Genomic DNA, 56174 nt, shown 5'->3' on the forward strand with positions numbered 1-56174 from the left:
GAGACTATGACTGTGCCGGGCTTTGCCCGAAATGCGGGTTTTTCGCTAAAGCGCGGTGAAATTCTCGGCTTTGCCGGGCTCGTCGGGGCGGGGCGGACGGAGCTGCTGGAGGGTATTCTCGGGCTTCGGCCCGCGCATGGCACGGTTCGCCTGAAGGGCAAGCCGGTCAGCTTTCATCATGTGAAGCAGAGCATGGATGCGGGGATCGTCTATCTCTCCGAGGATCGCAAGGGCAAGGGGCTGCTGCTCGGGCAAAACCTCAAGGTCAACCTGACGCTTGCCGGGCTCGACCGCTTCGTGCGCGGTGTTCTGATCGACGGCAAACGCGAGGATGAGGCGCTCGACAAGGCGGTGCGCGATTTCGACATCCGCACGCGCAACCGCGACCTTCTTGCCGGGCAGCTCTCAGGCGGCAACCAGCAGAAGCTGCTCCTCGCCAAGATGATGCTGCTGGACCCTGAAATCGTCATCATCGACGAGCCTACGCGCGGCATCGATATCGGCACCAAGGAACAGATCTATAAATTCATCCACGCTCTTGCGGCGGAGGGAAAGGCGGTTATCGTAATCTCGTCGGAAATGCCCGAACTGATCGGCATTTGTGACCGTATCATCGTCATGCGCAATGGGGAGATCGCCGGGGAGGTTTCAGGCGAGCACATGACGGAAGCCGAGATCGTGGTGCTTGCCACCGGCGCAAATATGGGGGAGGCCGCTTTGATAGCGGAAACTGCATGAACAATATGACGGCGGCGCAAACCGCGAAACGGTCTTGGGGGGATATCGATCTCAGGGCCGTCGCGCCTTTCGTGGCGCTGGCGGCGCTGTTCGTCTTCGGCGCGCTGGTCAATCCGAATTTCCTGTCGCTCGACAATCTGATGAATGTCGCCACCCGCAGCGCCTTCATCGCCATCATCGCCGTCGGCGCGACCTTCGTCATCTCGGCGGGCGGGCTCGACCTTTCCGTGGGCTCGATGGCGGCCTTCGTTGCCGGGACGATGATCCTGTTTCTCAATACCGGCACCGTTTCCGGCGATACAGGCATGATCGCGGCGGCGATGCTGATGGCGCTCGCGACCGGGGCGTTGTGCGGCCTCACCAACGGGCTGATTACGACATTGGGCCGGATAGAGCCTTTCATCGTCACGCTCGGAACAATGGGCATCTTCCGCGCGCTGACGATCTATCTGGCGGAAGGCGGCTCCATCGCCATCAAATCGCAGGAACTGCGCGCCGCCTACCGGCCCGTCTATTTCGGCGATGTTTTGGGCGTGCCGATCCCGATCATCGTCATCCTGCTGGTCGGGGCGGTCGGTGCCTTCCTCCTCTACCGTACCCGCTTCGGCCGCCATGTCACGGCGGTGGGGTCGAATGAGGATGTGGCGCGCTATTCGGGCATTTCGGTCAACCGGGTGCGGACGCTCACTTATGTCATTCAGGGGCTGTGCGTCGCCATCGCCGTGCTGGTCTATGTGCCGCGGCTTGGCGCTGCGACGCCGACGACGGGGCTGCTGTGGGAGTTGCAGGCGATCACAGCCGTCGTCATCGGCGGCACCGCCTTGCGCGGCGGCGTCGGGCGCATCTGGGGCACGATCTGCGGCGCGCTGATTCTGGAAGTCGTCGGCAACATCATGGTGCTGTCCGACCTCGTCAGCGAATATCTCATCGGCGCGGTTCAGGGCGCGATCATCATCATCGCCATGCTGATCCAGCGCTCGCTGGGACGGCGTTAGACGTGTGAATTGCGGCTGCCAGTTCGGGTGGCCGTTCATGGAGAGGGCGGCGCAGGGGCCAGCCGCCACCACTCAGGAGGGGCCCTCTAATATCGCATGGTTTCGCCGGTCCACGGTTCGGCGGCCATGTTCCAGGGAGAGAGACAATGAAAACCATATTTGCAGGTTTGGCTGCCTTGGCGCTCGCCTCGGTGGCGACAGTGGCGGGGGCGCAGGACAAACAGGTCCATATCGCCGTTTCCATTCCCGCCGCCGATCATGGCTGGACGGGCGGCGTCGTCTATCACGCGGAACGCGCCAAGAAGACGCTGGAAGCCCGCTATCCGGGCCTGAAGATCACGGTGAAGACTTCGCCGGACGGCGCTTCGCAGGCCAATGCGCTGGAAGACCTGACCGCGCAGGGCATCGACGCGCTGGTGACGCTGCCCCATAATTCCGACGAGCTGACCGACCCGATCCGGCAGGTGAAGGAAAAAGGCACCTTCGTCACGGTCGTCGACCGGGCCTTGTCCGACCATTCGATCCAGGACCTCTATGTCGCCGGCAACAATCCGGAGCTGGGCCGTGTCGCGGGCGAGTACATCAAGAAGGAGCTCGGCGGCAAGGGCGACGTCGTCGTCATCCGCGGTCTGCCCATCGTCATCGATGAGGAGCGCCAGAAAGGCTTCGACGAAGGCATCAAGGGCAGCGAGATCAAGGTGCTGGACCGCCAGTTCGGCAACTGGTCTCGCGACGACGCCTTCAAGGTGATGCAGGACTATCTCGCCAAATATCCGAAGATCGATGCCGTCTGGTGCCAGGACGACGACATGGCCGTGGGCGTGCTCGAGGCCATCCAGCAGGCCGACCGCAAGGATATCAAATTCGTCGTCGGCGGCGCCGGCATGAAGGAGATGATCAAGCGCGTCGCCGATGGCGACAAGATGATCCCGGTCGATGTGCTCTACCCGCCGGCAATGATCGCCACCGCGATGGAGCTGACGGCAGGCCAGTTCTACGACCATGTACCGGTGCGCGGCAGCTACATTCTCGACGCCACGCTGATCACCAAGGACAATGCCCAGGAATTCTATTTCCCGGATTCGCCGTTCTGATCGTTGCGTAAAGCGCCGCGCGTCCGCCTGACACCGTGGACGCGCGGCTTTTTATCCTTACGGCCTCACCAGAAAGGTGACGTGATCCTTCGCCAGCGAAACGGGCAGATCGGCAATCAGCATTGCGTTGATGTTCCAGGTGCCGTTCTCGACAATCGCCCCCGATGCATCCCAGGATCCATCATTGCCGATGGTGATATCCCAAAAGCCGGAAGGCCATTCGAACTCCCGAAGCGAGATACGGATTTTTCGTCCCGCGGGGCCGATGCCCCGGATCGACAGGCCGCCCGGGTGAATAATCTGGTTTTCCACGGGATATGTAATCTTGACCAGTGCAGACACGTACGCTCCTCCGATTCAATCGATCAAATAAAGGCGCTCTTTAGGCGTGGTGTCGCCAAAGCCTGACGCTTTGTGCGCGATCTTCGCTCTAAATACGGTTTGGGGGGGTCCAAGTGATTTCACTTGGCTGCAGCATGCTCTTATCAATCAGGCCAAGCGTGCGCGCCTAGCCGCCAATGCATTAAACTAGCGCACGCCCTTCCCGCGTGCGGGCTGTTCCCTCCTGGCGTTTCTTGGTCTTGTTCGTGGATGGGTTTACCTTAGGGCAGCATCCCTTAACGCCTTCTTCAAGAATTCGTTAAAATTTTCGATTTCTATCATGAGGCGCTGCGATGTTTTATATTCATATATTACTATGTATGAAATTATTATGATTTTCAGATAGTTATGCAGATAAAATGGCGATGAGTATTATGTGGGTAAGTAGACATCGCGAGTTAAGCTCGTATTGCCCTTCCCTCTTTCTCTCAGCGTCGTGTTAACGCCTTCAGTCGAAAGCAACGACCGAAGAATCAACGAATGAAGAAGCGGCTGACCCGCTTGCAGCCGCTCCCCAGCGCCTCCTTTTAATTTTTCGGTTTTCCGGGAATACCTGTCGACACCACCGATACAGGGTCGCTGCCCGGAAAGGTTTCTCTCAAACCTTCCTGTAATTGTTCCTCCAGCTCCACAGGATCGCCCGTACGCTCGTCAGTGCGGGCGTCGCCTGCGCCGCTTTTCTTGTCGAGGCCGCCGACCATATCGGCGTTCGCCAATTCCGAGAGGATAAAGGTTGCTTCCGAGATAAGGACGCTGCGGTCCAAATCCGCCATTTCCTCGTCCTTGGCAAACCGGACCGTCACGTGCTCGCCCTTCTCGCCGACGAATTCAACCGAGGGCGCCTCGCCAGGCGTGGAAGCTGGAATGATACGTGTCTCGCGCAATTGCATCGGCTTTCTCCAAACCATCGGGTTCGTTTCTGATTTGTCCCCCGGCTCCAATTGCTTCCAAAAGCAGTCGATTCCGGTCCTACGAAACAACAGACGGAAAGAGCTTTTGTTCCTTTTCCGGCTCGCCTGCGAGCGACTTTTGTCCGTTTCGCCGGGGTTGCACGGGGAACGTTTATGCAGCCTCGTCGTTAGGATTGTATCTGGAACGAAGGCTTCGCGCTGTCAGGCGGAGCCCGGATAAAAGGAGAGTCACAATGCTTACACGACTTTTGGGAACAACAGCCGCAGTCGCCATGCTGTCGACCGCAGCCTTCGCCCAAACCACCGGGCAGGCTCCTCAGCTGCAGGACTCCGCGCCCGCCCAGACCAGCGACGTCTTCACCTATCCGCCGGAAGTGGCCCCCAAGGTTACGCCCGACAATAATAACGTAAACGCAGCCACCGGCAAGGTCCTGGCTTCGGGCGTTATCGGGCAGGCTGTTTATGACGGCCCGGGCAGCGACGCCAACCGAATCGGCGACATCAGCGACATCGTCATCGGCGAAAATGGCGTGGCACAGGCGGCGGTGATCGGCGTCGGCGGCTTCCTCGGCGTCGGACAGAAGGATGTGGCCGTCAGCTTCGACCATCTCGACCTCGCGACCCAGTCCAATGGTGACCGCTGGTTCGTAACCGACCTCTCGAAGGACGATCTCAACAAGGCGCCGGCCTTTGAGCGGTCCGAGCTCTATACGGGCGGCATCGTGAAGGACAACAAGGCCAGGGATGCTGCGAACGGCACCACGGGCGGTCCATCCTCCACCGGCCCGGTGGCCCAGTGAACTCCTCCAACAGGCCCGCTCCATAGCGGGCCTGTTGCCGTGGCGTGCTGAATTTCGCCTGTTCCCTCCAAGCGTTTGTGGCGGTATGATGGCATGTCGGCTTTCGAGCCGATGCCGGGAGGAACCGGCGAATAATTTATGGATAGGAACAACGGGAGATACTTACATGGAAACTGCTGGTGTCGGCTGGATCGCAGCAATCATTATCGGCGGCGTGGCAGGCTGGCTGGCCGAAATGTTCATGAAGAGCAATATGGGCATCATCGCCAATATTCTCTTGGGCATCGTCGGCGCAATCATCGCCAATGCGATCCTGGGACTCTTCGGTGTCGCGCTTACCGGCTGGATTGGCTATCTGGTCGCGGGCTTCATCGGCGCGTGCATCCTGATCGCCCTCGGGCGCGCCATCAGGCGATAGGAGCCTGTTCGATTTTTGCAGCCGGGACGTCCCCGGCTGCAAGTCTGCAAATATTCGGAATCGTGCTTTAAAAGATTTTCTGGCCGAAGAGGCTGCTTACCAATTCAACGAGCAGATAGGCGGTCTTGCCGCGGTCGTCGAGGAACGGGTTTAGCTCGACAATATCAAGCGAACTGACGAGCCCGCTATCATGGAGCATTTCCATGACAAGATGAGCCTCGCGATAGGTGCCACCGCCGCGCACCGTCGTTCCCGTGCCCGGCGCGATCTCGGGATCGAGAAAATCCGTATCGAAGCTCACATGCAACAAGCCGCCCGCCTGGCTGACCGTTTCGGTGACGCGCTTTATCGCGGGGACAATGCCATTCTCATCGATAAAGCGCATGTCAAAGACGTTGACCCCGGCCCTCGCCAGTTCGGCGCGCTCGGCCGGATCAATCGACCGGATGCCGCACAGGAAAACATGGTTCGGCGCGACAACCGGCCTGTCGTCGGGCAATATGCCGGAAAAACCCTCCGCCCCGCAAAAGAACGCCACCGGCATGCCGTGCATATTACCGGAGAGCGACGTGGCGGGCGTGTTGAAATCGGCATGTGCGTCGAGCCAAAGGACGAAGAGCTTTTTGCCCTGTTCGGCGGCGTGGCGCGCAGCGCCTGCCACCGTGCCCATTGAAAGGCTATGATCCCCGCCGAGAAATACCGGCACGCCGCCCTCTTTCCGCGCATCATAGGCAGCGCGCTCGAGGGTGCGGGTCCAGCCGGCGATGACAGGCGCGTTTTTGACGGCTCCCGGCAAGGCGAAATCCGGAAGCTCTTCGGGCGCGAGATTGCCCCGGTCTTCCACCTCATGGCCGAGCCGCTCCAATGCCGGCCCGATGCCGGCGAGACGCAGCGCCGCCGGGCCCATGGAACAGCCGAGACACTCCGCCCCTTCCTCGACGGGCGCGCCCAGGAGAATGATTTTCTTGTGACCGGTCATGGTTGCCTTTCATGCTTTCAGCGGCTTCCGCCATCGATCAATCGCCGAAACCGGATTATTTCGTAGAATGAATAAGATTCTGTGGCGGTTCAGAGAGCCAGTGCGGCGGAGCGCGCCGCAGCGTCTTTAGAAAGGAGGCCGAAGAGATCGCGCGGATCGGACGGCTCGGCGATGAGGTCGATATCAGCGTAGAAAGCCGTCCCCTGCACCATGTCCCGCAGAAAGCGGAGCACGGAGAAGTCCTCCACCGCGAAGCCGACGGAATCGAAGAGCGTGATCTGCCGGTCCGACACCCGCCCCGGCTTCTCCTGCGCAATGACCTGCCAGATTTCCGTCACGGGATGATCGGCATCGAGTTGCTGAATTTCCCCTTCGATCCGGGTTTGGGGCGGAAACTCGACGAAAATGTCGGACCGCAGCAGGATATCGCGGTGCAATTCCGTCTTGCCGGGGCAATCGCCACCGACCGCGTTGATATGCACACCCGCGCCCACCATGTTGTCGGTCAGCACGGTGGCGCGCCGCTTGTCCGCTGTAACCGTTGTTATGATGTCCGCGCCTATGATCGCCTCCTCGGCGCTCGCAGCCCTGACGATGTGAATGCCCGACGTCTCCATGTTGCGCTGGAACTTACGATAGGCCGCGGGGTCGACATCGAAGACGCGCAGATCGTGGATGCCCAGAATAGACTTGAAGGCGAGCGCCTGGAATTCGGCCTGCGCGCCGAGCCCGATCAGTGCCATGGTTCGCGCGTCCTTGCGGGCAAGATATTTTGCCGCCATGGCTGACGTCGCGGCTGTGCGCAGCGCCGTCGCGATGGTCATTTCCGAAATGAACTGCGGGTAACCGGTCGCTACATCGGCCAGCACGCCGAACGCCGTCACTGTCTGCAGTCCCTGGGGCGGGTTTTGCGGATGACCATTGACATATTTGAAGCCGTAAAGCTCGCGGTCGCTCGTAGGCATCAGTTCGATGACGCCATCATGGGAATGCGAAGCGATGCGCGGCGTTTTCTCGAACTCAACCCAGCGGGCGAAGTCGTGCTCGAGATAGGTGACCAGCTGGCGGAAAAGCGTATCAATGCCGATGGCCCGCACGAGCTCGACCATATGTCGCGTACCAACGAACTGAACCATCCGGCGCTCTCCTTGAACCCTGCCAAAGGATAGGCGGGATGCCGGTTTAAAAGAAATGGCAAAATCTTTTAAATTTCGGCATTGTTTTGCTAATATTGTATAGCTAGATTGCGCAATTTTAATAGAGAGACGTGATGGACGATCTCGATGCCCGACTTATAGCCGCGCTTCGGCAGGACGGGCGAGCCCCTCTTTCGAAGCTCGCCGACATCCTGTCGGTTTCACGTGGAACGGTGCAGAACCGGCTGGACCGGCTGATCGCCAACGGCGTGATCCTAGGCTTTACCGTACGGGTCAAGGACATCGCCGGAACGGAGCGTATCCGGGCCGTCATGATGATCGAGGTGGTTGGCCGTAACACGCGCCGCGTTGTGCAATCGCTGCAAAAAATTCCGGAAATCCTCTCGCTCCATACGACCAACGGTGCATGGGACCTCGTTGCGGAAATCGAAGTGGCGAGCCTTGTCGATTTCGACCGGGTTCTCAATTCCGTGCGGCTTATCGAAGGCATCGCCCGCTCGGAGACGAGCCTGCTGCTCGCGCCGGCGTAGGGGCGAGACGTTTCACGTCTCAGGCTTCTGTTTTGCAAATCATTCCTAGTTGCAAATTTATGCGAATGATGTAGCTTCGCAATTAGGAATGGATCGCAATTGCAGAACTGGAGGAAATCACGATATGTTCGACCGCACCAGACGACACATCCTTGCCGCCATTGCGGGCGCTGCAGTCTTTGGTCTCATGCCCGGAGTTTCGCAGGCGGCAGACAAGTTCAAGGTGGTGACCACCTTCACCGTTATCGCCGACATGGCGAAGAATGTCGCCGGCGATGCGGCAATCGTGGAGTCGATCACCAAGCCCGGCGCGGAGATCCACGATTATCAGCCGACACCGCGCGACATTATCAAGGCGCAGAGTGCGCAACTCATCTTGTGGAACGGACTTAATCTAGAGCGCTGGTATGAGAAATTCTTCCAGCGGCTTCATGACGTGCCGAGTGCCGTGGTGACCGAGGGCATTGCGCCGATAAGCATCGCGGAAGGCCCCTATGCGGGCAAGCCCAACCCTCATGCCTGGATGTCGCCACAGAACGCGCTGATCTATGTCGACAATATCCGCGACGCTCTCGCCAAGCACGACCCGGCGAATGCCGCGACCTATAAGGCTAATGCCGAAGCCTATAAGCAGAAGATCAGGGACACCATCGCGCCGATCGAGGCGAAGCTTGCGACTATTCCGCAGGACGAGCGCTGGCTGGTGACGAGCGAGGGCGCGTTTAGCTATCTCGCCCGGGACTTCGGTTTGAAGGAGCTTTATCTCTGGCCGATCAATGCCGACCAGCAGGGCACGCCACAGCAGGTGCGCAAGGTGATCGACGTGGTGATGGCCAACCAGATTCCCGTCATCTTCAGCGAAAGCACCGTTTCGGCCAAGCCCGCCCAGCAGGTGGCAAGGGAAACGGGCGCAAAATATGGCGGGGTGCTCTATGTCGATTCGCTGAGCAAGCCTGACGGCCCTGTCCCCACCTATATCGATCTCCTCCGCGTGACCTCCGACACCATCGCCAAAGGGTTCGCTTCATGAATGCTCCCGTCAAGGCTATATCCCCGCGCCAGTCTATCGACACCGGTGCGGGGCTTTCCGTTGAGGACTTAACGGTCACCTACCGTAACGGCCACACCGCGCTTCATGATGCTGGTTTCGACATACCCACGGGCACGATCACCGGGCTCGTCGGGGTCAATGGCAGCGGAAAATCGACGCTGTTCAAGGCGATCATGGGCTTCGTGCGCCCGGCGAAGGGGACGATCTCCATTCTCGGGCAGCCGGCGGCCAAAGCGCTGAAGAAAAATATCGTCGCCTATGTGCCGCAGAACGAGGATGTGGACTGGAGCTTCCCGGTTCTGGTCGAGGATGTCGTGATGATGGGCCGCTATGGCCACATGAACATGATGCGCATTCCGAAAGCCGCCGACCGCGAGGCCGTGGCCTCGGCACTGGAGCGCGTCGGCATGAGCGATTTTCGCAAGCGGCAGATCGGCGAACTCTCGGGCGGGCAGAAGAAGCGCGTCTTCCTCGCCCGCGCGCTGGCGCAGGACGGGCGTGTCATCCTGCTCGATGAGCCGTTCACCGGGGTCGATGTCAAGACGGAGGATGCGATCATCGGGCTGTTGCGGACATTGCGCGACGAAGGCCGCGTGATGCTGGTTTCCACGCATGATCTGGGGAGCGTGCCGGAATTCTGCGAGCGGACAATCCTCATCAACCGCACCGTTCTCGCCTGCGGGCCCACCGCGCAAGTGTTCACGCAGACGAATCTCGAAAAGACCTTTGGCGGTGCGCTGCGCCACTTCGTCATGAATGACGCACCAAGGCGCTTCGAAACAGCGGAGGGGGATGGACCGGAATGACGGCACTGCTCGAACCCTTCACCTATGGCTACATGGTCAACGCCATGTGGGTCAGCGCGCTCGTCGGGGCGGTCTGCGCCTTCCTCTCGGCCTATCTGATGCTCAAGGGCTGGTCGCTTATCGGCGACGCGCTTTCTCATTCCATTGTGCCGGGCGTGGCGGGGGCCTATATGCTGGGCCTCCCCTTTTCTATCGGCGCCTTCTTCTCCGGCGCGCTTGCCGCTGGGGCGATGCTGTTCCTCAACGAGCGCACGCGGCTGAAAGAGGATGCGGTCATCGGGCTGATCTTCACTTCCTTCTTCGGGCTTGGGCTCTTCATGGTGTCGCTCTCGCCCGCATCGGTGAACATACAGACCATTATTCTCGGCAATATCCTCGCCATCACGCCCGAGGATACGCTGCAACTCGCCATTATCGGCTTTGTCTCCCTCGCAGTGCTGCTGGTTAAATGGAAGGATCTGATGGTAACCTTCTTCGATGAAAGCCATGCCCGCTCCATCGGCCTCAACCCGTCGCTGCTGAAAGCCGTGTTCTTTACGCTGCTTTCCGCCTCTACGGTGGCAGCGATGCAGACGGTGGGCGCATTTCTCGTCATCGCCATGGTTGTGACTCCAGGCGCAACCGCCTATCTCCTGACCGACCGCTTCCCCAGGCTCATCCTTATCAGCGTCGCCATCGGCGCGATAACGAGCTTCACCGGGGCCTATATCAGCTATTTCCTCGATGGCGCGACCGGCGGGGTCATCGTTGTCCTGCAGACGCTGATCTTCCTCGCCGCCTTCTTTCTTGCGCCCAAGCATGGCATGCTCGCCGCCCGCCGGCGCACGGCGCAGGCATTGGAGGCGAGCCGATGAGTCTCATCGATATGCTCACCCTGCCCTTCCAGTTCGAGTTCATGCGCTTTGGGCTTGCCATCGCGGTGCTTGTCGCCATTCCGACGGCGCTGCTCTCCTGCTTCCTTGTGCTCAAGGGGTGGTCGCTGATGGGCGACGCGATCTCGCATGCGGTCCTTCCGGGGGTGGTGATCTCCTATATCATCGGTATACCTTATGCGATCGGCGCCTTCGCGGCGGGCATGCTCTGCGCGCTCGGCACCGGCTTTCTCAAGGAAAACAGCCGCGTCAAGCAGGATACGGTGATGGGTGTGGTCTTCTCCGGCATGTTCGGCCTGGGGATCGTGCTCTACACAAAGATCCGGCCGGATGTGCATCTCGACCATATCCTCTTCGGCGACATGCTGGGCGTCGGTCCCCGGGACATCCCCGAAACAGGCGTCATCGCGGCGTTCGCCACCGGAATCATCGCGCTTAAATGGCGCGATCTACTGCTCCACGCTTTCGATCCGGTGCAGGCGAAGGTGATCGGCCTGCCGGTCCGCCTCCTGCATTATGGCCTGCTCGTGGTGCTGTCGCTCACCATCGTCGGCGCGCTCAAAGCGGTAGGCATCATCCTTGCCATCGCCATGCTGATCGCGCCGGGGGCCATTGCCTTTCTCCTGACGCGCGCCTTCGGCCCGATGCTGGTGCTTTCGGTGGTCATCGCCGTGCTCGCGTCCTTCTTCGGTGTGTATTTGAGCTTCTTCCTCGACAGCGCGCCTGCGCCAACAATCGTGCTGTTGATGATGATGGCCTTCATCGCCGCATTCTTCTTTTCATCCCGGAAAGCGGCGCGGCGGGAGCGGCAAGATTTGAAAGCAAGGCCCGGAGTGCGGTAGTCTGGCGAGAGAGGTAGAAAGGCGGCAAGCTGAAATGAAGGATCACACCATGAACCTTGCCACCATCAACACTACGCCTGCCGAACGCGACCCGCGCTGGAAGGCGCTCGTCAACCGCGATCCGGCCTTCGACGGCAAATTCGTCTATTCCGTAAAGACAACCGGCGTCTATTGCCGCCCGACCTGCCCGTCGCGACTCGCCAAGCCCGAAAATATCGCATTCCATGCGGATTGCGCGGAGGCCGAGCGGGCGGGCTTCCGCCCCTGCCTGCGCTGCCGGCCCAACGAAGCATCGCTTGCCGAACGGCATGCGGCGATTATCGCAGAAGCGTGCCGCCGGATCGAGGCCGCCGAAGAACTGCCAGTGCTGGACGCACTGGCGGACGCTGCAGGCATGAGCCCGTTCCATTTTCACCGCCTGTTCAAGTCTATCACAGGCCTGACGCCCAAAGCCTATGGTGCGGCCCACCGGGCTCGCCGCGTTCGTGACGAGCTCACGGCAAGCAAGGGCAGCGTTACCCAGGCGATCTATGATGCCGGGTTCAATTCCTCGAGCCGCTTCTATGAGGCATCGAACAAGATGCTTGGTATGGCGCCCAGCATCTTTCGCGCGGGCGGCGCGGAGATGAACATCAAATTCGCCGTCGGGCAGTGCTCGCTCGGAGCGATTCTGGTGGCGGCGACGGAAAAAGGCGTCTGCGCCATTTCGCTTGGCGATGACCCGGATGCGCTGGTGCGCGAGCTTCAGGACCGCTTCCCCAAGGCCGAACTCATCGGCGGCGATGCCGAATTCGAGAAGACCATGGCGAAAGTGGTGGGCTTTGTCGAGGCGCCCGATATCGGCCTCGACTTACCGCTCGACGTGCGCGGCACGGCGTTTCAGGAGCGCGTCTGGCAGGCGCTCCGCAATATTCCGGTGGGCAGCACGACCAGCTACACCGAGATCGCAGAACGCATCGGCGCGCCGAAGGCTGTGCGCGCCGTCGCCGGGGCCTGCGCCGCCAACAAGATCGCCGTGGCCATCCCCTGCCACCGCGTCGTGCGGCAGGACGGCGACCTCTCGGGCTATCGCTGGGGCGTCGAGCGGAAGAGAGCGCTGCTGCAGCGGGAGCGGGGGTAGATCACCGCCGCAGCACCGCACCCGTCTGCTTGCTCACGCTTTCCACCACCCGCTTGGCGAGGCCTTCGAGATCCTCATCCGTCAGCGTGCGCTCCTGCGGCTGGATCGCGACTTCGATGGCGATGGATTTCTTGTCCTCGCCCAAAGCCGGGCCTTCGAAAATATCGAAGACCTGAATGCCTGATATGAGCTTCCTGTCGGCGGCGCCCACAGCGCGGATTACGGCGGCGGCCTCGACGGATTTGTCCACCACGAAAGCGAAATCGCGGCGCACAGTCTGGAAGTTTGACAGAGCAAGCGGCGGCTTGGTGCGCGTCGCCTTTTGTTTCGGCTCCGGAATGACATCAACGAACACTTCAAAGCCGCAGAGCGCGCCGCTGACATCGAGCGTTTCCAGCGTCTTCGGATGAAATTCGCCGAAATGGCCGAGAACGACCTTCGGCCCGAGCTTGATCGTGCCGGAACGGCCGGGATGATACCAGGACGGCCCTCCCGCCTCGATTTGCAGCTTATCGACGGGCGCACCGCAGGCTTCCAGAACCGCCAGCGCATCGGCCTTGGCATCGAATACGCCGACGCTCGCCGCATTGCCGGCCCAATGGCGGCCCGAACCATCGAGCTTCGCGGTGCCGCGGCGGATGCCGCCGGCGACGCGGCGCTGCCTGTCAGGCGTGTCGCCTTCATAGGTGCCGGAGACTTCGAACAGCGCCAGATCCTGCACGCCGCGGTCGGCATTCCGCTGCGCCGCCGCCAGCAGGCCCGGCAACAGCGAGGGCCGCATGTCGGACATATCTGCGGCGATGGGGTTGGCGAGCTTGAGCGCGGCACCGCTGTTATCGCCGCTGCCGAAGGCCTCCGCATGGGCGGCGGGGATGAAGGAATAGGTGACAGCCTCCATCATGCCCCGCGCTGCCAGCGCGCGCCGGGCGGCGCGGCTGCGGATCTGCAGCGTGGTCAGGATCTTGCCGTTGACCGCCGCATGATCTGGTAAAGGCTGGGGCGCGATGCGGTCGACGCCGTGAATGCGCATCACTTCTTCGACCAGATCGGCCTTGCCGTCGATATCCGGCCGCCAGGACGGCACGCGGACATTCACCACATCGCCCTCGCCTTGCGGCTCGAAGCCGAGGCGCGAGAGGATGGCGAGGCTTTCCTCCTTCGCCACCTCGATGCCGGTCAGGCGCTTTACCTCCGAAACGGGAAAGGCGACCACCTTCGGCTCGTAGCCCTCGTAGCCCACCACTTCGGTCTCCATCGGAGTGCCGCCGCAGAGGTCAAGCACCATGCGGGTTGCAAGCTCCAACCCCGGCACCATGAATTCCGGATCGGCGCCGCGCTCGAAGCGGTAGCGCGCATCGGTGATAATGCCCAGCTCGCGGCCCGTGCGGGCGATGTTATAGGCATTCCAAAGGGCAGATTCGATCAGCACATCGGTGGTATTCTCGTCGCAGCCCGAATGCTCACCGCCCATGATTCCGGCAATCGATTCGACGCCGTTATCATCGGAGATGACGCAGACCTGCTCGTTGAGCCTGTATTCCCGCCCGTCGAGCGCCAGCACCGTCTCTCCGGACTTGGCGCGGCGTACCGTCAGGTCGCCCTTCACCTTGGCGGCGTCGAAGACATGTAAAGGACGGCCCCGGTCGAAGGTGATGTAATTGGTGATATCGACCAGCGCGTTGATGGGACGCAGCCCGATGGCTTTCAGCCGCTGCTGCAGCCATTTGGGGCTCGGGCCGTTCTTGACGCCTTTAACCAGACGCAGCGCGAAGCCGGGGCAGAGGTCCGGCGCATCGATCATCACCTTGACCGGCGTTTCGCCTTCGCCCTTGACCGAGGCAACCGCGCCATCCTTCAGCCTGCCCAGCCCCGCCGCAGCGAGATCACGGGCGATGCCATAGATGCCCGTGGCGTCCGGGCGGTTCGGCGTCAGGTTGATCTCAATGACAGGATCGTTCAGCCCGGCATAGGCGGCAAAGCTCTCCCCAACCGGCGTATCGGCGGGCAGGTCGATGATGCCGTTATGCTCGTCCGACAATTCCAGCTCGCGCTCGGAGCACATCATGCCATGGCTTTCGACGCCCCTGATCTTGCCGACCGAAAGCGTCACATCGATGCCCGGTACATAGGTTCCCGGCGGCGCAAAAACGCCGATCAGACCCGAGCGGGCATTGGGCGCGCCGCAGACGACCTGAATCGGCTTGCCATCGCCCAGATCGACCGAGAGCACCTGAAGCTTGTCCGCATCGGGATGGCGCTCCGCTGTTAGAACCCGGGCGATCCTGAACGGCTCCAGCGCCGCCTTGTCATCGACGGATTCGACCTCGAGACCGATCATGGTGAGAGTTTCGACGATCTCATCGAGCGAGGCTTCGGTGTCGAGATGATCCTTGAGCCAGGAGAGTGTGAATTTCATGTTACCTTGATCTCCTTGTCACGCGCTCAAACCGCCGAACAGTGTCGGCATGTCCAGCGGGCGGAAGCCATAGTGCTGGAGCCAGCGGACGTCGGCGTCGAAGAAAGCGCGCAGGTCCGGCATGCCGTATTTCAGCATGGCGATGCGGTCGATGCCCATGCCCCAAGCGAAGCCCTGATATTCATCCGGATCGAGGCCGCAATTTCTGAGCACATTGGGATGCACCATGCCGCAGCCCAGAATCTCCATCCAATCATTACCCTCGCCGAACTTCACTTCGGTGCCGGAGCGGTCGCACTGGATATCGACTTCCATCGACGGTTCGGTGAAGGGGAAGAAGGAGGGGCGGAAGCGCATCTTCAAGGAGGGAACCTCGAAGAAGGCCTTGCAGAACTCCTCCAGCACCCATTTCATATTGGCGACATTGGCGGTCTTGTCGATCACCAGCCCCTCGACCTGATGGAACATCGGCGAATGGGTGGCGTCGGAATCCATGCGATAGGTCTTGCCGGGGATGACGATGCGGATCGGCGGGCTTGTGGTCTCCATGGTGCGGATCTGCACGGGAGAGGTGTGGGTGCGCAGCAGCTTGCGCTCGCCCTTCTCATCGGGATTGAAGAAGAAGGTGTCGTGCATTTCGCGCGCGGGGTGCCCTTCCGGGAAGTTCAGCGCGGTGAAATTATAATAATCCGTCTCGATATCCGGCCCTTCGGCGATGGCGAAGCCCATATCGGCGAAGATGGCGGTGATCTCATCAATGACCTGGCTGATCGGGTGGATGCGTCCGCGTTCCGCCGGGGAAGTGCGGACTGGAAGCGTGACGTCCACCTTTTCCTTTTCCAGGCGGGCGGCGATGGCGGCGTCCCGCAATTCGGTCTTGCGCGTGGCCAGGGCCTCGGTCACACGGTTCTTCAGCCCGTTGATGGCCGGGCCTTGCGTCTGCCGCTCTTCCGGCGACATCGCGCCCAGCGATTTCAGTTTCTCCGAAATCGAGCCCTTCTTGCCGAGGGCGGCGACGCGGATGGCTTCCACAGCCTCAACATCGGTGGCGGCGGCAATCTCGGCCAGAAGGTTTTGTTCCAATTCAGCGATATCGGACATGGGAGTGAGGTTCCGTGGATTTTGACGGGTATTAAAGAGAAACCCGCGCCAGCTTCTCGCCAGCGCGGGTTTCCCAAACAATATGAATTCGAAGCTTTGGGAGCGCGTCTGGCTTAACGGACAGCGCCTTCAAAAGCGTTCGGGGTGGTCTCTTTCAGATATTCCAGCGCCTTCTTGGCCGAAGCGACCAGTGCGCCGAACGCCTCCGGCTCATGGATGGCGAGATCGGAAAGAACCTTGCGGTCGACCTCAATGCCGGCCTTGGAGAGACCGTCGATGAAGCGGCCATAGGTCAGGCCCTGCTCGCGGACAGCCGCATTGATGCGCTGAATCCACAGGGCGCGGAAGGAGCGCTTGCGGTTCTTACGGTCACGATAGGCATATTGCTTGGAACGATCGACAGCAGCCTTGGCGGCGCGGATCGTATTCTTGCGGCGGCCGTAGAAGCCCTCGGCCTGCTTCAGGACCTTCTTGTGCTTGGCATGGGCGGTAACGCCCCGTTTTACGCGTGCCATGGTATGATCTCCTTAAAAATCAGGGCTTCGGCTCAGAGGCCGTTCGGCAGGAACTTCTTCACGATCTTGGCATCCGGCTCGGCGAGAACCATGGTGCCGCGGGCATCGCGAATGAACTTGTTCGTGCGCTTGATCATGCCATGACGCTTGCCGGCGGCCTGCGCCTTGACCTTGCCGGAGGCGGTGATCTTGAACCGCTTCTTGGCAGCGGATTTGGTCTTCATCTTGGGCATTTTGCTACTCCTTTTGGACATTCCCCGTCGTTCCTTCGGAACTCCACGCCTCTTGGTTATTGGGCGCTTCCTACCGTACCGACGACGCTTGATGCCTATTGTTTGATACTTCCAGGCCGACCAAAGCCCGAAAAGCATGAAAAACCGCCACGGCATGCCCTGCCGGGCGGTTCGAACGCGGCCTTATAGACATGAATCCCGGCAAAACGCAAGGGAGGAATCGCGCGGATTAGTAAAGCCTGAAGAGCACGGGCAAAGCGTGGATGCCCTGCAGGTATTCAACGAATTCGAACACCGGATAGGCGACGAAGAAGACGAGCCCGTCCGTCAGCGTGCGGTAGACACGGTCGGGCCGCACCACAAGCTCGCCCTTGTCGCGGAAGAGCGATAGGCGCGGGAGGAAACGCGGGACTTCCCGCATATAGGCCCGGTATGGCTCGCCGAAGGTCTTTTCGAGGAATTTTTCTTCCGCGCGGATGACGATCTGAAAGGCGACATAGCAAAGCACAGCGAAGCCGAATGCTATGGTAAGGCTGCCCGTCTGTGCGCCGATGCCCGCCGCGCCCAGCGTGCTGAAGACGTAAAGCGGGTTGCGGGTGACGGAATATGGCCCGTCGCGGACGATTTCCGCGCTCTTCTTGCCGCCGATATAAAGCGTGCACCACATGCGGCCGATAATGGCGAGCACGATGAAGCCAAGCCCGACCGCCTCGATATATTCATGAACCTGATTATCGCCCCAGGCGGAGCGCACGAACAGAAGCGTCAGAAAAAGCAGGCCGATCACCAGCGCAATGATAATGCGCCTCTTGCGTTGAAACCGGCCCATATCGCTTATGGTTTGCATTGAAATACTCCCGCCACCCAATTGAGGCGCGCCGGTGTCGGGATATTTCGTGGATTATTTGTGGCGGGAAACGGCCAATTGTCCCTCGCAAAGAAAAAGCCGCGCAAGGCGGCTTTTTCGAATAGTAGAGTGGCGGTCCAAATTAACGCGGCGCAAGCACCATCATCATCTGGCGGCCTTCGAGGCGCGGCTCGGCTTCGACCTTGGCGATCTCAGCCGTATCTTCCTTGACGCGCTCGAGAAGCTTCATGCCCAGTTCCTGGTGGGCCATCTCACGGCCACGGAAGCGCAGGGTGATCTTGACCTTGTCGCCCTCTTCGAAGAAGCGGCTGACTGCCTTCATCTTCACCTCATAGTCATGGGTGTCGATGTTCGGCCGCATCTTGATTTCCTTGATCTCGACCGTCTTCTGCTTCTTGCGGGCTTCGGCAGCCTTTTTCTGGTTCTGGTATTTCAGCTTGCCGAGATCGACAATCTTGCATACGGGCGGCTCGGCGTTCGGCACGATCTCCACGAGATCGAGCCCTGCCTCCTCGGCAAGCGCCAATGCTTCCTGAATGGACACGTTGCCGTGGTTCTGGCCTTCGGCATCGATGAGCTGGACCCGGGGAACCCGGATATCTCGGTTGGAGCGCGGTCCGTCTTTCTGGACCGGCGACGCTCTGAACGGTCGGCGAATGATCGTTATCTCCTAGTTATATCCTTTTGAGGCAATTCAAGCCTCTCGAATTGGTTGCCGGCGCCATTGGTTCCACGCACAACAAAACTCTTGGCGGCAATGTCGCCAAGCGCGCGCGGATGTCAATAGCATCTTTGCAGCAAGAAATCACTCCTGCCAAGCATTTGCCGGCAATCGATGAATATTGGCCACATTTGGTCGTTTTTCAATGCGGATTCCGAGCGTTTCCATTAAATGGCAGAGATGCGAAGCAATAAGCGGGCGCGACAGGGACGTGGGAAGGGAGACGGGCAATGGAGGAAGCGACACCCCATTTCATCGACGTGCAGGGTGCTGAGATCGCCGTTCTGCATCGCAAAGGACCGAAGGCGCCCGGCCTCGTCTGGCTCGGCGGCTACCGCTCCGACATGCTGGGCGGCAAGGCGGTGCATCTGGATGGATGGGCGGCGGAAACGGGGCATTCCTGCCTGCGCCATGATTATTCCGGCCATGGCCAGTCCGGCGGCGATTTCAACGAAGGCACCATCTCGCGCTGGCTCGAGGAAAGCCTCGCCGTCTACCGCCGTTTCGCGGACGGTCCGCAGATCCTTATCGGCTCATCCATGGGCGCGTGGATCGCGCTGCGCATGGCGCAGGAGCTTGGGCGGTCGGGCAATGGGCCTGAAGCCATCGTGCTCATCGCGCCCGCGCCCGATTTCACCGCCCTGCTGGTCGAACCGCAGATGACGGAAGGGCAGAAACGCGCGCTTCTCGAGAAGGGCTATTTCGAAAAACCGTCCGATTACTCGCCCAATCCGTATATTTACACGCGCAAACTCATCGAGGACGGGCGCAAGAATCTGGTGCTCAAGGGGATAATAGAGACGGGCTGCCCGGTTCATATCCTGCAAGGCATGGAAGATGCTGACGTGCCCTATACCCATGCCCTCACCCTCACCGAGCACCTGCCTGTCGATGATGTGACGCTGACGCTGGTGCGCGACGGCGATCATCGGCTGTCGCGACCGCAGGACCTGGAGCTTCTGACGCGCACCGTCGCGGCGCTTGCCGAGCGCGTGGCTGCAAAAGGGTAACCACTATGCGTCTTTCCGTCATCGCTTCCGCAAGCGTCGCGGCCTTTGTCGGCTTCGGCGGCACATTGGCACTCATCATTGCCGCCGCCCAGGCGCTGGGGGCGACGCAGGTTCAAACCGCGAGCTGGGTCACGGCGATCTGTCTCGCGATGGCGGTCTCTTCCGGCTGGTTGAGCTGGCGCTACAAGATGCCTGTTATCACCGCCTGGTCGACGCCGGGGCTGGCGCTGATCGGCGCAAGCGCGGGCTTTACCATGGAGGAAGCCGTGGGCGCCTTCATTGTCACCGCGCTCGCCATCATCGCCACCGGGCTTATCAAGCCAATCTCGACGCTGGTTTCGCGCATTCCCGCCCCCATCGCCTCCGGCATGCTGGCAGGGGTGTTGATGAGCTTCGTCACCGGCGCTGCGAAGACATTGGCGATCGACCCCATGCTGGTGCTGCCGCTGGTGGCGCTGTTCTTCGTCATCCGCCTTTTCAACCCCGCATTCGCCGTGCTTGCCGTGCTTTTCGCAGGCATCATCCTGGCATTCGCCCTTTCACGGGTGCCGGCACTGCCCGCGCCGGAACTCTCGACGCTCACCTGGATCAGCCCGGTCTTCCATGCTAATGCCATGATCGGGCTGGCGCTGCCGCTCTATCTGGTCACCATGGCCTCGCAGAACCTGCCCGGCTTCGCGGTCCTGCGGGCCGCGGGCTATGAGCCGCCGACCGGCCCCTGCCTGCAGGTAACGGGCCTCGTCTCGCTGCTGACGGCCCCCTTCGGCGCGCATACCAGCAATATGGCGGCGATCTCGGCGGCGCTCTGCACCGGGCCGGACGCGCATCCAGACCCGGCGAAGCGCTGGCTCACCGGCCCTGTCTACGCGCTCTGCTATCTGATCTTCGCCATATTCGGCGCTTCGCTAGTGGCGCTTTTTGCGGTGCTGCCGGCGGCGCTGATCGTGCTCATCGCCGGGCTGGCGCTGATCGCGCCCTTCATCAATGCTCTCGTGCTGGCGCTGAAATCGGAAACGGAGCGGCTTCCGGCCATCGTCACCTTCGCGGTCACCGCCTCGGGCATTGCCATTGGCGGCATCGGCTCGGCCTTCTGGGCGCTGGTGGCGGGCCTCGCCGTGGCTGGGCTCGATCACGCAAAATCGCTCAAATCGGCCTAAAACCCGCAAGGAATCGCGCAATTGCGCCTTGAAAAGTCATAATTCATTCACCACGTCGCGAATCGTAGCCACCAATAGGGGCTGGCTCATTTTTGATCGCATGAACCTTATCCGGGAAGTCTGCAACTTTTCGAGGTCATGCTTGAACGGAGTTGACATGAACAGTTCCGCATTGATCCGCCCGGCCTGGACGCCGGCTACCATCGCCCTCATGATCATCGGGTTTGTCGTCTGGTGGCCTCTCGGCCTCACCATGCTCGTCTACATCCTCTGGGGTGACCGCCTGGAAGGCTTCAAAAGCGACGTGAACAACGCCACCGACGGTCTTTTCAAGAATTTCCACAATGCCTGCCCGCGCGGCGGAGCGTTCTCCTCGTCCGGCAATGCCGCTTTTGACGATTGGCGTCAGAAGGAGCTCGACCGCCTTGCCGAGGAGCGCCGCAAGCTCGACGAGGCCCGCGCCGAGTTCGAGGCCTATGCGCGCGAAGTGCGCCGCGCCAAGGACAAGGAGGAGTTCGACCGCTTCATGACCGAACGCCGCAATGCCGGAAAAAAGACACCCGCCACGACATCGGGTTCTGACATCACCGATATCTGATCCGGCTTTAACATGCTCTTAACCAAGAAACGGCGCGGAAAATCCGCGCCGTCTCTGTTTGAGAAGGTTTTCACATAAATTTTCCTCGAATCGTCTATGGTTGCAGTCCATGGTTCAGTCTCGCGTCACACCGGATAAGCGTTCCGATGCCGAAAATGGCCGCGCCTACGAAGTCGCCGGGCGGACCTTGCCGCTGCGCGTGGTGGAAAATCCGCGCGCGACAAGGCTGACGTTGCGTATCGAGGCCGGCGGCAAGGGTTTGCGCGTCACCATTCCGCCGGGCCTTCCGGCGCGCGAGGTGGACCGCTTCCTCTCCCGCCACGAGGGCTGGATCGAGACCCGCATCGCCAGGCTGCCCGACCGGGCGGCGGTGCGCCCCGGCATCAAGATACCCATTCGCGGCCTTCCGCATCTGATCGTGCATGAGCCGGGACGCGGCACGGTGGAAACCGCCATCGGCGAGGATGGCGAGCGGATGCTGATCGTCCATGGCGACAGGCTGCACCTGCCGCGCCGCATCGCCGATTATCTGAAGCGCGAGGCCCAGCGCGAGATGGAGACGCTGGTCGCCCGCCATACGGCGAGCGTGGGCCGCCGCGCCAAGGCGATCCGCTATAAGGACACCAAGAGCCGCTGGGGCTCCTGCACCTCTGATGGCGTTCTCTCCTTTTCCTGGCGCATCGCGATGGCCCCTCCCCCGGTCATCAACTATCTGGTGGCGCATGAGGTGGCGCATCTCATCGAAATGAACCATGGGCCGAAATTCTGGAAGCTGTGCCTCGAGCTTTGCCCCGATACGGAGCGCTGCAAGGCGTGGCTGAAGCGCAATGGCACCTTGCTGCAAGCCATCGAATTCTCATGAATAAGGGCGTCTACGAAGCGGCGCTCACGCTCTGGAACTATCACCTCGTCTATGACGAATTAAAGCCTGCCGATGCGATCATCGGTCTTGGCAGTTATGATCTGCGCGTGGCGAAACATTGCGCGGCGCTGTTTCAGGCCGGTCTCGCTCCCCGGCTCGTCTTTACCGGCAAGTCCGGCAACTGGACCGAAGGGCTCTATGCGAAGAGCGAGGCGGAGACGTTTGCCGATGTCGCGATGGCCGAAGGCGTGCCGGAAAAGGCTATTCTGATCGAACCCAAAGCCACCAATATCGGCGAAAACATCCGTTATTCACACGAGCTATTGGGCGATGCTGTCAAGCGCGTCATCATTGTGACGAAACCGCAGACGCAACGACGCGCGCTCGCGACCATCGGCAAGCAATGGCCTGGGGTGGAGGCGCTGGTCACCGCGCCGTCCACGCCTTTCGAGCATCAACCCACGGATTCCTATCCGTTTGAAAAGCTTGTTCACGAGATGGTTGGGGATTTGAAACGCATTCTGGATTATCCCTCCAAGGGATTTCAAATTCCGCAGGATGTGTCGCCTCATGTCATGGAGGCGTATGAATTCCTGCTCAGCCATGGATTTGACGCACACTTAAGCTGATCTGCCAGCGTAAATACTCGACTCGCCCGCTAATTTATGCGACGTGGGCAGACCATGGCTCTCGATATCAAAATATGCGGTTTGAAGACATCGGAGGCGGTTGATGCCGCGCTCCATAACGGCGCGTCGCATATCGGCTTCATCTTCTTTCCCAAAAGCCCGCGCAATGTTTCGCCTGAGCTGGCGGGCCGGCTGCGCCCGGCGGCTGAAGGCCGGGCGAAGGCTGTTGCCGTCACGGTCGACGCCGACGATGCCTTGCTGGATGAAATCATCGGCGCGATGCGCCCCGACATGCTGCAACTCCATGGACGCGAGACGCCGGAGCGGGTGGCGGATGTCCGGGCGCGGTACGGTCTGCCCGTCATGAAGGCTTTATCCATCCGCGATGCGACCGACCTTGCCGCGATCAAGCCTTACCTCGGGATTGCCGATCGTCTACTCTTCGACGCGAAGCCGCCTAGGGGTTCGGACCTTCCCGGCGGCAATGGCATTTCCTTCGACTGGAGCCTCCTTGCGGCGCTTGACGGCGATGTGGATTACATGCTTTCGGGTGGGCTGAACGCGGGCAATATCGCCGAGGCGCTTGCCAGGACGAATGCGCCGGGCGTCGATGTCTCGTCGGGCCTGGAGCGCGCGCCGGGCGAAAAGGATATGCGCCTGATCGAGGAATTCTTCCGGGCCATTCGCGCGGCGGCAAATGAGCGCCCAAGCGTTTTACCCGAACATGATGGAGCGAAGCGTTGAACAAGCCGGCTGAACCCAACTCATTCAAGACAGGCCCCGACGAAGAGGGCATGTTCGGCATTTTCGGCGGACGTTTCGTGGCCGAAACATTGATGCCACTGATCCTCGATTTGCAGGATGCCTACCAGGCAGCCAAGGACGATCCGGAATTCAGGGCCGAGCTTCAGGCGCTTTCGACCCATTATGCGGGCAGGCCCTCCAAGCTCTATTATGCCGAAGGGCTGACCCGCCATCTGGGCGGCGCGAAGATCTACTTCAAGCGCGAAGATCTGAACCATACCGGCAGCCACAAGATCAACAATTGCTTAGGACAAATCCTGCTGGCGAAGCGCATGGGCAAGACGCGCATCATCGCCGAGACCGGCGCTGGGCAGCATGGTGTGGCCTCTGCCACCGTTGCCGCGCGCTTCGGCCTGCCATGCGTCGTCTATATGGGGGCGACGGATGTGGAGCGGCAGAAGCCCAACGTCTTTCGGATGAAGCTGCTCGGCGCGGAGGTGAAGCCCGTCACCGCCGGTAACGGTACGCTCAAGGATGCGATGAACGAGGCGCTGCGCGACTGGGTGACCAATGTCGAAAACACCTATTACCTGATCGGCACGGCGGCAGGTCCGCATCCCTATCCGGAACTCGTCCGTGATTTCCAGTCGGTGATCGGCACGGAAGCCCGCGAGCAGATCCTCGAACGGGAAGGCCGCCTGCCCGACGCCATCGTTGCGGCGGTCGGCGGCGGCTCCAACGCCATCGGCCTGTTCCATGCCTTTCTCGACGATCCGGATGTGGCGATTTACGGCGTCGAAGCGGGCGGACGCGGGCTTGACGGCAACGAGCATTGCGCCTCGATGAATGCCGGCAGCCCCGGCGTGCTCCATGGCAACCGCACCTATCTGTTGCAGGATGCCGACGGCCAGATTCTCGAAGGGCATTCGGTTTCCGCCGGGCTCGATTATCCCGGCGTCGGCCCGGAACATTCCTGGCTCCGCGATACGGGCCGGGTTTCCTATGTGCCGATCCTGGATGACGAAGCGCTCGAAGCCTTCCAGCTCTGCACCCGCGTCGAAGGCATCATCCCGGCGCTCGAATCCGCCCACGCTATCGCCCAAGCCATCAAGCTCGCGCCCACCATGGGCAAGGACCAAGTGATGATCGTCAACCTCTCCGGCCGCGGCGACAAGGATGTGCATACGGTCGGCAAGCTGATGGGCATGGAAATCTGAGGCGCTCATTGAACATGCACATTGCCGCAACCGGAACGTCCACCTATTTCCCGCGCGCCGCCAGGTTCGCGGAGGTGGTGTCGTGCGGCCCGGCGGTGATCAAGCTGTCAATCATCGAGGCCGACGCAACCAGCCCGCTGCCGGATGCTGCAATCGACGCGGCCAAGGAGACGATTGCCGGAACCGCCGAAAAGCTCACGGCAACGCGCCATCTCGATGCCGGTTTCGCTATTGTCCATCAGGGAGAAGAAGGACTCTGGCTTCTTCTGCACTGGTGGCTTGAGGGCGGCATCGCAACGCATATGCTCTGGCGATCCAATCTTGACGGAGAGCCTGCATTCGTTCCAGCGGAGCCCTTACTGATGGCGTGCGTCTGGGAACTCGGAATTATCGATTTTGAACGGCGCGCATGGATGGAAACGGTGATGTCCGGAAAACCCGTCGCCGACTATCTGACGCGCACCATGCCACGGGGCACAGTATGACCACACGCATCGACAAAAAATTCGCCGCGCTGAAAGCGGAAGGGCGTCCGGCGCTCGTCACCTATTTCATGGGCGGCGATCCGGATTATGAGACCTCGCTCAGGATCATGAAGGCGCTGCCCGAGGCGGGTGCTGACATCATCGAGCTTGGCGTGCCCTTCTCCGATCCTATGGCCGACGGCCCGGCGATCCAGGCGGCGGGATTGCGCGCGCTGAAAAGCGGGCAGACCTTGGTGAAGACGCTTGCTATGGCGGCGGAGTTCCGCAAGGGCGATGATACGACCCCAATCGTGCTGATGGGCTATTACAATCCGATCTACATCCATGGCGTCGAGCGCTTTCTGAAAGAGGCGAAGGAATCGGGCGTGGATGGGTTGATCATCGTCGATCTGCCGCCGGAGATGGATGAGGAGCTGTGCATCCCGGCGCTGAAGGCCGGGATCAACTTCATCCGTCTGGCGACGCCGACCACTGATGACAAGCGCCTGCCCAAGGTGCTCGAAAACACCTCGGGCTTCGTCTATTACGTCTCGATGACCGGCATTACCGGCTCGGCACTGCCTGATACTTCGAAAGTGGCGCAGGCGGTCAGCCGGATCAAAGGGCATACGGCGCTGCCGGTCTGCGTCGGCTTCGGGGTGAAAACGGCGGAGCAGGCGAAGGTGATCGGCGCTTCTGCCGATGGCGTCGTCGTCGGTACGGCCATCGTCAATGCGGTGGCAAATACCATCCGGCCGGATGGCTCGCTCGTCGCCGATCCGGCGGATGCGGTCGCCACCATGGTGCGCGGCCTTTCCACGGGAATCCGCGCCGCCCGCCTTGCCGCCGCCGAATAAGCGCTTAGATTACTAAAGAAAAATGGAACCAAGATCATGAACTGGATCACCAATTACGTCCGGCCCAAGATCAATTCGATGCTGGGCCGCCGCGAAGTGCCGGAAAACCTCTGGGTCAAGGATCCAGAGACCGGCGAAATGGTGTTTCACAAGGATCTGGAAAGCAATCAGTGGGTCATCCCCGCTTCCGGCCATCATATGCGCATTCCGGTAAAGGATCGGCTGCGCTTCTTCTTCGACGACGGCAAATATGAGACGCTGGAAAGCGTGAAGGTCCCGGTCGACCCCTTAAAATTCCGCGACGAGAAGCGCTATATCGACCGTCTCAAGGACTATCGCGCGCGCACGGGCCTCGAAGACACCATCGTCAACGCGCTCGGCACCATCGAGGGCCTGCCGATTTCAGTTATCATCCACGAGTTCGGCTTCATGGGCGGCTCGCTCGGCATGGCGGCGGGCGAGGCGATCGTCAAGGGCTTCGAGACGGCCGTCGCGCAGAAGCGGCCGGTGGTACTGTTCGCTGCGTCCGGCGGCGCCCGCATGCAAGAAGGCATCATGTCGCTGATGCAGCTGCCGCGCACGACTGTCGCGGTGGAGATGCTGAAAGAGGCCGGGCTTCCCTATATCGTGGTGCTCACCAACCCCACGACGGGGGGCGTTTCGGCCTCCTACGCCATGCTGGGCGATGTGCATATAGCCGAGCCGGGCGCGATGATCGGCTTTGCCGGCGCGCGGGTGATCGAGCAGACGATCCGCGAGAAGCTGCCGGAGCGCTTCCAGACCGCCGAATATCTCATGGAGCACGGCATGGTGGATATGGTCGTCTCGCGGCTTGAGATGAAGGCGACCATCGCGCGGCTGCTGCGGCTGATGATGAAAAAGCCGGCGGCCAGCACAGCGACGAGCGCGCCCGCCGGTATTGCCGCCTGACGATCATGGCCCTCAAAACCGCCGAGCAGGAAATCGAGCGGCTTCTAAGCCTGCATCCCAAAGGCTTTGACCTGTCGCTCGACCGCACCACGCGGCTGCTTGGCGCGCTCGGCAATCCGCATCTGAAACTGCCGCCGGTCATTCATATCGCCGGAACCAATGGCAAGGGCTCGGCAAGCGCTTTCTCGCGAGCGCTGCTCGAGGCTGCGGGCTTGACGGTGCATGTCCATACCTCGCCGCATCTCGTCAGCTGGCACGAGCGCTATCGCCTTGGCGCGCCGGGCGGCGGGCGGCTCGTTGCCGACGATGTGCTGGCGGAAGCCGTGTCACGGGTGGCGGAGGCGAATAACGGTCAGCCGATCACCGTTTTCGAAATACTCACCGCCGTCACTTTCGTGCTCTTTTCCGAGCATCCCGCCGATGCGGTGGTGCTGGAGGTGGGGCTTGGCGGACGGTTCGACGCCACCAATGTTATCCCTAAGCCAGCTGTCAGCCTGATCATGCCGGTTTCGCTCGATCACCAGGCCTATCTCGGCGACCGGGTGGAGCTGATCGCGGCTGAGAAGGCCGGAATCATCAAGCGCGGCTGCCCTGTTGTCGTCGGCTTTCAGGAGGACGATGCGGCGCGGAACGTGATGATCGAGACCGCAGAAAGGCTGCACGCGCCGCTTTTCGTCTATGGGCAGGATTTCTTTGCCTATGAAGAGCATCGCCGCCTGATCTACCAGGACGAGACGGGCCTGATGGATCTGCCGCTGCCGCGTCTCGTGGGCCGCCACCAGCTCGGCAACGCCGCCGCCGCGATCAAGGCAGTTCGCGCGGCGGGCTTCGATGTTCCCGACCGCGCCATTGAAAAAGCCATGAGCACGGTGGAATGGCCCGCGCGGATGCAGCGGCTCACACAGGGGCGATTGGTGGAGCTTGCCCCGCCTAAAGCCGAAATCTGGCTCGATGGCGGGCATAATCCCGGCGCGGGCGTCGTCATCGCCGAGGCCATGGCGGAGCTGGAGGAACGCTCTCCACGCCCGCTGTTCCTCATATCAGGCATGATCAACACCAAGGACCCCGTCGGTTATTTCAAAGCTTTTGCGGGAATGGCGAAGCATGTCTTCACCGTGCCGATCCGCTCCAGCGACGCCGGCATCGCACATGAGGCGCTGGCAGTGGCGGCTGAGGAAGCGGGTATTTCCGCCGAGCCGGTGCATTCGGTCGAAAACGCGCTGAAAATCCTGCGCGCCAATGCCAGTGCGGGCGATATCCCGCCACGCATTCTCATTGGCGGCTCACTCTATCTGGCGGGCGATGTGCTGGCGGATAACGGCACGCCGCCGGTGTAGTCCCTGGTTTACTCTACGGCTTCGTTACGCGGCGCAGCGTCAGATTGATTCGCCCGCCCTTTTTCAAAAGCATCGAGGTTCCCGGATAAATCCGGTCGACGCCGTGATAGGCAAGTCGCGCCGCGCCGCCGAGCACCACCACATCGCCGCTTTTGAGCTTGAAGGATTGGGTGGGGTCGTTGCGTTTGGTGCCGCCCATGCGAAAAAGGCAGGTGTCGCCCAGCGAGACGGAAACCACCGGCGCGTCGAATTCGCTTTCGTCGCTGTCCTGATGCAGGCCCATCTTCGCTTTGTCCGAATAGAAATTGACAAGGCATGCCTCCGGCGGGTGCGGATAATCGGAAATCTCGCGCCAAAGCGCCATCAACACGTCCGGAATTGCCGGCCATGGCTCGCCCGTCACCGGATGCGCAGGCTGGTAGCGATAGCCGCGCTCCTTATCGGTAACCCAGCCGAGTTCCCCGCAATTGGTCATGCGTACACTCATTTCCTTGCCGGTTTTCGGCATGGCCGGGACGAAAAGCGGTGCTTCGGCTACGATGCCGCGGATCGCCTCGACCAGCGCTTCCTGTGCACCACGGTCGAAATAGTCAGGGAGATAGCGAAAGCCGCCAGGCAAACCCGTCATATCCGATCAGTCCCCACTCACTTTTCCGCGCATTTTCTTGATGCCGGACCGGCCGGATTTCTCCTTGAGCCGCCGCTCGATCGCGCCTTTGGAGGGCTTCGTCTTCTTGCGCGGCGGTGGGGGCGGCTCGGCGGCCTTGGCGATGAGAGCGATGAGCCGCTCGCGCGCGTCCTCGCGGTTGCGTTCCTGCGTGCGGTGGCGGCTCGCCTCGATGAGGATATCGCCCTCCTTGGTGGCTCGCTGCCCGGCAAGCCTGATCAAACGCTGAAATATCTCCTCGGGCAAAGCCGCCTGCCCTGCCCTGAACCGCAATTGCACGGCGGTCGAAACCTTGTTGACGTTCTGGCCGCCCGGGCCGCCGGCGCGAATGAACACCTCCTCGAGATCGTCCTCGCGGATGGAAAGGCGGGCATTGATGCGGATCAGGCGGCGATTCTCTTCCATGGAAAATATATAGCAGAAAAATAGAAAACCCAGCGGTTGCCCGCCGGGTTTCCCTTCCTCCGAACTTTAGGCTGCTTATTCGGCGGCGACCGCCTGCGCAGGAGCAGCGCCCATCACATCGCTATCCACATGTGCTTCAAATTTGGCGAAATTGGCGATGAACATACCGACGAGTTTTGCCGCCTGCGCGTCATAGGCCGCCTTGTCGGCCCAAGTGGAGCGCGGGTCGAGAATGGCGCTATCGACGCCGGGCACGGCTACCGGCACGGCGAAGCCGAAATTCGGGTCAGTACGGAACTCGGCATTCTTCAGCGAGCCGTCGAGCGCCGCAGTCAGCAGTGCGCGGGTCGCCTTGATTGGCATGCGGCTGCCGGTGCCATAGGCGCCGCCGGTCCAGCCGGTGTTGACCAGCCAGCAATCGACGCCATGCACTGCGATGAGCTCGCGCAGCAGATTGCCGTATTCGCTCGGATGGCGCGGCATGAAGGGCGCGCCGAAGCAGGTGGAGAATGTCGCTTCCGGCTCGGTCACGCCCTTCTCCGTGCCCGCCACCTTGGCGGTGTAACCGGAAAGGAAGTGATACATCGCCTGCGCCGGGGTCAAGCGGGCAATGGGGGGCAGCACGCCGAAGGCGTCCGCCGTCAGCATGATGATGTTCTTCGGCTGGCCAGCCTTGCCGGTGGCGCTGGCATTGGGAATGAAGTCCAGCGGATAGGCGCAGCGCGTGTTCTCTGTCAGCGATCCGTCATCGAAATCAGGCACGCGGGCTTCGTCGAGCACGACATTTTCCAGCACCGTGCCGAAACGCTGCGTGGTGGAGAAAATTTCCGGTTCCGCCTCGGCCGAAAGCCGGATGGTCTTGGCGTAGCAGCCGCCCTCGAAATTGAAGACGCCATGCTGCCCCCAGCCATGCTCGTCATCGCCGATCAGCGTGCGGTTGGGGTCGGCGGAAAGCGTCGTCTTGCCGGTGCCCGACAGACCGAAGAAGACCGCCGTATCGCCATCAGGCCCTTGATTGGCCGAGCAATGCATTGGCATCACGCCCTTGGGGGGGAGGATATAGTTGAGCGCGGTGAAGACGGACTTCTTCATTTCACCGGCATAGGACGTGCCGCCGATGAGCACGATCATGCGGGTGAGATCGACGGCGATGACCGTTTCCGTGCGGCAGCCATGGCGAGCCGGCTCTGCGCGGAAGGAAGGCAGGTCTATGATCGTCATCTCAGGGACGAAAGACAGAAGCGCCTCGTGCTCGGGCCGGATCAGCAGGTTGCGGATGAACAGCGAATGCCAGGCAAATTCGGTGATCACGCGGGTGCGCAGGCTGTAATCGGCATCGGCGCCGCCGATCAGGTCCTGGACAAACAGCTCCCTGCCCTTCGCATGCTCGATGAAATCGGCATACAGCGTCTCGAACGCCTCCGGGCTCATCGGCTTGTTGTTGTCCCACCAGACATGGGGCTCGGTATTGGCGTCGCGGACGACGAACTTATCCTTGGCGGAGCGGCCCGTATGCTGCCCGGTGCGGGCGGAAAGCGCTCCATGGGCGGTCAATTCCGCCTCTCCCCGGCGGATCGATTCTTCATAGAGTTCGGCAGGCCCGAGATTATAATAGACTGCGGAGATATCCTTCAGCCCCGAGCTGGTGATGGAAGCGGCCGCGTTGCGTGTGCCGGTCTCTTTCATGGTTTCTCCGCATGTTCCATTAAAAAAGGTTAATCTAGGCCGCCCTGAATGCGCCTCAAGGTTCGGCTGGCTTTCTTGACAGCAGAAAAGCCAAATGATTTCAAATAATTAATCGATTTAAAAATTTTCAAACGAAATTAAATCGTTTAAAAATTCGCGTTGCAGGAGAAACTAGGATCAAGCAACCTGCGAGCGTATCAGCCGTAACATTTGTTTTTAAGGCAGAAAAAGTGCTATGCCACATTTTGTACCGAATTTGTCCTGCACAAACTCGTCGGGTAAAATCAAGTTTGCCGACTGATTTGTTGTTTAAGGAGAGAGGCGCCATGAGGGAAATACCAGCAATGCAGACGATTGCGCTCGTCGACGACGACCGCAACATTCTGACGTCGGTTTCCATTGCGCTAGAATCAGAAGGCTATCGCGTCGAGACCTATACGGATGGGGCTTCGGCGCTCGACGGCCTGATGGCCCGTCCGCCCAATCTGGCGATCTTCGATATCAAGATGCCGCGCATGGACGGTATGGAGCTGCTGCGCCGTTTGCGGCAGAAATCCGACCTGCCCGTAATTTTCCTGACGTCCAAGGACGACGAGATCGACGAATTGTTCGGCCTCAAGATGGGCGCGGACGATTTCATCACCAAGCCGTTCTCGCAGCGTCTGCTGGTCGAGCGTGTCAAGGCGGTGCTGCGCCGTGTGGCGGCCCGCGACGGCACGGCCAAGCCCGTGGGACAGCAGGCAAAGTCGCTGGAGCGCGGCCAGCTCGTGATGGATCAGGAGCGCCACACCTGTACCTGGAAGGGCGAGCCGGTGACGCTGACGGTCACCGAATTCCTCATCCTGCACTCCCTGGCGCAGCGCCCGGGCGTGGTGAAAAGCCGTGACGCGCTGATGGATGCGGCCTATGATGAGCAGGTCTATGTGGACGATCGCACCATCGATAGCCACATCAAGCGCCTGCGCAAGAAGTTCAAGGCGGTTGATGACAGCTTCGAAATGATCGAAACGCTCTATGGCGTGGGCTATCGCTTCCGCGAGGCGTGATCCTCCTGGTCCCGCAGGGGCCGAGCAGAAAATATGATCGTATATGGTGGCTGAAGCTGACAACAATGCCGTCACTGGTTTGAGGGAACGGCGTGCGCGCCGCCAGCGTTCGCTGCTGCGGCGGCGCCTGTTGTCGCCTGCACGGCACATGCTCGGCCATTTCCTGTTTTCGAGCCTCACCCGCCGCATCCTGTTCCTCAATCTGGCGGCGCTGGCGGTGCTGGTCTCCGGCATCATGTATCTGAACCAGTTCCGGGCCGGGCTGGTGGACGCCAAGATCGAGAGCCTGATGACGCAGGGCGAGATCATTGCGGGCGCCATCGTCGCGCAGGCCACCGTCGACACCAACTCGATCGTCATCGATCCGGAAAAGCTCTTGGAGCTGCAGGCGGGGCAGAGCATTACCCCCTCCCCCGACTCGCCGGAAAACTGGGAGTTTCCCATCGATCCGGTCAAAGTCTCCCGCCTGCTGCGGCGGCTCATTTCCCCCACCAGCACGCGCGCCAGGATCTACGACACCAACACCATCCTTTTGTTCGATTCGAGCCAGCTCTATTCCACCTATCCCGGCGGCAAGATCTCGGGCGGGCAGGTGCTGCGCTACGACCTTCCGCCCATCGAATCCGAGCGGCCGGGTCTTCTCCAGCGCTTCAACAATTGGATCGAGCATTTCTTCGAACCCGGCGATCTTCCGCGCGAGCAGGAACAGCCGGGCGGCAGCGGATCGGCCTTTCCCGAGGTGATCCAAGCGCTGACCGGCTCCCCCGCGACGGCACAGCGGCGCAATGAACAGGGCGAACTGGTCGTTTCCGTCGCCGTTCCCATACAGCGCTCCCGCGCCGTGCTGGGTGTGCTCCTGCTTTCCACGCAGGGCGGCGATATCGACAAGATCGTCCAGGGCGAGCGCAACGCCATTTTCCGCGTTTTCGCTGTCGTGGCCGTGGTCATGGTCATCCTGTCACTGTTCCTCGCCTCGACCATCGCCAATCCGCTGCGCAAGCTTGCCGCCGCCGCCGACCGCGTCCGCCATGGGGTGAAGAGCCGCGTCGAAATTCCTGACTTTTCCGACCGGCAGGATGAGGTGGGGCATCTTTCCACCTCGATCCGCGCCATGACCAATGCGCTCTATGCCCGCATCGAGGCGATCGAGAGCTTTGCAGCCGATGTCAGCCATGAGTTGAAGAACCCGCTGACCTCGCTGCGGAGCGCGGTGGAAACGCTGCCGCTCGCCAAGACCGACGAATCGCGCAAACGCCTGCTCGACATCATCCAGCACGATGTGCGCCGTCTCGACCGGCTTATCACCGATATTTCCGATGCCTCGCGCCTCGATGCAGAGCTCGCCCGCGAGCAGGCCGAACGGGTGGATCTGAAGGCGCTGCTCACCAATCTCGTGTCGACGGCGCAGGAGGTGCAGCGCAACAAATCCGGCACGAAGATCGAGTTGAAGGTCGGCAAGCTGCCGCAGGGCCGCAAGGGGTTTTACGTGTCCGGCCACGATCTGCGGCTGGGGCAGGTTGTCTCCAATCTCGTCGAAAACGCCCGCTCCTTCGTGCCCGAAGACACAGGCCGGATCGATGTCTCGCTCAATTATGCCGGCAATCGCATCCGCATTCTGGTCGAGGATAACGGCCCCGGCATCGGCGCGGAAAATATCGAGCGTATCTTCGAGCGTTTCTATACGGACAGGCCCGCCAGCGAGGCGTTCGGGCAAAATTCGGGCCTCGGCCTTTCCATCAGCCGCCAAATCATCGAGGCCCATGGCGGCACGCTGACGGCGGAGAATATCGTCGATCCCGCGACGGCAGACGCCGGCTCATCAGGCCATTGGCTCGGTGCGCGTTTCATCGTCGATCTGCCGGCCTGGTCCTGACCGCGGCTCATGGGGAAAAGCGAAAACATCCACGCCACATCGCTGCTCCTCGGCGACCGCGGCGTCCTTATCGCCGCCCCCTCCGGCGCAGGCAAGTCCGCGCTGGCGCTGGCGCTCATCCAGAGCCGCCGCTCGGCGGGCGGTTTCGCGGCGCTCGTTTCCGATGACCGCACTGTTGTCCGCGCGGTGAATGGCAGGCTTATCGCCTCGCCTCCGGAAACGCTCGCCGGGGGCATCGAGGTGCGCGGCGCGGGTCTTTTCCGCATTGCACATGAAAAAGCGGCGATCCTGCATCTGGCGGTCGATCTGGTTCCGGAAAAGGAGGCGATACGCTATCCTGATGGGGCAAAGCGCACGCATTGCCACGTGGCGCTGCCCCTCCTGCGCCTCGTCGCTCCCGGGCAGCACGGCGCGTTCCATCAGGCTTGCCAGGCCATCGAGGCGGCGCTTTTCATGCCGCAATGGCCCTTGGGCGGTCTTTAGAGCGTAATCATGGTTGCCGGTTAGGGTTAAGGCGGTGGAGAATCGCTCCCTGCCTTGCTGCGCTGCGGCATATCGGCTAAATCGAGGCAATGGCCGGATTTTTCGCTTGATATCGCATTTTCGGCTGTCAAGATGTGCAACCTGCCGGAAATGGGTGCGATCCGGCGGTCAAAAGCGCTGGCGGGGTTTGCTTGCATGTCCATGCGGCGCATGACGGGAGCAATTAAAGAATGATCGGACTCGTGCTTGTGACGCACGGAAAGCTGGCCGAGGAGTTTCACCATGCGGTCGAGCATGTCGTCGGTCCGCAGGAGAATTTCGAAACGGTTTGCATCGGCGCGGAAGACGACATGGAACAGCGTCGCCGCGATATCGTCGATGCCATCGAGCGCGCCGAGAAGGGGCACGGCGTCATCATCCTGACCGATATGTTCGGCGGCACGCCGTCCAATCTCGCCATTTCGGTGATGAAGCCGGGCAAGGTCGAGGTCATCGCAGGCGTCAACCTGCCCATGCTGATCAAGCTTTCCAGCGTGCGCGTGGCCGGGGAGATGCAGGCGGCCTTGCGCGAAGCGCAGGAAGCAGGCCGCAAATATATCAATGTCGCAAGCCAGGTTCTGACGGGGAAATAATCCATGCGCGCCAGCGTCACCCTTACCGGCGAATATGATCCCAAAACCGCGATTTCCCGCGCCCTCGAGATCGTCAACAAGCGCGGCCTCCATGCCCGCGCCTCGGCGAAATTCGTCCAGCTCGTCGACGGCTATGATGCGCATGTGCGGGTCGAGAAGGATGGCGTCACGGTCGGGGGCACCTCGATCATGGGTTTGATGATGCTCGCCGCCTCCCCCGGCTGCTGCATCAATGTCAGCGCCTCGGGGCGCCAGGCGAAAGAAGTGCTCGACGCGCTGGCCGAGCTGATCGCCAACAAATTCGGCGAAGAGTGCTGAGCGTTCCTCCATCGATTATGAGCCTCACCGATCCTGTGGCGGTTTTCGATGCCGGGATCGGCAGTTATGCATTGGTCGATCTGATAAGGCGTGAGCTGCCCCAGCGCGACATCATCTATTTCGCCGACCGCGCGCGCTTTCCTTATGGCGCAAAATCGCACGATGAATTGATGTCGATCATGCGCGGCACCATCCAATATCTGACCGGGCTCGGCGCAGGTGCCATCGTTCTGGCTTCCAACGCGCCGTCGATTATGGTGCTCGATGAATTGAAAAGCGAATTCGACGTGCCCATTCATGGCGTAGCCCCGCCCCTCCGCGAGGCGCTGGCCTTAAGCCGGAGCGGCGAAATAGTGATCATGGGCGTCCGGTCGATGATCGAGAGCGCGGAACTGACAGCATTCGTGCGCGCCAATGCGCCCTGCCCTGAAAAGGTGACGCTCATCAATGCATCGCCCATGGTGGAACTGGTGGAGAGCGGTGCGTTCTTGTCAGAGCCGGAAGCGACGGCCGCCGAGGTCGCTGCGTTCTGCCGTTCCATCGCCGAGGCCCATCCGGCCGTCGATACCCTCACCCTGTCCAGCACGCATCTGCCCTGGCTTAGACCATTCTTCGAAAAGGCGCGTCCTGATTGGCAATTCCTCGATCCGGCAGATGATGTGGTAGCCGCCCTCCCCGCAGCGCAGGACGGCTCGGGCCGCACCGTCGCATTAGTGACGGAAAGCAGCGCCTATACGGCGGCGGGTTTTCGCGACATGTTGGAAAAACTCGGCGTCGATTTGCAATTGACTGTCGTGAACCCTGCCATCGCCTGAAGTTAACCGCGAAGCGTGGACGCGGGTTAGGTGGCTTCCCCATGGGTCGTTCTTGCCGTGTTGTGCAGTTTTCCTATAGTGTTTGGCAATAGCTGGGGGCGGCAATGAATCTCATTCACAACGAGCGCATGAAATATATCGCGAACGCTTTTGACCGGGCTTCGACATCATGCCTGACCGTTGGTGTTTTCGCGCCGATCGCCGCTGCGCTTTATACCTCCGCGAATACCGCCGCGAACTTGCTGCCCTTTTTCATTTCCGCTGCATGTTGGCTTTTCACAGCCGCTATATTACATTTATCAGGTAGATACGTTCTACGGAGGCTGCTGTGAACAACTTGCAGATATTCGCGTTTGTGGTTCTACCGCTGTCAATTGCTGCGGCTGGTTCGGCTTACGCCTATTTCGTAGTACGAAACGACCGCCGCAAACACGGCCCTCATCCGGGCGAATAAAACCTCAACTCACTCCCCATTCCAATGAGCCGGATATGACCGATCCAACCGGACCGATGGATTTTGCGCGTATCCCGCAATCGCATAAATTTGACGATATGCACGCATAAAGATTTCTTTATGTTCCATTGTACCCATTCCCCCGATCTGGTACAGAAATGGCTCTAATTTTCTGGAACGGAGCCAAGGGAATGACCGCAAGTCTGGATTTTGTCGTCAAGGATATGGGCCTCGCCGATTGGGGCCGCAAGGAAATCACCATCGCCGAAACCGAAATGCCGGGCCTGATGGCCGCCCGCGAGGAGTTCGGCATGGCAAAGCCACTCACCGGCGCGCGCATCTCCGGCTCCCTCCATATGACGATACAGACCGCCGTTCTAATCGAGACGCTGCAGGCGCTGGGCGCGGAAGTGCGCTGGGCCTCCTGCAACATCTTCTCCACGCAGGACCATGCCGCCGCCGCCATCGCCGCCACAGGCACGCCGGTCTTCGCGATCAAGGGCGAGACGCTGGAGGAATATTGGACCTATACCGACCGGATTTTCCAATGGACGGATGGCGGCACTTCCAACATGATCCTCGATGATGGCGGCGACGCGACCATGTATATCCTGATCGGCGCACGCGCCGAGGCGGGCGAGGACGTGCTCTCTAATCCGGGCAGCGAGGAAGAAGAAATCCTCTTCGCCCAAATTCGCAAGCGCATGGCGGAAACGCCGGGCTTCTTCACCAAGCAACGCGAGGCGATCAAAGGTGTCACCGAGGAGACGACCACCGGTGTCAACCGTCTCTATCAATTGCAGAAGAAGGGCCTCCTTCCCTTCCCAGCGATCAACGTAAACGACAGCGTCACCAAATCGAAATTCGATAACAAATATGGGTGCAAAGAATCGCTGGTCGACGGCATCCGCCGCGGCACCGATGTGATGATGGCCGGCAAGGTCGCCATCGTCTGCGGCTATGGCGATGTCGGCAAGGGGTCGGCCCAGTCGCTGGCCGGTGCCGGCGCGCGCGTGAAGGTCACGGAAGTGGACCCGATCTGCGCGCTGCAGGCGGCCATGGACGGCTTTGAGGTGGTGACGCTCGACGATGCGGCGCATACCGCCGATATCGTCATCACCACCACGGGGAATAAGGACGTCATCACCCTCGATCACATGCGCAAGATGAAGGACATGGTGATCGTCGGCAATATCGGCCATTTCGACAATGAGATTCAGGTCGCGGCGCTGCGAAACCTGAAATGGACCAATATCAAGCCGCAGGTGGACATGATCGAGTTCCCCGATGGCAAGCGCCTGATCCTGCTTTCCGAAGGCCGCCTGCTGAATCTCGGCAACGCCACCGGCCATCCCAGCTTCGTCATGTCCGCTTCCTTCACCAACCAGGTGCTGGCTCAGATCGAGCTTTATACGCGGGGCGAGAACTACAAGAACGAGGTTTATGTCCTGCCGAAGCACCTCGACGAAAAGGTGGCGCGCCTGCATCTCGACAAGCTCGGCGCGAAGCTGACAACGCTTTCGGAGGAGCAGGCCGCCTATATCGGCGTTACGCCGCAAGGGCCCTTCAAGCCGGAGCACTACAGATATTAACCATAGTTTAAATATCTACAACATATGGATGCCGGGCAGTTGACAAATTGCCCGGCATTTATTTTTGCCCCCAGCCCGCTTCACGGCGATTCCCTTGAGGGGTATTTTGATGTGATTCGAGGGATCAAGGACGCCGATTCAGGCTGGATGAATGCCGGAAGACCGAGGCGTCTGTTCTTTGCGGCGGAGAGGATCGGATATGCGTGGAAAGGCTTTGCGGCATAAGGTGCTGCGGGCAGGCGTTGCTGCCATTGCCCTGTTGCCGGTGTCCGCATGGGCTCAGGTTTCAGAGTCAATGCCTAAGATTTCCACGCCGTTCGGCGCCTCGCTCGGTACGTTCGAGGTTATTCAGTTCGCGATGTTCCTGGGCGCCATGGGCGCGGCCCTGCTTTCCGCCGGCTGGCTCATCCGCGACCGCGGCAAGATCGCGGAGGAAAACGCCACGCTGCGTGCGAAATTCGCCGATCTCTCCCACGCCGCCCAGCGCAGCGAAGCCCTGCTCAATCTCAAGGATCAGCGCATCGTCGTCTGGGACGGGAGCGACCGGAAAGCCGAATTGCTCGGCGGATTGCCGGGCACGAGCGGCGCGCCGCGCGACCGCGCCGGCTTTCTCGCCTTCGGGCGCTGGCTGCGGCCCGAATCCGTTGCAGCGCTGGAACGCGCGATCGCCGCGCTGCGTGACCGGGCGCAATCCTTCGATCTCGTGGTGGAAACGGTCAGCGGCACATTCCTCGACGTTCAGGGCCGCACCTCCGGCAGCTATGCGATTGCCCGCTTCGTCAGCCTTGATGGGCTTCAGGCGGAGCATGCCTTCCTGAAGGCGGAGAATGCCCAGCTTGTCCAGACGGTCACCCTGCTGCGCGGCCTGCTCGATGCGCTCGACGCGGCGGCATGGACGCGCGACGCGCAAGGCCGGCTCGATTGGGTGAACAGCACCTACGCCCGCGCTGTCGGTGCCTCCGATGCCGGGGAGGCGGTGGTGCAGGGACATGAACTTCTGGGCACCAGCGCCCGCCAGCGTATCGAGCGCGAGCGGACGGCCAATGCGCGCTTCCGCGACCGCCTCTCCACCGTCATCGGGGGCGACCGGCATGTTTTCGACGTCACGGAAGTGGCTGATATGGCGGGTTCAGCCGGGCTTGCCGCCGATATCAGCGAAGTGGAGCAGGTGCGCGAGGAATTGCAGCGCACCGTGCGCAGCCATGCCGAGACGCTCGACCAACTCAACACGGCGGTCGCCATCTTCGACCCGGATATGAAGCTGCAATTCTTCAACCAGGCCTTCACCAAGCTCTGGGCGCTCGATCCGGCATTCATGGAGGCGCGTCCGAGCAATGCCATGCTGCTCGACCGGTTGCGGAGCGAGGGCAAGCTGCCCGAGCAGCCGGAATGGCGGCGCTGGAAGGACTCGATGCTTTCGGCCTATCGCGCCGTCGATCCGCAGGAGCATTGGTGGCATCTGCCCGATGGGCGCACGCTGCGCGTCGTCGCCAATCCGCACCCGAAGGGCGGCGTCACCTGGGTGTTCGAGAATCTGACCGAGAAATTCGATCTGGAGAGCCGGTACAACACGCTGATCCGCGTGCAGGGCGAAACGCTCGACCATCTCGCCGAGGGTGTCGCCGTGTTCGGCTCCGATGGCCGCATCCGCCTGTCGAATCCGGCCTTCGCCGCGCTCTGGTCGCTTCCCGCCAATCTGGCGGTGGAGGGCACCCACATCACCGCCATCCGCACCTTCTGCGAGAAGACCTCGGACCCGGCGCTATGGGAAAATTTCGTCGCTGCCGTCACCGGCTTCGCCGACAAGCGCGAAGGCGAATCGGGCCAATTGGAATTGGCGAGCGGGACCATTCTTTCCTATGCGCTGGTGCCTTTGCCCAAGGGGCAGACCATGCTGACCTTCGTCGACGTGACCGACACGGTCCGCGTCGAGCGGGCACTCAAAGACAAGAACGAGGCGCTGGAGCTTGCCGACCAGATCAAGAACGATTTCGTCCAGCATGTCTCCTATGAGCTGCGTTCGCCGCTTACCAACATCATCGGCTTTACCGAGCTTTTGCAGACCCCGGCCTTTGGCGAACTCAACGAGCGCCAGCGCGAATATCTCGATCATATCGGCACCTCTTCCTCGGTGCTGCTGACCATCGTCAACGATATTCTCGACCTCGCCACCGTGGATGCCGGCATCATGGAGCTGGAAATCGATGACGTGCCCGTAGCCGAGACGGTCGCCAGTGCCGCCGAGCGCGTCGCCGACCGCTTACGCGAGCACAATATCGGCCTGAAGGTGGAGCTTGCCCGCAATATCGGCTCGTTCCGGGGTGATGCGAACCGCATCCGGCAGGTGCTGTTCAATCTCCTCTCCAATGCGGCCAATTACGCGCCGGAGGGTTCTACCATCCTGCTTCAGGCCGTTCGCAAAAACGCCGAGATCATCTTTTCTGTTCATGATGAGGGGCCGGGCATGTCGAAGGACGTGCTCGACACCGTGTTCAAACGCTTCCAGCCGCGCAGCAATGGCGGGCGGCGCCGGGGCGCGGGACTTGGCCTTTCCATCGTCAAGAGCTTCGTCGAGCTGCATGGCGGTTCCGTCGAGATCGACACAGCGATGGGCCGGGGCACGACGGTTTCCTGTCATTTCCCCGTCGAAGCCCGGACGTTCAGGGCGGCGGCGGAGTAGAACGGCCCGTTGATGGAGTCGCTCCGCCAGCGTTTCAATCCTAGAATGAAAAACCATGACCATTCTAAAAATTTCGCTGGCTAATGAAGCTGAGGCAATCCGGTTCGGTGAGGACTTCGCCCTGGCGCTGGCGAAGGGTGATCTCGTCACGCTTTCGGGTGATCTGGGCGCCGGAAAGTCCACTTTGGCTCGCGCGATCATTCGTACGCTGGCTAATGATCTCGCGCTCGATGTGCCCAGCCCGACCTTCACGCTGGTCCAATCCTATCCGGAGTCGCGCCTGCCCATCGCTCACGCCGACCTCTATCGCCTGTCATCGGGCGCGGAGCTGGATGAGCTCGGCCTTGAGGAAGCGTTGCAGGATGGCGTCGTGCTGACCGAATGGCCGGAGCGGGGGGAGGGCTATCTTCCGAAACCTGCTTTTGCCGTGACGCTGCTTCATGACGGCGAGGGGCGCAAGGCGGTCATCGAGGCCGATGGCGCGCCGCTGAAGCGTCTGGAGCGCTCGCTCCATATCCGCCGCTTCCTCGAGGAGAGCGGGCGGGGAGGGGCAACCCGCCGCTATCTCCTTGGTGATGCGAGCCCACGCGGTTATGAAACCATCCGCCGGGCGGATGGAAACGCCGAAATCCTCATGAACGCGCCGCCCATGCCCTATGACCCACCGGTCAGACATGGCAAATCCTACCGCCAGATCGCGCATCTGGCCGAGAACATCTTCGCCTTCGCCGGCATGAACCGGCTAATCAAGGCGAAAGGCTTCCGGACGCCCGATATGCTCGCGGAGGACCTCGATAACGGCCTTCTCTTGCTGGAGCATCTGGGCGAGGAGGGGGTGCTTGATAGCGAAGGCAAGCCGATCCCGGAGCGCTACGAGGCCTGCGCGCGTCTTCTCGCCCATATCCACGGGATGGATTGGCCGCGCCAGACGCGAGTGAGCGGCGACGTCATCCATACCATTCCCGATTTTGACCGCGACGCGATGATGATTGAGGTCGAGCTCATGAGCAGTTGGTATGCGCCGTGGGTGAGGGGTCAAGCGCTCGATGAGGCCAGCCGTGCCTCCTTCGAGGCGGCGTGGGACGCGGTTTTCCAGCATCTTGATGGTGCTGAGAAAAGCTTGGTGTTGCGCGACTTCCATTCGCCCAACATACTCTGGCGGACGGAGGCGGAAGGCTTTGGCCGTATCGGGCTCATCGATTTCCAGGATGCGATGATCGGCCCCGCCGCCTATGATCTGGCGTCGCTGGCGCAGGATGCGCGCGTGACGATCGAGCCGGAACTGGAAGCCCGTCTCTTCGCCGCCTATTGCGACGAAAGGCTGAAGATGGGCGGTGCGTTCGACGAGACGAATTTCCGCGCAGCCTATGCGATCATGGCCGCGCAGCGCAATTCCAAGATCCTCGGCATATTCGTCCGGCTCAATAAGCGCGACGGCAAGCCCTTCTATCTCAAACATCTGCCGCGTATTCGCGCTTATCTCACGCGCGCGCTCGCCCATCCGGTGCTTGAGCCGGTGCGTTTGTGGTATGAAAGCCAGGAATTGCTGCGAGAGCCCGAATCGGGTTCTGATTGAGCCAATTGAGAACAGGGCGGTGGAGATGACCATTCCGCAAATGGCGATGGTTCTGGCGGCGGGATTGGGCAAGCGCATGCGCCCGATCACGGACACCATTCCAAAGCCGCTCGTCGCCGTGGCCGGCAAGCCGCTGATCGATTGGGGGCTGGATGCGCTGGCGCAAGCGGGCGTGCCCACGGCGGTGGTCAATGTGCATTACCTCGCCGATCAGATGGAGGCACATCTGAAAAGCCGGACGAATCCGCGCATCGTCATTTCCGACGAGCGTGACGGCTTGCTCGATTCGGGCGGCGGCATCATCAAGGCCCTGCCGCATCTGGGGAAGGAGTCCTTCTTCGTCCTCAACGCCGATACGTTCTGGACCGATGGCGATACGCCCAATCTCCATCGCCTGAGCGAGCATTGGGACGAGCGCCGCATGGATATTCTTCTGATGGTCGCCTCGCCGGATCAAGCCACCGGCCATACCGGGCGCGGCGATTTCACTATGGATGGGGAAGGGCGGCTCAGCCGCTATGGCGATGCCGGCTCGCCCCTCATCTATGCAGGCGTCGCCATCGTGCATCCGCGCATCTTCGCGGGAGCGGCGAGCGGAGCTGTGTCACTCAACCGCTATTTCGACCGCGCCATCGAGGACGACCGGCTTTACGGGATGAAGATGGGCGGTCACTGGCTCACGGTCGGCACGCCCGAGGCCATCGGCGCGGCCGAAGCCGCCCTTGCAAGGATCGGGCGGTGAAGCGGCCGCCCCGCCTTTTCTCCATCGCGCCGGGGACGCCCTTCCTCCCCACCCTGGTTCGCGCGCTGCTTGACGGCACGCTCATCCCCGGCTTTCCGGCAAAGCCGGACGATCCGCTGGCGCTCGCCTCTGCTACCATCTATGTGCCGACCCGCCGCGCCGCCCGCGCGCTCCGCTCCCTGCTGGTGGAGAGGAATCCAGCCAAATCGGCCATTCTTCCCACCATCCGCCCGCTGGGCGATGTGGATGAGGATGCGGCGATTTTCGAGGCCGGTTCGCGCGGGTTTCTGGACCTTCTGCCCGCCATCGGTGGGGCGGAACGGCTTCTATTGCTGGCGCGGCTGGTGCGTCCGTGGCGCGAAAGTTTGCCGGCTCACGTTCGTGCGCTTTTCGGCAATGAGGATGTGGCGGTTCCCGCCACCACCGCCGACGCCATCTGGCTTGCCCGTGGCCTCGCCGACCTCATGGATCAGGTCGAGACGGAAGGCGCGAGCTGGACCGAGCTTAACCGCATCGCCCCGGACGAGCTTGCCGACTGGTGGCGGGTAACGCTGGGCTTCCTTGATATCGTCACCCGCCTTTGGCCCGATATCCTCGCCGAGCGCCAGCGTTCCAACCCCGCCGCCCACCGCAACCGGCTGATCGAACTGGAAGCGGAACGACTGCGCCTCCACCCGCCCGCCGGGCCGGTCATCGCCGCGGGTTCCACCGGCTCTATCCCGGCGACAGCGGAACTCATCTCTGTCATCGCCAACCTCCCCAATGGCGCAGTGGTGCTGCCCGGCCTGGACCGCGATCTCGATCCGGGCGCGTGGGAGATTTTGGGCGAGAAGGAAACGAGCCCATCTATCTTCGGCCATCCGCAATTCGGGCTTGCCAAGCTCATCCGCCATGTCGGCGGCTTGCGGGGCGATGTCATCCATCTCGGCGAACTGCCCACGGACAAGCGAATGCGCGAGCGCATTGTCAGCGAGGCGCTGCGTCCTGCCGAGACGACGGATGCCTGGGGCGGGCTGGTGCTCGATCCGGCAGCAAGCGCCAGCGCCATGCGCGACGTGGCGCTGATCGAGGCGGCGAATGAGCGGGAGGAGGCGCTGGCGGTCGCGCTCGCCCTGCGCCACGCCATCGAAAATCCTGACCATACGGCGGCGCTGATTACGGCGGATCGCGATCTTGCCCGCCGCGTCTCGGTCGAGCTTGCCCGCTTCGGCATCGAGGCGGATGATTCGGGCGGCCGGCCCTTGCGCGACAGCCAGGCGGCCATGCTGTTCCGGCTGCTTCTGGAAACGGTCTTCAACCCCGGCGATCCCGTGGCGCTTCTGGCGCTGGCGAAGCACCCGCTCGTCAATGCGGGCGGCGAACGGGCGCATATTCGCCGCGCCGCTGAAACGCTTGAGCTTGTGGCCTTCCGGGGCGGGACGGGCAGGGCGTCGATTGCCGATCTCCCCGCCTTCTTCGACAAGAAGGTCGCGGAAAGCGCGGCGCTTCATTACCGCCCCGCCTGGCACGAGACCGTAAGCCCGGCCATGCTGGACGAGGCACGTGCCCTCTGCGTCGCGCTGTCGGAGGCAGTGGCGCCCCTCCTTCCGCTGATCGAGAGGGAAGAGCCGGTCGACATGGCGACGGTGATTCGCCTGAGCGTCGAGGCGCTGGAAAATCTGGCGCGCGATGAGAAAGGCAGTGTCGCTCATCTCTATGACGGCGAGGCGGGCGAAAAATTCGCCTCCTTCCTGCGCAATCTCGTGGCGGCGGATTCGGGCCTCGATTTCCAGCCCAGGGAATGGCCGGCCATTGCCGATGCGCTGATATCAGGCGAAACGGTGAAGCCGCGCCCAGGCGGTCATCCGCGCCTTTTCATCTGGGGCGCGCTCGAAGCCCGGCTCCAAACCGTGGATACGATCGTGCTGGGCGGGCTCAACGAAGGCGCGTGGCCGGGCAAGACCCGCAACGATCCCTTCATGTCGCGCCCGATGAAGGCGGCGCTGGCGCTGGAGCCGCCGGAGCGCCGCACGGGCCTCGCCGCGCATGATTTCCAGATGGCGATGGGCATGGACAGGGTGATTCTCTCCCGCTCGCAGCGTTCCGCCAACGCCCCCACCGTGCCATCGCGCTGGCTGCAGCGGCTGGCGACTGTGCTGGGGCCGGACGAGACGGCGGCACTGCGGGCGAGAGGGGCCAAATATCTGCAATGGGCGCGCGAGGTCGATACCGCGCCCGACGTGCCCTTCGTCAAGCGCCCCGAGCCCAAGCCGCCGGTGGAAGTAAGACCGAAGCACTTCACGGTCACGGAAATTGAAACGCTGCGGCGCGATCCTTACGCCATCTTCGCCAAGAAGATTTTGCGCCTTCGCCCGCTGGAGCCGCTGATTCGCGATCCGGCAGCGGCGGAACGGGGCACGCTGTTCCATGATATCCTCGGCGCGTTTACCCAAAGCGGCATCGATCCGCGGGGGGAAGGGGCGCTGGCGGCGCTTCTCGATCTGGGACGCCAATTCTTCGACGCCGCCGCCCTGCCTGTCGAGATCGAAGCGGTATGGTGGCCGCGCTTTGCGGCGCTTGCCCCGGAATTCCTCAAATGGGAGCGGGAGCGCGCCCGTGATGTCGCCGCGCGTCATGCCGAAATCGCCGCCCGCGCGCTGGAAATAGACGGTCGCGGCATCACGCTTTCCGGCCGCGCCGACCGCATCGACCTGCTGCGCGACGGCACGGCTGAGATCATTGATTACAAGACGGGCTCTACCCCGTCGCGGCGGCAGGCGCATGTGCTGCTCTCGCCGCAATTGGCGCTGGAAGCGGCGCTTCTCGCCCGTGGCGCTTTCGGCGAGGCCGGTCCCGTCCCGGCATCGAACCTCTTCTATGTCCGCCTGCGCGGCAATGGCGCGGTGGAGCCCGAATCGATCCTCGCGCTCTCGGGCAAGACCAAGAGCTTTAAATCCGCGCCCGAAATCGGCGAAGAAGCTTGGCAGCGGCTCGGACAATTGCTGGATGAATATGCCAAGCCTGACAAGGGCTACCTTTCCCGCGCGCTGCCCTTCCGCGAGACCGATTTGACCGGCGATTACGACCATCTTGCTCGGGTGCTCGAATGGTCGGCGGGCGCGGCAAACGGCAGCGGGGAGGGCGGCGAATGAAGAAGAAGCTTTTTATCCCGCCGGAAACCATCGCCGCGCAGGCCCGTGCCGCCAATCCGAAGGATTCCGTGTGGGTTTCGGCCAATGCCGGCTCGGGCAAGACCCATGTCCTGACCGAGCGCGTCATCCGGCTGCTCCTTGAAGGCACCGACCCCTCGCGCATCCTCTGCCTGACCTATACCAAGGCGGCTGCGGCTGTCATGCAGAACCGCGTCTTCGCCCGCCTTTCCGAATGGGCGATGCTGCCCGACGAAGCGCTTGCCGAGAAGCTCGAAGCGCTGGAGGGCGAGCGGTCCGGCGCATCTCGCCTCAGAGCGGCGCGGCGGCTCTTTGCCCGCGCGCTGGAAACGCCTGGCGGCCTGAAAATCCAGACCATCCACGCCTTCTGCGAGGCGATCCTGCATCAGTTTCCGCTGGAAGCCAATATTGCCGGCCACTTCGAGCTGATGGACGATCTGATGCAGGTCGCGCTGGTGGGCGAGGCAAGAAGGCAATTGCTGGAAAAGGCTCGCACGGCCGGTACGATCCAGCCGTCATTCTCGGGCTTGTCTCGAGAATCTGCGACGGAAAAGGCAGGCAATGACCGTCCCGATAATCTTCCCGTCGTAGATTCTCGGGACAAGCCCGAGAATGACGGGGGGAGGGGGCTCGCCAAGGCCTTCGATGACGTGCTGAGCGTCGCGGGCGAAATGGGCCTGCAAGCACTGCTCGATGAAGCCGTCAATCGCCGCCATGCGCTCCAGCGCTTCATCCGCGAAGTCGGCGGCGACGAGAACCGCAAATCGCTGCTCTATTCCATCTTCGGCTTTACCGGCGACGAACGGGAGGAGGATATTCTGGCAGAGGTCTGGCCGCTGCCGGAATTTTCCGATTCCGTGCTCGAGCGGCTTCTCGCGATTCCTAAGGGCGCGGCACGCGCGCAGGATTTTGCGCTGCAGCTGCGCGAGATGCCCAAAGCGCGAACCATCGCGGACAAGGAGGAAATCCTCCGCCTCGCCTTCCTAAAATCGACGGGCGAGCCGAAAAGCGGCAGCTATGTTTGCTCAAAGCCGGTTCTGGCTGTTGTGCCGGACTTTGAAGAGGTGTTCGACCGGGCCGCTGCGCGCGTTTATCAGGCGCTCGACCGGCTCAAGCAATTGCGGCTGATCCGGCTCAACCTCTCCGCCTTCATCCTCATCGATGATCTGCTGGCGCGCTATCAGGCGATGAAGCGCAGTCGCGGGCTTCTTGATTTCGACGACCTTATCAACCGCACCGTCTCGCTGCTCGCCCGCGAAGGGGCGGGGCATTGGGTGCAATACAAGCTCGACCGGGGCATCGATCATATTCTGGTGGACGAGGCGCAGGATACGAGCCCGGAGCAATGGCAGGTCATCCATATGCTCTCGGCAGAGTTCTTCTCCGGCCAGGGCCAGCGCGATATCCGCCGCACGCTCTTTGCCGTGGGGGACGAGAAGCAGTCGATCTATTCCTTTCAAGGCGCCGTGCCGCAGGATTTCGCCGCCTCGGGCAAGATGGTCAGACAGAAGGCGGAAAGCGCGGATCTGACCTTCGGCGACGTCCGGCTCAATTTCTCCTTCCGATCCACACCGGACGTGCTTTCCGCCGTCGATCTTGTCTTCGCGCGCCCGGAAGCTTATCGCGGGCTTGGCCTGGAGCCGGGGCCGACGCAGCACGAGGCGATTCGCCGGGAAGCGCCGGGCGAGGTGGAGATATGGGACCCGCTGAGCCCGCAAGCGGTGGAGGAGCCGGAGGATTGGCGCATCCCCGTCGATCATCTCGCTGCACCCGCCGTCCGGCTCGCCGAACAGATCGCCGCCACGATCCGCCATTGGCTCGATCATGGTGAGATCATTCCGGGCCAGGAACGCAAGCTCGAAGCGCGGGATATCATGGTGCTGGTCAGGAAGCGCGACCAGTTCATGCCGGCCCTGTCGCGGGCGCTGAAGACGCTGGGCGTGCCGGTGGCGGGCGCCGACCGGCTGAACCTGACCGACCATATCGCCGTCAAGGATCTGATGGCGCTCGGCCGTTTCGTGCTGCAACCCGCGGACGATCTGTCGCTGGCGGCGCTCCTCAAAAGCCCGCTCTTCGCGCTCGACGACATGCAGCTTTTCGGGCTCGCCCATCCCCGCGAGGCAGGGCAGACATTATTCGAACGTATAGCGCAAGAGGCTGAGCACGATCCCGCTCTCGCCGCTGTTCACGAGACCTTGCGGGGCTGGCGTGCGAGCGCCGACACCATGCCGGTGTTCGAGTTCTACGCCCGGATTCTCGGGGCAGGGGGCGCGCGGCGCAAGCTGCTCGCCCGGCTGGGGCCAGAGGCGGGCGACGTCATCGACGAATTCCAGAATTATGCGCTTGCCGCGGAGAAAACCGGTCTGCCGGGGCTTCAGGCATTCCTCGAAACGCTGGAAGCGGCGGCACCCGAGATCAAGCGCGAGCTCGATCAGAACCGCGACGAAGTGCGCATCATGACGGTTCACGCCGCCAAGGGGCTGGAAGCGCCGGTGGTGTTTCTGGTCGATCCCGGCAGCGCGGCCTGGACGGCGAATCGCGCCCCGAAACTCATTCCCTTCGATATGAAGGAACCTGACGGTTGGGAGGGGAAAGGGTTCATCTGGCAGCCGAATGGTTCTTATGAAACCGCCTTCACGGCCGTGCGAATCGAGGAATTGAAGCGCCGCGCCGAGGAGGAATACCGCCGCCTGCTCTATGTCGGCATGACGCGGGCGGAGGACCGGCTGATCATCTGCGGCTATAAAGGCGCACGCGAGGGCGGCGAGACATGGGGGAAGCTGGTTTCCGATGCGCTGGCCGAGCGATGCGAACCGGTCGAGCATCCGGTGGAAGGGGTCGTTGCGCGGCGCTACCGCAAGACGATAACCGGCGAGATCGCCCTTGCGGAAAAGGAAGAATCAGCCGCGCCAGCGCCCGAGCCGCTGCCGGAAAGCTACCGCCGCCCGATGAAGCGCGAGGCCGGCCTGCCGCGCCCGCTGTCTCCATCAGGCGCATCGGTTTTGATCGAACCTGATGATGCGCAGGCGGCCATGCCAGACTCGCCCGTGCTGGCCACGGACGATGCCGCCCCGAGCTTTGCGATTCGGCGCGGCACGGTCATCCACGCGCTGCTGCAACACCTGCCCGATATGCCGGCGGAAGAGCGGCTGATAGCGGCACAGCGGTATCTCAGCCACGCGGCCAATGATTGGCCTGAAATCGAGCGGGAAAAGGCGCTCGATTCTGTCTTTTCCGTGCTGGAAGATACTGATTTTGCTCCTGTTTTTGCCGAAAACTCGCGGGCGGAAGTGGAAATCATGGGGATGTTGAAGCTCGGCAGCAGGGAACACGCAGTCTCCGGCAAGATCGACCGCCTTGCTGTGGAAAAGACCCGCATTCTCATCACGGATTACAAGACGAATCGCCCGCCGCCCACGGACCTCACTGAGGTTCCCCGCCAATATATCGCCCAGCTTGCGCTTTATCGTGCGCTGCTCAGGCCGCTTTATCCGGGACTTGCCGTGGAAGCGGCATTGCTTTTTACCGAAGCGCCGCGCTTGATCACGATTCCGAGCGAGGCCATGGACGAGGCTATTGCGGCTCTTGAAAGCCTTCCTCACTCGTGAGAAACAGATGCTTGAAGCGCATCGTGGAACACACCACATGATGCGTTACCTGTTAATCGAAAGGGAACGCCAGATGGCAACCGTAAAGATCGACGCCAGCACTTTTCACTCCCACGTGCTCCAATCGGATGGGCCCGTCGTGGTGGACTTTTGGGCGGAATGGTGCGGCCCATGCAAGATGATCGCGCCCGCGCTGGAGGAAATCGCATCTGAAATGGCCGGTCAGGTCACGATCGCCAAGGTGAATATCGACGAGAACCCGGAACTCGCCGCCCAGTTCGGGGTACGGTCGATTCCGACACTTCTTCTTTTCAAGGATGGCGAGCTTGCCGCCAACATGGTGGGCGCTGCTCCGAAGAGCCGCCTGTCCGACTGGATCAAAGTATCCGCCGCTGCTTGTGCTTGAGTTTATCGTTTTCAACAAAAAGCCCGGCTTCGGCCGGGCTTTTTGCGTTTCAGGGGTACGCTCAAATCTTTCGCAGCGCTACTTCCTCGACAAAGTGATTGGCGCCTTTGCGTAAGATCAGGTCGGCGCGGGGCCGTGTCGGGAGGATATTGTCCTTAAGATTCTTCAGATTGATATTGGTCCACAAGCCCTCGGCGATGATGAGCGCCGCGTCGTCGGAAAGCTGCGAATAGCGATGGAAGAAGGATTGCGGGTCGCGGAAGGCGGTTTCGCGCAGGCGCATGAAGCGGTCGATATACCATTTGCGGATCTCCACCGTTTCCGCATCGATATAAATCGAGAAATCGAAGAAATCCGAGACGAAGGGCACCATCTTGCCGTCCTCGGGCAGGTCGCGGACCTGCAGGACATTAATGCCTTCGAAAATCAGAATATCCGGGCGGTCGATGGTGACATATTCGCCCGGCACCACATCATAGGTGAGGTGCGAATAGACGGGGGCGCGGACATGCCTCATCCCGGCCTTGATCGAAGACAGAAACCGCAGCACCGCGCCGACATCGTAGCTCTCCGGAAAGCCCTTGCGCTCCATCAGGCTCTGCGCGCGCAAGGTGGCGTTCGGATAGAGGAAGCCGTCTGTCGTTACCAGATCGACCTTGGGGCTCGACGGCCAGCGGGCGAGAAGCTCCTTCAGCACGCGCGCCGTGGTGGATTTGCCCACCGCCACCGAACCGGCGATGCCGATGATGAAAGGCGTTTTCACCGCATCGTCCATCTTCAGGAATTGCTGGCGCTGGCGGAAGAGAAGCTGGCTCGCCTCGACATGGGCGGAGAGGAGGCGCGACAGCGAGAGATAGATGCGCCGCACCTCTTCCAGATTGATCGGATCGCCCAGCGAGCGCAGCCGCTGGACTTCCTCGGCGGTGAGCGTCAGCGGCGTGTCGGCGCGAAATCCCGCCCATTCCTCTGCCGTAAACAGGCGATAGGGCGAGTATTTGCTCGGAATGAGCTGATCCGTGGCTTCCCACATGGCGCGAACCTTGTTCAAGTATTCTTGCGTCCGGCCTTTTCCGCAAGGCCGGATTGCGCGGTGCGCCGCTCGAGTTCCGCAAGAACCGAGGCAAGGTCGACGCCACTTATCTTCCAAACGACCAGAAGGTGATAAAGCAGGTCGGCGCTTTCGCTGATAACGCCCTGCCTGTCGCCGGAGACGGCTGAAATCACCGTCTCGACCGCTTCCTCGCCCAGCTTCTGGGCGGCTTTGCCGACGCCCTTGGCGACGAGGCTCGCCGTATAGGACGAACCGTCTGTAACAGCGGCGCGCTCGGCCACGATGCGCTCCAGGTCCTTGAGAGTAAAATCCGTCATTTGTCCTCCCCGCCCGAATTACTGGGCCGGATCGAGCCGCATCGCGATCCCGGCTTCCGCCATATAGCGCTTTGCTTCCGATATCGTATAGGTGCCGAAGTGAAAAATCGAAGCGGCGAGAACGGCCGTGGCGTGGCCGTCACGGATGCCCGCAACCAGATGGTCGAGACTGCCGACACCGCCGGAGGCGATAACCGGCGCGCGCACGCTATCGGCCACGGCACGGGTCAGCGCGATATCGTAGCCGACCATGGTGCCGTCGCGGTCCATGGAGGTGAGCAGGATTTCGCCCGCCCCGAGATCGACCATGCGCCGGGCAAAATCGATGGCGTCGAGGCCTGTGGCCTCGCGACCGCCATGGGTGAAGATTTCCCAGCGGTCCGCCTCATCGGGGCCGGACACTTTCTTGGCGTCTATGGCAACGACGATGCACTGGTTGCCGAACTTGTCGGCTGCTTCGGCGACAAAATCCGGATTTTTCACCGCCGCCGTGTTGATGGACACCTTGTCGGCCCCCGCGAGTAGAAGCTTGCGGATATCAGCGACGGTGCGCACCCCGCCGCCCACTGTCAGCGGCATGAAGCATTGCTCCGCCGTGCGCGCCACTACGTCGAAGATCGTCTCGCGATTTTCCGAGGAAGCGGTGATGTCGAGGAAGCAGAGCTCGTCCGCACCGGCGGCGTCATAGGCCTTGGCCGCCTCGACGGGATCGCCGGCATCGATCAGATCGACGAAGTTGACGCCCTTGACGACGCGGCCATCTTTAACGTCGAGACAGGGGATAACACGGGCCTTCAAAGTCATGCGGCTGTCCTCAGAACTGCCAGCGCTTCTTCTGGATCGATCCGCCCGTCATAAAGCGCGCGGCCTGAAATCGCACCTTCGAGCTTCCTTGCATCAGGCATGGTCATCCGCTTGATGTCCGCGATGGAGGCAAGTCCGCCCGAGGCGATGACGGGAATGGAAATGCTATCTGCCAGCGCCAGGGTCGATTCCCAATTGATACCGGCCAGAACCCCGTCGCGGTCGATGTCGGTGTAGATGATTGCCGCGACACCCGCACCCTCGAATTTTTTCGCCAGTTCGATGACGCCCAGTTCGGAGGCTTCCGCCCAGCCTTCGACCGCGACCTTGCCGCCCTTCGCATCGATGCCGACAGCGACTTTTCCAGGAAATTTCTTGCAGGCCTCGACGACCAGCGCCGGATCGCGCACGGCGACCGTGCCCAGAATCACCCGCGCCAGCCCCTTGGCGAGCCAATTCTCGATATGCTCAAGCGTGCGGATACCGCCGCCAAGCTGCACCGGGTTCTTCGTCGCCTTCAGGATCGCCTCAACAGCCGCGCCGTTGACGCTTTCGCCCGCAAAAGCGCCGTTGAGATCGACCACATGCAGCCATTCGAAGCCCTGTTCCTCGAAGGCCTTCGCCTGGGCGGCGGGGTCGGCATTATAGACGGTGGCGCTATCCATATCGCCCAGCTTCAGGCGAACGCACTGACCGTTCTTCAAATCGATGGCGGGAAAGAGGATCATGGTTTCCACTTCAGGAAATTGGCGATGAGGGCGAGGCCGAGCGCCTGGCTCTTTTCGGGATGGAACTGCATGCCTGCCAGATTGTCGCGCGCGACGGCGGCCGTGATCGGGCCGCCATAATCGGCGGTAGCCAGTACATCATCAGGGTTTTCCGCGTCGAGCGCATAGGAGTGGACGAAATAGGCGTGAAGCCCATCCGCGCCGGTCTTTATTCCATCGAAGAGCGGGTGAGAATGTTTCACGTGAATCGTGTTCCAGCCGATCTGGGGGATCTTTAAGGCGGGGTCCGACGGCGTCATTTCGCGCACGTCACCCTTGATCCAGCCGAAGCCTTCCGTCACGGTCTTTTCCAAACCGCGCGAGGACATGAGCTGCATGCCGACGCAGATGCCGAGGAAGGGGCTGCCTTTTTCGATGGCCACTTCCTCAACGGCTTCCGCCATGCCGGGCACGGCGGCAAGCCCGCGGCGGCAATCGGCATAGGCGCCGACGCCAGGCAGCACGATGCGGTCGGCGGTGAGCACCCGCTCGGCATCACCGGTCAGGTCAATTTGCGCGTCAATGCCGTTTTCCCGCGCGGCACGCTCGAAAGCCTTGGTCGCGGAACGCAAGTTCCCCGAGCCGTAATCGATGATGGCGACACGCATTCTCAATTTTCTCCGTAAAAGCCGACGAGGCCCAGCCTCGCATCCGGCTGGGGCGTGGCGGATCGGCTGGCACGCTTCTTCCGCGTGGCCCGCGCCGCCGCACCATCGGTGAAATAGCGGATATCGGCTTCTTCCCTGTCATCCGCCTCGATGACGCCTTTGTCGGCATAGCCCTTGCGGCGCAGCGCGGAAAGACGCCAATTGTTGCCTTCGAGCGCGACGAGAATGGAGATAAGGAAGGTCAGAAATGTCGTGGTGCCGGGTGCGCTCCAATATTCACCGGCTAACCCCAACGCCACCGCCGCGACCAGAACAAGGCCGGCCTCGAACCAGAGGCGATAGAAGAGAAGCCAGAGGACGGGCATAATCAGCGCCAGAAACGAAAAGCCGTCGCGGACGAAAACCGTGCGCTCCGCCGCGCCTTTGCCCGTCTCTGCCGGCGGCTTCATGACGACATAACTTGCCATGCGTTCAGCCTCTCAAACTTCCCTTGGTGGAGGGGATCGCGTCCTTCTGGCGCGGATCGGCCTCAATTGCCGTGCGCAGCGCACGCGCCACTGCCTTGAAGCAGGTCTCGGCGATATGGTGGTTGTTCGCGCCGTAATGGTTGGTCACATGCAGGGTGATCCCGGCATTTTGCGCTAGCGCGTGGAAGAATTCGCGCACCAGCTCGGTATCGAACGTGCCGATCTTCGGCGCAGAGAAGTCGACCTGCCAGACGAGGAAAGGGCGGCCCGACACATCGAGCGCGGCGCGCGTCAGCGTTTCGTCCATGGCAAGGTCGATGGAGGCGTAGCGCTTGATGCCGCGCCGCTCGCCCAGCGCTTTGGCAATGGCCTGACCGATGGCGATGCCGGTGTCCTCCACCGTATGGTGGTCGTCGATATGGAGATCACCCTTGGCCCGGATCGTCATATCGATCAGGGAATGGCGGGAAAGCTGCTCCAGCATATGGTCGAAAAAGCCAACGCCGGTGGAAATATCGAACGCGCCGGTTCCATCCAGATCGACCGAAACGGCGATGCTGGTTTCCTTCGTCGTGCGTTCCACCGATGCGGTGCGGTTGCTGTTCGATGCCATGGTTTATTCCCGCTGTCGTGAGTTAGCCTGCTTCTAGAACAGCGAGCGTCCTTTGCCAAATGCTTTAGTCGCCGTCACCAGATGCCGTCATCCTCGACGACCGGAGTCGTGTATGACGGCTGGACGAATGTTAACCCTGACCGGTTTGCATTTCGTTCATGCGTTCATACATAGACTGCACGCATCCGGTTTTCGATGCTTGCAGGGGTCCGCATTTGCCGCCGTTGACGGGGCGAGGGGGCCGCTTAACGGAGTTTTCCATGATCGAACACAATCCCAACACCATTTACGGCACGACCATCGTCACCATCCGCAAGGGCGGAAAGGTGGTGATCGCTGGCGACGGGCAGGTTTCGCTCGGCCAGACGGTGATGAAGGGCAATGCGCGCAAGGTGCGCCGCATCGGCAAGGGCAATGTGATCGCCGGTTTTGCCGGCGCCACCGCCGATGCCTTCACGCTGCTGGAAAGGCTCGAAACGAAGCTGGAGCAATATCCCGACCAGCTGATGCGCGCTTCCGTCGAGCTTGCCAAGGACTGGCGCACCGACCGCTATCTGCGCCGTCTGGAAGCGATGATGCTGGTCGCGGATGCCCAGGTGACGCTGGCGCTGACCGGCACGGGCGACGTGCTGGAGCCTGAACATGGGGTGATGGCCATCGGCTCGGGCGGCAATTATGCGCTCGCCGCGGCCCGTGCTCTCATCGACACGGATATGAGCGCCGAAGATATCGCACGCCGGGCGATGCAGATCGCCGCTGACATCTGCGTCTATACCAACAGCAATATCATCCTTGAAAGCATCGACGCCGCGTAACGGTGAACTGGAATTAGAAGAATGACAACATTTTCCCCCCGCGAGATCGTTTCCGAACTCGACCGCTTCATCATCGGGCAGAAGGACGCCAAGCGCGCCGTGGCCATTGCACTGCGCAACCGCTGGCGGCGCCAGCAGCTCGAAGGGCAGATGCGCGAAGAGGTGATGCCCAAGAACATCCTGATGATCGGACCGACCGGCGTGGGCAAGACCGAAATCTCCCGCCGTCTGGCCAGGCTGGCGGGCG

At 61.5% G+C, this 56174-nt stretch carries 57 protein-coding genes (2 of these 57 only partly in view); 37 read left to right on the forward strand and 20 right to left on the reverse strand.

Translation table 11 applies throughout. From position 1 onward, the window contains the following. From ACOWVG_RS05375 to ACOWVG_RS05385, 3 genes are all read left to right on the forward strand, one after another. Positions 1-738 carry the 3' end of a sugar ABC transporter ATP-binding protein gene (locus tag ACOWVG_RS05375; protein WP_420960474.1) on the forward strand. Its footprint begins 822 nt before the window's first position, so 738 of the gene's 1560 nt are visible here — the last part of the coding sequence; its start codon lies off the left edge, out of view; its stop codon occupies positions 736-738. Beyond that, positions 735-1733: an ABC transporter permease gene (locus ACOWVG_RS05380; RefSeq protein WP_420960475.1), complete on the forward strand. Its 999-nt coding sequence runs from the start codon at positions 735-737 to the stop codon at positions 1731-1733. Before ACOWVG_RS05375 ends, ACOWVG_RS05380 begins: the two co-directional genes overlap by 4 nt. Positions 1734-1879: 146 nt before the next feature. Further along, entirely contained in the window at positions 1880-2827 is a 948-nt protein-coding gene (locus tag ACOWVG_RS05385) for an ABC transporter substrate-binding protein (RefSeq protein ID WP_420960476.1), read from the forward strand. Between the two features lie 57 nt (positions 2828-2884). Here ACOWVG_RS05385 and ACOWVG_RS05390 read toward each other — a convergent pair whose 3' ends face one another. Together ACOWVG_RS05390 and ACOWVG_RS05395 are read right to left on the reverse strand one after the other, a co-directional pair. Then, complete coding sequence (locus ACOWVG_RS05390; protein ID WP_420960477.1) at positions 2885-3169, reverse strand: hypothetical protein; 285 nt, start codon at positions 3167-3169, stop codon at positions 2885-2887. 566 nt (positions 3170-3735) lie between these two features. Beyond that, entirely contained in the window at positions 3736-4116 is a 381-nt protein-coding gene (locus tag ACOWVG_RS05395; RefSeq protein ID WP_420960478.1) for a hypothetical protein, read from the reverse strand. Positions 4117-4352: 236 nt separating this feature from the next. Here ACOWVG_RS05395 and ACOWVG_RS05400 point away from each other — a divergent pair, with 236 nt between their 5' ends. Both ACOWVG_RS05400 and ACOWVG_RS05405 read left to right on the forward strand, forming a co-directional pair. Next, positions 4353-4919, forward strand: coding sequence for a PRC-barrel domain-containing protein (locus ACOWVG_RS05400; protein ID WP_420960479.1), 567 nt, complete (start codon positions 4353-4355; stop codon positions 4917-4919). 166 nt (positions 4920-5085) lie between these two features. Beyond that, positions 5086-5337 carry a GlsB/YeaQ/YmgE family stress response membrane protein gene (locus ACOWVG_RS05405; RefSeq protein ID WP_420960480.1) on the forward strand — a complete coding sequence of 84 codons (252 nt, stop codon included), beginning with the start codon at positions 5086-5088 and terminating at the stop codon, positions 5335-5337. Between the two features lie 67 nt (positions 5338-5404). Here ACOWVG_RS05405 and rocF read toward each other — a convergent pair whose 3' ends face one another. Continuing rightward, positions 5405-6316 (reverse strand): arginase, encoded by a 912-nt coding sequence (gene rocF / locus ACOWVG_RS05410; RefSeq protein ID WP_420960481.1) that lies wholly within the window; start codon positions 6314-6316, stop codon positions 5405-5407. 89 nt (positions 6317-6405) lie between these two features. Then, the gene (locus ACOWVG_RS05415; protein WP_420960482.1) at positions 6406-7452 is read right to left on the reverse strand and encodes an ornithine cyclodeaminase; all 1047 of its coding nucleotides are present in this window, start codon (positions 7450-7452) and stop codon (positions 6406-6408) included. Between the two features lie 134 nt (positions 7453-7586). On the opposite strand from ACOWVG_RS05415, the gene ACOWVG_RS05420 reads away from it, so the two are divergent. From ACOWVG_RS05420 to ada, 6 genes are all read left to right on the forward strand, one after another. Continuing rightward, positions 7587-8003 carry an Lrp/AsnC family transcriptional regulator gene (locus ACOWVG_RS05420; RefSeq protein WP_420960483.1) on the forward strand — a complete coding sequence of 139 codons (417 nt, stop codon included), beginning with the start codon at positions 7587-7589 and terminating at the stop codon, positions 8001-8003. Positions 8004-8127: 124 nt separating this feature from the next. Further along, positions 8128-9033, forward strand: a complete 906-nt coding sequence (locus ACOWVG_RS05425) for a metal ABC transporter substrate-binding protein (RefSeq protein ID WP_420960484.1) — start codon at positions 8128-8130, stop codon at positions 9031-9033. Then, on the forward strand, positions 9030-9860 hold the full coding sequence (locus ACOWVG_RS05430; protein ID WP_420960485.1) for a manganese/iron ABC transporter ATP-binding protein: 831 nt from the start codon (positions 9030-9032) through the stop codon (positions 9858-9860). The genes ACOWVG_RS05425 and ACOWVG_RS05430 overlap by 4 nt, the downstream gene beginning before the upstream one ends. Next, the gene (locus tag ACOWVG_RS05435; RefSeq protein WP_420960486.1) at positions 9857-10714 is read left to right on the forward strand and encodes a metal ABC transporter permease; all 858 of its coding nucleotides are present in this window, start codon (positions 9857-9859) and stop codon (positions 10712-10714) included. Before ACOWVG_RS05430 ends, ACOWVG_RS05435 begins: the two co-directional genes overlap by 4 nt. Continuing rightward, positions 10711-11574: a metal ABC transporter permease gene (locus ACOWVG_RS05440; RefSeq protein WP_420960487.1), complete on the forward strand. Its 864-nt coding sequence runs from the start codon at positions 10711-10713 to the stop codon at positions 11572-11574. Before ACOWVG_RS05435 ends, ACOWVG_RS05440 begins: the two co-directional genes overlap by 4 nt. Positions 11575-11623: 49 nt before the next feature. Continuing rightward, positions 11624-12694: a bifunctional DNA-binding transcriptional regulator/O6-methylguanine-DNA methyltransferase Ada gene (gene ada / locus ACOWVG_RS05445; protein WP_420960488.1), complete on the forward strand. Its 1071-nt coding sequence runs from the start codon at positions 11624-11626 to the stop codon at positions 12692-12694. A 1-nt stretch (position 12695) separates the two neighbouring features. Here the strand turns inward: ada and pheT are convergent, their stop codons facing one another. The 6 genes from pheT to infC all read right to left on the reverse strand — a co-directional run bounded on the left by pheT (position 12696) and on the right by infC (position 18485). Beyond that, positions 12696-15110 (reverse strand): phenylalanine--tRNA ligase subunit beta, encoded by a 2415-nt coding sequence (pheT, locus tag ACOWVG_RS05450; RefSeq protein ID WP_420960489.1) that lies wholly within the window; start codon positions 15108-15110, stop codon positions 12696-12698. Positions 15111-15128: 18 nt separating this feature from the next. After that, entirely contained in the window at positions 15129-16211 is a 1083-nt protein-coding gene (gene pheS / locus ACOWVG_RS05455; RefSeq protein WP_420960490.1) for a phenylalanine--tRNA ligase subunit alpha, read from the reverse strand. Positions 16212-16324: 113 nt separating this feature from the next. Next, complete coding sequence (rplT, locus tag ACOWVG_RS05460) at positions 16325-16726, reverse strand: 50S ribosomal protein L20 (RefSeq protein ID WP_420960491.1); 402 nt, start codon at positions 16724-16726, stop codon at positions 16325-16327. A 32-nt stretch (positions 16727-16758) separates the two neighbouring features. Further along, positions 16759-16959 carry a 50S ribosomal protein L35 gene (gene rpmI / locus ACOWVG_RS05465; RefSeq protein WP_420960493.1) on the reverse strand — a complete coding sequence of 67 codons (201 nt, stop codon included), beginning with the start codon at positions 16957-16959 and terminating at the stop codon, positions 16759-16761. 229 nt (positions 16960-17188) lie between these two features. Continuing rightward, positions 17189-17806 (reverse strand): methyltransferase family protein, encoded by a 618-nt coding sequence (locus tag ACOWVG_RS05470; protein WP_420960494.1) that lies wholly within the window; start codon positions 17804-17806, stop codon positions 17189-17191. Between the two features lie 142 nt (positions 17807-17948). Next, entirely contained in the window at positions 17949-18485 is a 537-nt protein-coding gene (infC, locus tag ACOWVG_RS05475; RefSeq protein WP_420960801.1) for a translation initiation factor IF-3, read from the reverse strand. Between the two features lie 293 nt (positions 18486-18778). Between infC and ACOWVG_RS05480 the strand changes: the two genes are divergently transcribed. The 11 genes from ACOWVG_RS05480 (at position 18779) to ACOWVG_RS05530 (ending at position 28353) form a co-directional block, all read left to right on the forward strand. Next, positions 18779-19558, forward strand: a complete 780-nt coding sequence (locus tag ACOWVG_RS05480; RefSeq protein ID WP_420960495.1) for an alpha/beta hydrolase — start codon at positions 18779-18781, stop codon at positions 19556-19558. A gap of 5 nt (positions 19559-19563) precedes the next feature. After that, positions 19564-20715, forward strand: a complete 1152-nt coding sequence (locus tag ACOWVG_RS05485; RefSeq protein ID WP_420960496.1) for a benzoate/H(+) symporter BenE family transporter — start codon at positions 19564-19566, stop codon at positions 20713-20715. 157 nt (positions 20716-20872) lie between these two features. Beyond that, positions 20873-21313, forward strand: a complete 441-nt coding sequence (locus ACOWVG_RS05490) for a DUF2852 domain-containing protein (RefSeq protein WP_420960497.1) — start codon at positions 20873-20875, stop codon at positions 21311-21313. Between the two features lie 109 nt (positions 21314-21422). Then, positions 21423-22175, forward strand: coding sequence for a M48 family metallopeptidase (locus ACOWVG_RS05495; protein ID WP_420960498.1), 753 nt, complete (start codon positions 21423-21425; stop codon positions 22173-22175). Then, the gene (locus ACOWVG_RS05500; protein WP_420960499.1) at positions 22172-22804 is read left to right on the forward strand and encodes a YdcF family protein; all 633 of its coding nucleotides are present in this window, start codon (positions 22172-22174) and stop codon (positions 22802-22804) included. The genes ACOWVG_RS05495 and ACOWVG_RS05500 overlap by 4 nt, the downstream gene beginning before the upstream one ends. 54 nt (positions 22805-22858) lie before the next feature. Then, a complete protein-coding gene (locus ACOWVG_RS05505) occupies positions 22859-23548 on the forward strand; it encodes a phosphoribosylanthranilate isomerase (protein WP_420960500.1) in 690 nt (229 codons plus the stop codon). Further along, positions 23545-24765 carry a tryptophan synthase subunit beta gene (trpB, locus tag ACOWVG_RS05510; protein ID WP_420960501.1) on the forward strand — a complete coding sequence of 407 codons (1221 nt, stop codon included), beginning with the start codon at positions 23545-23547 and terminating at the stop codon, positions 24763-24765. Before ACOWVG_RS05505 ends, trpB begins: the two co-directional genes overlap by 4 nt. 14 nt (positions 24766-24779) lie before the next feature. Then, the gene (locus tag ACOWVG_RS05515; protein ID WP_420960502.1) at positions 24780-25250 is read left to right on the forward strand and encodes a hypothetical protein; all 471 of its coding nucleotides are present in this window, start codon (positions 24780-24782) and stop codon (positions 25248-25250) included. Next, entirely contained in the window at positions 25247-26086 is an 840-nt protein-coding gene (gene trpA, locus ACOWVG_RS05520; protein ID WP_420960503.1) for a tryptophan synthase subunit alpha, read from the forward strand. Before ACOWVG_RS05515 ends, trpA begins: the two co-directional genes overlap by 4 nt. Positions 26087-26122: 36 nt before the next feature. Then, a complete protein-coding gene (accD, locus tag ACOWVG_RS05525; protein WP_420960504.1) occupies positions 26123-27016 on the forward strand; it encodes an acetyl-CoA carboxylase, carboxyltransferase subunit beta in 894 nt (297 codons plus the stop codon). A gap of 5 nt (positions 27017-27021) precedes the next feature. Then, the gene (locus ACOWVG_RS05530) at positions 27022-28353 is read left to right on the forward strand and encodes a bifunctional folylpolyglutamate synthase/dihydrofolate synthase (RefSeq protein ID WP_420960505.1); all 1332 of its coding nucleotides are present in this window, start codon (positions 27022-27024) and stop codon (positions 28351-28353) included. Positions 28354-28366: 13 nt separating this feature from the next. On the opposite strand, the gene ACOWVG_RS05535 is transcribed toward ACOWVG_RS05530, so the two are convergent. From ACOWVG_RS05535 to ACOWVG_RS05545, 3 genes are all read right to left on the reverse strand, one after another. Then, the gene (locus ACOWVG_RS05535; protein ID WP_420960506.1) at positions 28367-28981 is read right to left on the reverse strand and encodes an alpha-ketoglutarate-dependent dioxygenase AlkB family protein; all 615 of its coding nucleotides are present in this window, start codon (positions 28979-28981) and stop codon (positions 28367-28369) included. A gap of 6 nt (positions 28982-28987) precedes the next feature. Continuing rightward, positions 28988-29425, reverse strand: coding sequence for an alternative ribosome rescue aminoacyl-tRNA hydrolase ArfB (arfB, locus tag ACOWVG_RS05540; RefSeq protein ID WP_420960507.1), 438 nt, complete (start codon positions 29423-29425; stop codon positions 28988-28990). Positions 29426-29500: 75 nt separating this feature from the next. Beyond that, the gene (locus ACOWVG_RS05545; RefSeq protein WP_420960508.1) at positions 29501-31111 is read right to left on the reverse strand and encodes a phosphoenolpyruvate carboxykinase; all 1611 of its coding nucleotides are present in this window, start codon (positions 31109-31111) and stop codon (positions 29501-29503) included. Between the two features lie 326 nt (positions 31112-31437). On the opposite strand from ACOWVG_RS05545, the gene ACOWVG_RS05550 reads away from it, so the two are divergent. The 13 genes from ACOWVG_RS05550 to trxA all read left to right on the forward strand — a co-directional run bounded on the left by ACOWVG_RS05550 (position 31438) and on the right by trxA (position 50485). Continuing rightward, positions 31438-32157: a response regulator transcription factor gene (locus ACOWVG_RS05550; RefSeq protein ID WP_420960509.1), complete on the forward strand. Its 720-nt coding sequence runs from the start codon at positions 31438-31440 to the stop codon at positions 32155-32157. Between the two features lie 43 nt (positions 32158-32200). Further along, on the forward strand, positions 32201-34030 hold the full coding sequence (locus ACOWVG_RS05555) for a stimulus-sensing domain-containing protein (protein WP_420960510.1): 1830 nt from the start codon (positions 32201-32203) through the stop codon (positions 34028-34030). Positions 34031-34039: 9 nt separating this feature from the next. After that, positions 34040-34513, forward strand: a complete 474-nt coding sequence (locus tag ACOWVG_RS05560; protein ID WP_420960511.1) for an HPr kinase/phosphorylase — start codon at positions 34040-34042, stop codon at positions 34511-34513. A 230-nt stretch (positions 34514-34743) separates the two neighbouring features. Then, on the forward strand, positions 34744-35145 hold the full coding sequence (locus ACOWVG_RS05565) for a PTS sugar transporter subunit IIA (RefSeq protein WP_188823589.1): 402 nt from the start codon (positions 34744-34746) through the stop codon (positions 35143-35145). Positions 35146-35148: 3 nt separating this feature from the next. Further along, positions 35149-35463, forward strand: coding sequence for an HPr family phosphocarrier protein (locus ACOWVG_RS05570; RefSeq protein ID WP_420960512.1), 315 nt, complete (start codon positions 35149-35151; stop codon positions 35461-35463). A gap of 17 nt (positions 35464-35480) precedes the next feature. After that, complete coding sequence (locus ACOWVG_RS05575; RefSeq protein ID WP_420960513.1) at positions 35481-36278, forward strand: glutamate racemase; 798 nt, start codon at positions 35481-35483, stop codon at positions 36276-36278. Between the two features lie 645 nt (positions 36279-36923). Continuing rightward, positions 36924-38324, forward strand: coding sequence for an adenosylhomocysteinase (ahcY, locus tag ACOWVG_RS05580; protein WP_420960514.1), 1401 nt, complete (start codon positions 36924-36926; stop codon positions 38322-38324). A 151-nt stretch (positions 38325-38475) separates the two neighbouring features. Then, positions 38476-41004, forward strand: coding sequence for a PAS-domain containing protein (locus tag ACOWVG_RS05585; protein ID WP_420960515.1), 2529 nt, complete (start codon positions 38476-38478; stop codon positions 41002-41004). 55 nt (positions 41005-41059) lie between these two features. Then, the gene (tsaE, locus tag ACOWVG_RS05590) at positions 41060-42580 is read left to right on the forward strand and encodes a tRNA (adenosine(37)-N6)-threonylcarbamoyltransferase complex ATPase subunit type 1 TsaE (RefSeq protein ID WP_420960516.1); all 1521 of its coding nucleotides are present in this window, start codon (positions 41060-41062) and stop codon (positions 42578-42580) included. 25 nt (positions 42581-42605) lie between these two features. Beyond that, positions 42606-43322 carry a nucleotidyltransferase family protein gene (locus ACOWVG_RS05595; RefSeq protein ID WP_420960517.1) on the forward strand — a complete coding sequence of 239 codons (717 nt, stop codon included), beginning with the start codon at positions 42606-42608 and terminating at the stop codon, positions 43320-43322. After that, complete coding sequence (gene addB, locus ACOWVG_RS05600; RefSeq protein WP_420960518.1) at positions 43319-46453, forward strand: double-strand break repair protein AddB; 3135 nt, start codon at positions 43319-43321, stop codon at positions 46451-46453. The genes ACOWVG_RS05595 and addB overlap by 4 nt, the downstream gene beginning before the upstream one ends. Then, on the forward strand, positions 46450-50079 hold the full coding sequence (gene addA, locus ACOWVG_RS05605; protein WP_420960519.1) for a double-strand break repair helicase AddA: 3630 nt from the start codon (positions 46450-46452) through the stop codon (positions 50077-50079). Before addB ends, addA begins: the two co-directional genes overlap by 4 nt. 73 nt (positions 50080-50152) lie before the next feature. Continuing rightward, positions 50153-50485 carry a thioredoxin gene (gene trxA / locus ACOWVG_RS05610; protein ID WP_420960520.1) on the forward strand — a complete coding sequence of 111 codons (333 nt, stop codon included), beginning with the start codon at positions 50153-50155 and terminating at the stop codon, positions 50483-50485. 61 nt (positions 50486-50546) lie between these two features. Here trxA and coaA read toward each other — a convergent pair whose 3' ends face one another. From coaA to hisB, 7 genes are read right to left on the reverse strand one after another with little or no spacing between them, the layout of a single operon-like run. After that, positions 50547-51515 (reverse strand): type I pantothenate kinase, encoded by a 969-nt coding sequence (gene coaA, locus ACOWVG_RS05615; protein ID WP_420960521.1) that lies wholly within the window; start codon positions 51513-51515, stop codon positions 50547-50549. 14 nt (positions 51516-51529) lie between these two features. Continuing rightward, complete coding sequence (locus ACOWVG_RS05620) at positions 51530-51853, reverse strand: phosphoribosyl-ATP diphosphatase (protein WP_420960522.1); 324 nt, start codon at positions 51851-51853, stop codon at positions 51530-51532. Between the two features lie 18 nt (positions 51854-51871). Next, positions 51872-52657 carry an imidazole glycerol phosphate synthase subunit HisF gene (hisF, locus tag ACOWVG_RS05625; RefSeq protein WP_420960523.1) on the reverse strand — a complete coding sequence of 262 codons (786 nt, stop codon included), beginning with the start codon at positions 52655-52657 and terminating at the stop codon, positions 51872-51874. Then, positions 52654-53385 (reverse strand): 1-(5-phosphoribosyl)-5-[(5-phosphoribosylamino)methylideneamino]imidazole-4-carboxamide isomerase, encoded by a 732-nt coding sequence (gene hisA / locus ACOWVG_RS05630; RefSeq protein WP_420960524.1) that lies wholly within the window; start codon positions 53383-53385, stop codon positions 52654-52656. The genes hisF and hisA overlap by 4 nt, the downstream gene beginning before the upstream one ends. Then, entirely contained in the window at positions 53382-54032 is a 651-nt protein-coding gene (gene hisH / locus ACOWVG_RS05635) for an imidazole glycerol phosphate synthase subunit HisH (protein WP_420960525.1), read from the reverse strand. Before hisH ends, hisA begins: the two co-directional genes overlap by 4 nt. Positions 54033-54034: 2 nt before the next feature. After that, the gene (locus ACOWVG_RS05640; protein ID WP_420960526.1) at positions 54035-54499 is read right to left on the reverse strand and encodes a DUF2628 domain-containing protein; all 465 of its coding nucleotides are present in this window, start codon (positions 54497-54499) and stop codon (positions 54035-54037) included. A 4-nt stretch (positions 54500-54503) separates the two neighbouring features. Next, positions 54504-55112, reverse strand: coding sequence for an imidazoleglycerol-phosphate dehydratase HisB (gene hisB, locus ACOWVG_RS05645; RefSeq protein WP_420960527.1), 609 nt, complete (start codon positions 55110-55112; stop codon positions 54504-54506). 260 nt (positions 55113-55372) lie between these two features. Between hisB and hslV the strand changes: the two genes are divergently transcribed. Further along, positions 55373-55927 carry an ATP-dependent protease subunit HslV gene (hslV, locus tag ACOWVG_RS05650; RefSeq protein ID WP_420960528.1) on the forward strand — a complete coding sequence of 185 codons (555 nt, stop codon included), beginning with the start codon at positions 55373-55375 and terminating at the stop codon, positions 55925-55927. Between the two features lie 21 nt (positions 55928-55948). Next, positions 55949-56174, forward strand: partial view of an ATP-dependent protease ATPase subunit HslU gene (gene hslU / locus ACOWVG_RS05655; protein WP_420960529.1) — the 5' end (the start) only. It continues 1082 nt past the right edge of the window; the window shows 226 of its 1308 coding nt (coding positions 1-226); it begins with the start codon at positions 55949-55951; its stop codon lies beyond the right edge, outside the window.

Source organism: Brucella sp. IR073 (assembly GCF_049065735.1).
Classification (GTDB): Bacteria; Pseudomonadota; Alphaproteobacteria; order Rhizobiales; family Rhizobiaceae; genus Paramesorhizobium.

Excerpts from the sequence above, each read along its gene's own strand:
- ACOWVG_RS05485 (WP_420960496.1), top strand. The coding sequence starts at position 19,564 with ATGCGTCTTTCCGTCATCGCTTCCGCAAGCGTCGCGGCCTTTGTCGGC.
- ACOWVG_RS05575 (WP_420960513.1), top strand. The coding sequence starts at position 35,481 with ATGAGCCTCACCGATCCTGTGGCGGTTTTCGATGCCGGGATCGGCAGT.
- hslV (WP_420960528.1), top strand. The coding sequence starts at position 55,373 with ATGATCGAACACAATCCCAACACCATTTACGGCACGACCATCGTCACC.
- accD (WP_420960504.1), top strand. The coding sequence starts at position 26,123 with ATGAACTGGATCACCAATTACGTCCGGCCCAAGATCAATTCGATGCTG.
- rocF (WP_420960481.1), bottom strand. The coding sequence starts at position 6,316 with ATGACCGGTCACAAGAAAATCATTCTCCTGGGCGCGCCCGTCGAGGAA.
- ACOWVG_RS05495 (WP_420960498.1), top strand. The coding sequence starts at position 21,423 with ATGGTTCAGTCTCGCGTCACACCGGATAAGCGTTCCGATGCCGAAAAT.
- hisA (WP_420960524.1), bottom strand. The coding sequence starts at position 53,385 with ATGATCCTCTTTCCCGCCATCGATTTGAAGAACGGTCAGTGCGTTCGC.
- ACOWVG_RS05395 (WP_420960478.1), bottom strand. The coding sequence starts at position 4,116 with ATGGTTTGGAGAAAGCCGATGCAATTGCGCGAGACACGTATCATTCCA.
- ACOWVG_RS05425 (WP_420960484.1), top strand. The coding sequence starts at position 8,128 with ATGTTCGACCGCACCAGACGACACATCCTTGCCGCCATTGCGGGCGCT.
- trpA (WP_420960503.1), top strand. The coding sequence starts at position 25,247 with ATGACCACACGCATCGACAAAAAATTCGCCGCGCTGAAAGCGGAAGGG.
- arfB (WP_420960507.1), bottom strand. The coding sequence starts at position 29,425 with ATGGAAGAGAATCGCCGCCTGATCCGCATCAATGCCCGCCTTTCCATC.
- ACOWVG_RS05490 (WP_420960497.1), top strand. The coding sequence starts at position 20,873 with ATGAACAGTTCCGCATTGATCCGCCCGGCCTGGACGCCGGCTACCATC.
- ACOWVG_RS05440 (WP_420960487.1), top strand. The coding sequence starts at position 10,711 with ATGAGTCTCATCGATATGCTCACCCTGCCCTTCCAGTTCGAGTTCATG.
- ACOWVG_RS05430 (WP_420960485.1), top strand. The coding sequence starts at position 9,030 with ATGAATGCTCCCGTCAAGGCTATATCCCCGCGCCAGTCTATCGACACC.
- ada (WP_420960488.1), top strand. The coding sequence starts at position 11,624 with ATGAACCTTGCCACCATCAACACTACGCCTGCCGAACGCGACCCGCGC.
- ACOWVG_RS05570 (WP_420960512.1), top strand. The coding sequence starts at position 35,149 with ATGCGCGCCAGCGTCACCCTTACCGGCGAATATGATCCCAAAACCGCG.
- rpmI (WP_420960493.1), bottom strand. The coding sequence starts at position 16,959 with ATGCCCAAGATGAAGACCAAATCCGCTGCCAAGAAGCGGTTCAAGATC.
- rplT (WP_420960491.1), bottom strand. The coding sequence starts at position 16,726 with ATGGCACGCGTAAAACGGGGCGTTACCGCCCATGCCAAGCACAAGAAG.
- ACOWVG_RS05435 (WP_420960486.1), top strand. The coding sequence starts at position 9,857 with ATGACGGCACTGCTCGAACCCTTCACCTATGGCTACATGGTCAACGCC.
- pheS (WP_420960490.1), bottom strand. The coding sequence starts at position 16,211 with ATGTCCGATATCGCTGAATTGGAACAAAACCTTCTGGCCGAGATTGCC.
- ACOWVG_RS05620 (WP_420960522.1), bottom strand. The coding sequence starts at position 51,853 with ATGACGGATTTTACTCTCAAGGACCTGGAGCGCATCGTGGCCGAGCGC.
- ACOWVG_RS05640 (WP_420960526.1), bottom strand. The coding sequence starts at position 54,499 with ATGGCAAGTTATGTCGTCATGAAGCCGCCGGCAGAGACGGGCAAAGGC.
- ACOWVG_RS05530 (WP_420960505.1), top strand. The coding sequence starts at position 27,022 with ATGGCCCTCAAAACCGCCGAGCAGGAAATCGAGCGGCTTCTAAGCCTG.
- ACOWVG_RS05500 (WP_420960499.1), top strand. The coding sequence starts at position 22,172 with ATGAATAAGGGCGTCTACGAAGCGGCGCTCACGCTCTGGAACTATCAC.
- addA (WP_420960519.1), top strand. The coding sequence starts at position 46,450 with ATGAAGAAGAAGCTTTTTATCCCGCCGGAAACCATCGCCGCGCAGGCC.
- tsaE (WP_420960516.1), top strand. The coding sequence starts at position 41,060 with ATGACCATTCTAAAAATTTCGCTGGCTAATGAAGCTGAGGCAATCCGG.
- ACOWVG_RS05545 (WP_420960508.1), bottom strand. The coding sequence starts at position 31,111 with ATGAAAGAGACCGGCACACGCAACGCGGCCGCTTCCATCACCAGCTCG.
- ACOWVG_RS05400 (WP_420960479.1), top strand. The coding sequence starts at position 4,353 with ATGCTTACACGACTTTTGGGAACAACAGCCGCAGTCGCCATGCTGTCG.
- pheT (WP_420960489.1), bottom strand. The coding sequence starts at position 15,110 with ATGAAATTCACACTCTCCTGGCTCAAGGATCATCTCGACACCGAAGCC.
- trxA (WP_420960520.1), top strand. The coding sequence starts at position 50,153 with ATGGCAACCGTAAAGATCGACGCCAGCACTTTTCACTCCCACGTGCTC.
- hisH (WP_420960525.1), bottom strand. The coding sequence starts at position 54,032 with ATGCGTGTCGCCATCATCGATTACGGCTCGGGGAACTTGCGTTCCGCG.
- ahcY (WP_420960514.1), top strand. The coding sequence starts at position 36,924 with ATGACCGCAAGTCTGGATTTTGTCGTCAAGGATATGGGCCTCGCCGAT.
- ACOWVG_RS05515 (WP_420960502.1), top strand. The coding sequence starts at position 24,780 with ATGCACATTGCCGCAACCGGAACGTCCACCTATTTCCCGCGCGCCGCC.
- ACOWVG_RS05380 (WP_420960475.1), top strand. The coding sequence starts at position 735 with ATGAACAATATGACGGCGGCGCAAACCGCGAAACGGTCTTGGGGGGAT.
- ACOWVG_RS05565 (WP_188823589.1), top strand. The coding sequence starts at position 34,744 with ATGATCGGACTCGTGCTTGTGACGCACGGAAAGCTGGCCGAGGAGTTT.
- ACOWVG_RS05550 (WP_420960509.1), top strand. The coding sequence starts at position 31,438 with ATGAGGGAAATACCAGCAATGCAGACGATTGCGCTCGTCGACGACGAC.
- hisB (WP_420960527.1), bottom strand. The coding sequence starts at position 55,112 with ATGGCATCGAACAGCAACCGCACCGCATCGGTGGAACGCACGACGAAG.
- ACOWVG_RS05585 (WP_420960515.1), top strand. The coding sequence starts at position 38,476 with ATGCCGGAAGACCGAGGCGTCTGTTCTTTGCGGCGGAGAGGATCGGAT.
- ACOWVG_RS05385 (WP_420960476.1), top strand. The coding sequence starts at position 1,880 with ATGAAAACCATATTTGCAGGTTTGGCTGCCTTGGCGCTCGCCTCGGTG.
- ACOWVG_RS05480 (WP_420960495.1), top strand. The coding sequence starts at position 18,779 with ATGGAGGAAGCGACACCCCATTTCATCGACGTGCAGGGTGCTGAGATC.
- ACOWVG_RS05420 (WP_420960483.1), top strand. The coding sequence starts at position 7,587 with ATGGACGATCTCGATGCCCGACTTATAGCCGCGCTTCGGCAGGACGGG.
- ACOWVG_RS05560 (WP_420960511.1), top strand. The coding sequence starts at position 34,040 with ATGGGGAAAAGCGAAAACATCCACGCCACATCGCTGCTCCTCGGCGAC.
- coaA (WP_420960521.1), bottom strand. The coding sequence starts at position 51,515 with ATGTGGGAAGCCACGGATCAGCTCATTCCGAGCAAATACTCGCCCTAT.
- ACOWVG_RS05555 (WP_420960510.1), top strand. The coding sequence starts at position 32,201 with ATGGTGGCTGAAGCTGACAACAATGCCGTCACTGGTTTGAGGGAACGG.
- ACOWVG_RS05505 (WP_420960500.1), top strand. The coding sequence starts at position 22,859 with ATGGCTCTCGATATCAAAATATGCGGTTTGAAGACATCGGAGGCGGTT.
- ACOWVG_RS05405 (WP_420960480.1), top strand. The coding sequence starts at position 5,086 with ATGGAAACTGCTGGTGTCGGCTGGATCGCAGCAATCATTATCGGCGGC.
- ACOWVG_RS05470 (WP_420960494.1), bottom strand. The coding sequence starts at position 17,806 with ATGCAAACCATAAGCGATATGGGCCGGTTTCAACGCAAGAGGCGCATT.
- ACOWVG_RS05415 (WP_420960482.1), bottom strand. The coding sequence starts at position 7,452 with ATGGTTCAGTTCGTTGGTACGCGACATATGGTCGAGCTCGTGCGGGCC.
- ACOWVG_RS05595 (WP_420960517.1), top strand. The coding sequence starts at position 42,606 with ATGACCATTCCGCAAATGGCGATGGTTCTGGCGGCGGGATTGGGCAAG.
- ACOWVG_RS05535 (WP_420960506.1), bottom strand. The coding sequence starts at position 28,981 with ATGACGGGTTTGCCTGGCGGCTTTCGCTATCTCCCTGACTATTTCGAC.
- hisF (WP_420960523.1), bottom strand. The coding sequence starts at position 52,657 with ATGACTTTGAAGGCCCGTGTTATCCCCTGTCTCGACGTTAAAGATGGC.